Annotated in this window: 51 protein-coding genes, 3 tRNA genes, 1 other RNA gene and 1 pseudogene (2 of these 56 only partly in view); 28 read left to right on the top strand and 28 right to left on the bottom strand. The window is 72.2% G+C overall.

Annotated elements, in window-relative coordinates; translation table 11 throughout:
- Positions 1-304: the 3' portion of a hypothetical protein gene (locus tag B4E97_RS14710; RefSeq protein ID WP_286960462.1), read on the top strand. The gene continues 242 nt to the left of window position 1, outside the view; 304 of the gene's 546 nt are visible here — the last part of the coding sequence; the start codon falls outside the window, past its left edge; its stop codon occupies positions 302-304.
- A gap of 64 nt (positions 305-368) precedes the next feature.
- Here the strand turns inward: B4E97_RS14710 and B4E97_RS14715 are convergent, their stop codons facing one another.
- A complete protein-coding gene (locus B4E97_RS14715) occupies positions 369-890 on the bottom strand; it encodes a DUF1990 family protein (RefSeq protein ID WP_286960463.1) in 522 nt (173 codons plus the stop codon).
- 137 nt (positions 891-1,027) lie between these two features.
- Between B4E97_RS14715 and B4E97_RS14720 the strand changes: the two genes are divergently transcribed.
- Positions 1,028-1,100: transfer RNA gene (locus B4E97_RS14720), tRNA-Asn, on the top strand.
- 105 nt (positions 1,101-1,205) lie between these two features.
- Here B4E97_RS14720 and B4E97_RS14725 read toward each other — a convergent pair.
- Complete coding sequence (locus B4E97_RS14725; protein WP_286960464.1) at positions 1,206-1,601, bottom strand: VOC family protein; 396 nt, start codon at positions 1,599-1,601, stop codon at positions 1,206-1,208.
- 34 nt (positions 1,602-1,635) lie between these two features.
- Positions 1,636-2,466, bottom strand: a complete 831-nt coding sequence (locus B4E97_RS14730) for a transporter substrate-binding domain-containing protein (protein WP_286960465.1) — start codon at positions 2,464-2,466, stop codon at positions 1,636-1,638.
- 111 nt (positions 2,467-2,577) lie between these two features.
- Between B4E97_RS14730 and B4E97_RS14735 the strand changes: the two genes are divergently transcribed.
- The gene (locus tag B4E97_RS14735; RefSeq protein WP_286960466.1) at positions 2,578-3,411 is read left to right on the top strand and encodes a DUF1206 domain-containing protein; all 834 of its coding nucleotides are present in this window, start codon (positions 2,578-2,580) and stop codon (positions 3,409-3,411) included.
- A gap of 13 nt (positions 3,412-3,424) precedes the next feature.
- Here B4E97_RS14735 and B4E97_RS14740 read toward each other — a convergent pair whose 3' ends face one another.
- Positions 3,425-4,483, bottom strand: coding sequence for a hypothetical protein (locus B4E97_RS14740; RefSeq protein WP_286960467.1), 1,059 nt, complete (start codon positions 4,481-4,483; stop codon positions 3,425-3,427).
- Positions 4,484-4,847: 364 nt separating this feature from the next.
- Positions 4,848-4,921: transfer RNA gene (locus tag B4E97_RS14745), tRNA-Ile, on the bottom strand.
- 226 nt (positions 4,922-5,147) lie between these two features.
- Here B4E97_RS14745 and B4E97_RS14750 point away from each other — a divergent pair.
- The 4 genes from B4E97_RS14750 to B4E97_RS14765 all read left to right on the top strand — a co-directional run bounded on the left by B4E97_RS14750 (position 5,148) and on the right by B4E97_RS14765 (position 9,240).
- Positions 5,148-6,785, top strand: a complete 1,638-nt coding sequence (locus B4E97_RS14750; RefSeq protein ID WP_286960468.1) for a DUF1800 domain-containing protein — start codon at positions 5,148-5,150, stop codon at positions 6,783-6,785.
- A gap of 12 nt (positions 6,786-6,797) precedes the next feature.
- Positions 6,798-8,357, top strand: coding sequence for a DUF1501 domain-containing protein (locus B4E97_RS14755; RefSeq protein ID WP_286960470.1), 1,560 nt, complete (start codon positions 6,798-6,800; stop codon positions 8,355-8,357).
- Positions 8,358-8,509: 152 nt separating this feature from the next.
- A complete protein-coding gene (locus B4E97_RS14760; protein WP_029212729.1) occupies positions 8,510-9,046 on the top strand; it encodes a DUF3145 domain-containing protein in 537 nt (178 codons plus the stop codon).
- Positions 9,047-9,096: 50 nt separating this feature from the next.
- Positions 9,097-9,240, top strand: a complete 144-nt coding sequence (locus B4E97_RS14765; RefSeq protein WP_286960473.1) for a hypothetical protein — start codon at positions 9,097-9,099, stop codon at positions 9,238-9,240.
- A gap of 67 nt (positions 9,241-9,307) precedes the next feature.
- On the opposite strand, the gene fabF is transcribed toward B4E97_RS14765, so the two are convergent.
- The 5 genes from fabF to B4E97_RS14790 form a co-directional block, all read right to left on the bottom strand.
- Positions 9,308-10,561: a beta-ketoacyl-ACP synthase II gene (gene fabF / locus B4E97_RS14770; RefSeq protein WP_286960475.1), complete on the bottom strand. Its 1,254-nt coding sequence runs from the start codon at positions 10,559-10,561 to the stop codon at positions 9,308-9,310.
- A gap of 93 nt (positions 10,562-10,654) precedes the next feature.
- Entirely contained in the window at positions 10,655-10,903 is a 249-nt protein-coding gene (locus B4E97_RS14775) for an acyl carrier protein (RefSeq protein ID WP_019284666.1), read from the bottom strand.
- Positions 10,904-11,019: 116 nt separating this feature from the next.
- Entirely contained in the window at positions 11,020-12,063 is a 1,044-nt protein-coding gene (locus B4E97_RS14780; RefSeq protein ID WP_029212727.1) for a beta-ketoacyl-ACP synthase III, read from the bottom strand.
- Positions 12,060-13,013, bottom strand: coding sequence for an ACP S-malonyltransferase (locus B4E97_RS14785; protein WP_286960476.1), 954 nt, complete (start codon positions 13,011-13,013; stop codon positions 12,060-12,062). The genes B4E97_RS14780 and B4E97_RS14785 overlap by 4 nt, the downstream gene beginning before the upstream one ends.
- Positions 13,014-13,147: 134 nt before the next feature.
- Positions 13,148-14,326 (bottom strand): PucR family transcriptional regulator, encoded by a 1,179-nt coding sequence (locus B4E97_RS14790; protein ID WP_286960477.1) that lies wholly within the window; start codon positions 14,324-14,326, stop codon positions 13,148-13,150.
- A gap of 289 nt (positions 14,327-14,615) precedes the next feature.
- Here B4E97_RS14790 and B4E97_RS14795 point away from each other — a divergent pair.
- A pseudogene (locus tag B4E97_RS14795) lies at positions 14,616-15,644 on the top strand (glycerophosphodiester phosphodiesterase).
- A gap of 105 nt (positions 15,645-15,749) precedes the next feature.
- Here B4E97_RS14795 and aceE read toward each other — a convergent pair.
- Both aceE and fdhD read right to left on the bottom strand, forming a co-directional pair.
- On the bottom strand, positions 15,750-18,509 hold the full coding sequence (gene aceE, locus B4E97_RS14800) for a pyruvate dehydrogenase (acetyl-transferring), homodimeric type (protein WP_019284671.1): 2,760 nt from the start codon (positions 18,507-18,509) through the stop codon (positions 15,750-15,752).
- A 156-nt stretch (positions 18,510-18,665) separates the two neighbouring features.
- A complete protein-coding gene (fdhD, locus tag B4E97_RS14805; protein WP_286960478.1) occupies positions 18,666-19,634 on the bottom strand; it encodes a formate dehydrogenase accessory sulfurtransferase FdhD in 969 nt (322 codons plus the stop codon).
- A 154-nt stretch (positions 19,635-19,788) separates the two neighbouring features.
- Here fdhD and B4E97_RS14810 point away from each other — a divergent pair, with 154 nt between their 5' ends.
- The 6 genes from B4E97_RS14810 to B4E97_RS14835 all read left to right on the top strand — a co-directional run bounded on the left by B4E97_RS14810 (position 19,789) and on the right by B4E97_RS14835 (position 23,844).
- Positions 19,789-20,217, top strand: a complete 429-nt coding sequence (locus B4E97_RS14810; protein WP_286960480.1) for a DUF3052 domain-containing protein — start codon at positions 19,789-19,791, stop codon at positions 20,215-20,217.
- Between the two features lie 84 nt (positions 20,218-20,301).
- Positions 20,302-20,784, top strand: a complete 483-nt coding sequence (locus B4E97_RS14815) for a peroxiredoxin (RefSeq protein ID WP_286960481.1) — start codon at positions 20,302-20,304, stop codon at positions 20,782-20,784.
- Between the two features lie 145 nt (positions 20,785-20,929).
- Positions 20,930-21,002 (top strand) — tRNA-Val (locus B4E97_RS14820).
- 1 nt (position 21,003) lies between these two features.
- Positions 21,004-21,933, top strand: coding sequence for a Nif3-like dinuclear metal center hexameric protein (locus B4E97_RS14825; RefSeq protein WP_019284676.1), 930 nt, complete (start codon positions 21,004-21,006; stop codon positions 21,931-21,933).
- Positions 21,923-22,663 (top strand): zinc ribbon domain-containing protein, encoded by a 741-nt coding sequence (locus tag B4E97_RS14830; RefSeq protein ID WP_019284677.1) that lies wholly within the window; start codon positions 21,923-21,925, stop codon positions 22,661-22,663. Before B4E97_RS14825 ends, B4E97_RS14830 begins: the two co-directional genes overlap by 11 nt.
- Positions 22,660-23,844 carry a bifunctional RNase H/acid phosphatase gene (locus B4E97_RS14835; protein ID WP_286960482.1) on the top strand — a complete coding sequence of 395 codons (1,185 nt, stop codon included), beginning with the start codon at positions 22,660-22,662 and terminating at the stop codon, positions 23,842-23,844. Before B4E97_RS14830 ends, B4E97_RS14835 begins: the two co-directional genes overlap by 4 nt.
- A 293-nt stretch (positions 23,845-24,137) precedes the next feature.
- Here the strand turns inward: B4E97_RS14835 and B4E97_RS14840 are convergent, their stop codons facing one another.
- Positions 24,138-24,884, bottom strand: a complete 747-nt coding sequence (locus B4E97_RS14840; protein ID WP_286960483.1) for a YaaA family protein — start codon at positions 24,882-24,884, stop codon at positions 24,138-24,140.
- 33 nt (positions 24,885-24,917) lie between these two features.
- On the opposite strand from B4E97_RS14840, the gene B4E97_RS14845 reads away from it, so the two are divergent.
- The 5 genes from B4E97_RS14845 to B4E97_RS14865 all read left to right on the top strand — a co-directional run bounded on the left by B4E97_RS14845 (position 24,918) and on the right by B4E97_RS14865 (position 30,432).
- Entirely contained in the window at positions 24,918-26,372 is a 1,455-nt protein-coding gene (locus B4E97_RS14845; RefSeq protein WP_239263641.1) for an RNB domain-containing ribonuclease, read from the top strand.
- Between the two features lie 14 nt (positions 26,373-26,386).
- Positions 26,387-26,759, top strand: an RNA gene (rnpB, locus tag B4E97_RS14850) — RNase P RNA component class A.
- Between the two features lie 86 nt (positions 26,760-26,845).
- Positions 26,846-28,351, top strand: coding sequence for a GGDEF domain-containing protein (locus B4E97_RS14855; protein ID WP_286956853.1), 1,506 nt, complete (start codon positions 26,846-26,848; stop codon positions 28,349-28,351).
- Positions 28,348-29,775 carry a GGDEF domain-containing protein gene (locus B4E97_RS14860; protein WP_286960486.1) on the top strand — a complete coding sequence of 476 codons (1,428 nt, stop codon included), beginning with the start codon at positions 28,348-28,350 and terminating at the stop codon, positions 29,773-29,775. The genes B4E97_RS14855 and B4E97_RS14860 overlap by 4 nt, the downstream gene beginning before the upstream one ends.
- 9 nt (positions 29,776-29,784) lie before the next feature.
- Positions 29,785-30,432 (top strand): MBL fold metallo-hydrolase, encoded by a 648-nt coding sequence (locus tag B4E97_RS14865; RefSeq protein ID WP_286960487.1) that lies wholly within the window; start codon positions 29,785-29,787, stop codon positions 30,430-30,432.
- Positions 30,433-30,556: 124 nt separating this feature from the next.
- Here the strand turns inward: B4E97_RS14865 and ppgK are convergent, their stop codons facing one another.
- Both ppgK and map read right to left on the bottom strand, forming a co-directional pair.
- Entirely contained in the window at positions 30,557-31,333 is a 777-nt protein-coding gene (gene ppgK, locus B4E97_RS14870) for a polyphosphate--glucose phosphotransferase (protein ID WP_286956844.1), read from the bottom strand.
- A 20-nt stretch (positions 31,334-31,353) separates the two neighbouring features.
- Entirely contained in the window at positions 31,354-32,223 is an 870-nt protein-coding gene (gene map, locus B4E97_RS14875) for a type I methionyl aminopeptidase (RefSeq protein ID WP_239263630.1), read from the bottom strand.
- A gap of 77 nt (positions 32,224-32,300) precedes the next feature.
- On the opposite strand from map, the gene B4E97_RS14880 reads away from it, so the two are divergent.
- On the top strand, positions 32,301-32,516 hold the full coding sequence (locus B4E97_RS14880; RefSeq protein ID WP_019284689.1) for a hypothetical protein: 216 nt from the start codon (positions 32,301-32,303) through the stop codon (positions 32,514-32,516).
- A gap of 153 nt (positions 32,517-32,669) precedes the next feature.
- Here the strand turns inward: B4E97_RS14880 and B4E97_RS14885 are convergent, their stop codons facing one another.
- Positions 32,670-33,089, bottom strand: a complete 420-nt coding sequence (locus tag B4E97_RS14885; RefSeq protein ID WP_019284690.1) for an SRPBCC family protein — start codon at positions 33,087-33,089, stop codon at positions 32,670-32,672.
- Positions 33,090-33,265: 176 nt separating this feature from the next.
- Between B4E97_RS14885 and glnA (B4E97_RS14890) the strand changes: the two genes are divergently transcribed.
- The 4 genes from glnA (B4E97_RS14890) to B4E97_RS14905 all read left to right on the top strand — a co-directional run bounded on the left by glnA (B4E97_RS14890) (position 33,266) and on the right by B4E97_RS14905 (position 41,560).
- Positions 33,266-34,615 (top strand): type I glutamate--ammonia ligase, encoded by a 1,350-nt coding sequence (gene glnA, locus B4E97_RS14890; protein WP_286960488.1) that lies wholly within the window; start codon positions 33,266-33,268, stop codon positions 34,613-34,615.
- Positions 34,616-34,623: 8 nt separating this feature from the next.
- A complete protein-coding gene (locus tag B4E97_RS14895; protein ID WP_286960489.1) occupies positions 34,624-37,674 on the top strand; it encodes a bifunctional [glutamine synthetase] adenylyltransferase/[glutamine synthetase]-adenylyl-L-tyrosine phosphorylase in 3,051 nt (1,016 codons plus the stop codon).
- Between the two features lie 166 nt (positions 37,675-37,840).
- The gene (locus B4E97_RS14900) at positions 37,841-39,907 is read left to right on the top strand and encodes a PhoX family protein (protein ID WP_286960596.1); all 2,067 of its coding nucleotides are present in this window, start codon (positions 37,841-37,843) and stop codon (positions 39,905-39,907) included.
- Positions 39,908-40,144: 237 nt separating this feature from the next.
- A complete protein-coding gene (locus B4E97_RS14905; protein WP_286960490.1) occupies positions 40,145-41,560 on the top strand; it encodes an MFS transporter in 1,416 nt (471 codons plus the stop codon).
- Positions 41,561-41,682: 122 nt separating this feature from the next.
- Here the strand turns inward: B4E97_RS14905 and B4E97_RS14910 are convergent, their stop codons facing one another.
- From B4E97_RS14910 to glnA (B4E97_RS14950), 9 genes are all read right to left on the bottom strand, one after another.
- A complete protein-coding gene (locus B4E97_RS14910; protein WP_286960491.1) occupies positions 41,683-42,552 on the bottom strand; it encodes a diacylglycerol/lipid kinase family protein in 870 nt (289 codons plus the stop codon).
- A 39-nt stretch (positions 42,553-42,591) separates the two neighbouring features.
- On the bottom strand, positions 42,592-43,515 hold the full coding sequence (gene citG / locus B4E97_RS14915; protein ID WP_286956808.1) for a triphosphoribosyl-dephospho-CoA synthase CitG: 924 nt from the start codon (positions 43,513-43,515) through the stop codon (positions 42,592-42,594).
- Complete coding sequence (gene citX, locus B4E97_RS14920) at positions 43,499-44,017, bottom strand: citrate lyase holo-[acyl-carrier protein] synthase (protein ID WP_286956805.1); 519 nt, start codon at positions 44,015-44,017, stop codon at positions 43,499-43,501. Before citX ends, citG begins: the two co-directional genes overlap by 17 nt.
- On the bottom strand, positions 44,014-45,558 hold the full coding sequence (gene citF, locus B4E97_RS14925) for a citrate lyase subunit alpha (RefSeq protein ID WP_286960492.1): 1,545 nt from the start codon (positions 45,556-45,558) through the stop codon (positions 44,014-44,016). The genes citX and citF overlap by 4 nt, the downstream gene beginning before the upstream one ends.
- Complete coding sequence (gene citE / locus B4E97_RS14930) at positions 45,555-46,478, bottom strand: citrate (pro-3S)-lyase subunit beta (protein WP_286960494.1); 924 nt, start codon at positions 46,476-46,478, stop codon at positions 45,555-45,557. The genes citF and citE overlap by 4 nt, the downstream gene beginning before the upstream one ends.
- Complete coding sequence (gene citD, locus B4E97_RS14935) at positions 46,475-46,825, bottom strand: citrate lyase acyl carrier protein (RefSeq protein ID WP_286960495.1); 351 nt, start codon at positions 46,823-46,825, stop codon at positions 46,475-46,477. Before citD ends, citE begins: the two co-directional genes overlap by 4 nt.
- A gap of 27 nt (positions 46,826-46,852) precedes the next feature.
- Positions 46,853-47,923 (bottom strand): [citrate (pro-3S)-lyase] ligase, encoded by a 1,071-nt coding sequence (gene citC, locus B4E97_RS14940; protein WP_286960496.1) that lies wholly within the window; start codon positions 47,921-47,923, stop codon positions 46,853-46,855.
- A gap of 78 nt (positions 47,924-48,001) precedes the next feature.
- Positions 48,002-48,706: a SanA/YdcF family protein gene (locus B4E97_RS14945; protein WP_029209922.1), complete on the bottom strand. Its 705-nt coding sequence runs from the start codon at positions 48,704-48,706 to the stop codon at positions 48,002-48,004.
- Positions 48,707-48,791: 85 nt separating this feature from the next.
- Positions 48,792-50,216 carry a type I glutamate--ammonia ligase gene (glnA, locus tag B4E97_RS14950; protein ID WP_029209923.1) on the bottom strand — a complete coding sequence of 475 codons (1,425 nt, stop codon included), beginning with the start codon at positions 50,214-50,216 and terminating at the stop codon, positions 48,792-48,794.
- Between the two features lie 145 nt (positions 50,217-50,361).
- On the opposite strand from glnA (B4E97_RS14950), the gene B4E97_RS14955 reads away from it, so the two are divergent.
- Positions 50,362-50,826 carry an RDD family protein gene (locus B4E97_RS14955; protein ID WP_286960499.1) on the top strand — a complete coding sequence of 155 codons (465 nt, stop codon included), beginning with the start codon at positions 50,362-50,364 and terminating at the stop codon, positions 50,824-50,826.
- Positions 50,827-51,137: 311 nt separating this feature from the next.
- Here the strand turns inward: B4E97_RS14955 and B4E97_RS14960 are convergent, their stop codons facing one another.
- Entirely contained in the window at positions 51,138-51,941 is an 804-nt protein-coding gene (locus tag B4E97_RS14960) for a DUF4191 domain-containing protein (RefSeq protein WP_286960501.1), read from the bottom strand.
- A 42-nt stretch (positions 51,942-51,983) separates the two neighbouring features.
- Entirely contained in the window at positions 51,984-52,994 is a 1,011-nt protein-coding gene (gene lipA / locus B4E97_RS14965; protein ID WP_286960503.1) for a lipoyl synthase, read from the bottom strand.
- A 181-nt stretch (positions 52,995-53,175) separates the two neighbouring features.
- Here lipA and B4E97_RS14970 point away from each other — a divergent pair, with 181 nt between their 5' ends.
- Entirely contained in the window at positions 53,176-53,697 is a 522-nt protein-coding gene (locus B4E97_RS14970) for an ASCH domain-containing protein (protein ID WP_286960505.1), read from the top strand.
- A gap of 12 nt (positions 53,698-53,709) precedes the next feature.
- Here B4E97_RS14970 and lipB read toward each other — a convergent pair whose 3' ends face one another.
- Positions 53,710-54,420, bottom strand: coding sequence for a lipoyl(octanoyl) transferase LipB (gene lipB, locus B4E97_RS14975; protein ID WP_029209928.1), 711 nt, complete (start codon positions 54,418-54,420; stop codon positions 53,710-53,712).
- A gap of 154 nt (positions 54,421-54,574) precedes the next feature.
- Here lipB and B4E97_RS14980 point away from each other — a divergent pair, with 154 nt between their 5' ends.
- Together B4E97_RS14980 and B4E97_RS14985 are read left to right on the top strand one after the other, a co-directional pair.
- Positions 54,575-56,320: a serine/threonine protein kinase gene (locus B4E97_RS14980; protein ID WP_286960507.1), complete on the top strand. Its 1,746-nt coding sequence runs from the start codon at positions 54,575-54,577 to the stop codon at positions 56,318-56,320.
- A gap of 86 nt (positions 56,321-56,406) precedes the next feature.
- Positions 56,407-56,642, top strand: the 5' portion of a protein-coding gene (locus tag B4E97_RS14985; protein ID WP_286960509.1) for a hypothetical protein. The gene runs 133 nt beyond the window's last position; 236 of the gene's 369 nt are visible here — the first part of the coding sequence; it begins with the start codon at positions 56,407-56,409; the stop codon falls past the right edge of the window.

The raw sequence follows: 56,642 nt of genomic DNA on the forward strand, positions 1-56,642 counted from the left end.
CACGGTCACGTGGGTCGACGGGCCCGAGCCCTGGCGGTTCGTGCTGCCGCAGCCCGACCCCACCGCTCTCGCGGCCCTGCGGGAGCGGGTCCAGGCCAGCGTCATCACCCACCACGACGTCAAGGTCGCCCACGGGCGGGGGAGCGTGCGGGTGGTCGTCCGGCAGGAGCTCGCGACCCGTGAGGTGCTGGTGCAGACGCTCTACGGCCAGGGCGTGCCGGCTGGTGATCCGGTCGTGCAGCGCGCCGTGGCGGCCGCCATCGCGGAGCTGCGCGACGCCGTGGGGCTGCCGCCAGAGGCGTGAGGGCTGCCGGCGGAGGAGTAGGGGCTGGCGCCGGCGAGCCGAGGCCGAGCGTAGGCCCTCGCGCTCAGCCGCCGCGTGCGATTCGGCGCATCGCAGCGACGTAGCGCCGGGTGATGCCGCGCTGCACGAGCCCCGTCACCGGACCGCCGGCGCGCGACCACCACGTCGCGGGTCGGGACCGGGCCGTGATCGTGAGCCACACCCGCGTCTCGCCGTCCGCCGGATGCCCCTCGACGTGCCCGGCCGCGCCACCGCCGGCGCTGCCTGCGTCGTTGCCCTCGAGCTCGACCAGGAAGGTCTCGGTGCCGATCTCCGGGTGGCCCGGCCGGGCGTCATAGGTGAACCCCGTGCGCGTCGGGCCGCGCCATACGCGCGTGACCACGACCGGGGCCCTCAGCGACATCCTGCCGACGCCCAGGCGCAGGACCGCCCGGGTGTCCGTGCGGACGACGTCGTCAGGGGAGTCCACCGCCAGGCCGGCGCCCCGGTGCATGCCCCAGGACATCAGGCCGGCCGAGGCCCGCTCGAACACCTCGCGTCCCGCTCCGAGGAGCACGCGCTCGTCGACCCGATCCCACCCGTCCATGCCGGTCTCCTGTCCCTTGCGGCTAGCCCAAGACCAGGTGCCCGCCCGGTGAACCCATGACGACGTACGGGTGCCAGGCGGATTCGGTCGCGCGCAGAGTTGCTGCTAAAGTCTCTCTCGCGCCGCACGCGGCGCGATCCCCTGTAGCTCAATTGGCAGAGCAGCCGGCTGTTAACCGGCAGGTTATTGGTTCGAGTCCAATCGGGGGAGCAATGAAACCCCTTGTCCTGCAAGGGGTTTCGTCGTTTTTGTGTATTTCGTGCACCACGACCGTGCACCGCAGCCCGGAGCAGCTGCCGCGGGCCGGGGGTTGGCTCAGGTGGCGTCGCCGAGCAGGTCCCAGAGGTTCCCCCAGGGGTCCCGGACGACAGCGACGCGGCCGTACGGCTCGACGCGGGGTGGCCGGACGAGCTCGCACCCGGCCTGTCCGACAGCACGCAGGACGCCGTCGAGGTCCCGGACGCGCAGGAACAGGCCGACCCGCCCGGCGAACTGCCGACCGATGGCCGAGGCCTGCTCAGGACCGTCGGCGCGAGCCAGCACCAGACCGGCCCCTCCGTCGCGGGGACGCACGACGACCCAGCGCTTCGAGCGACCGTCGGTGGTGATGGCAGGACGATCCTCCACCAGGTCGAAGCCCAGCGTGCCGGTGAAGAACGCGATGGCCTCGTCGTAGTCGTCGACGACGAGGGAGAACAGCTCCAGGGTCACCCCGCCATGCTAGGGAGCCCCCATCGAGGTGCCGTCAGGCCCCGGAGCAGCCCGTGACGGGTGAGGGTGGCGCGGGAACGTCCGCGACGACACCTGTCTTCACGAGCTGGTCGGCATACAGCCTGGACCACGATCCGTCCTTGATCGACTCCTCGAGAGCGGTCTTGACCCGTCCGCACAGCTCGGCGTCCTCGTCCTTGACGCGCAGGTAGTAGTCGATCGTGCCCATCTCGGCCCCGACCACGCGGATCGTGCCCTTGAACGGCGCTTCTGAGGCGTAGCCCCGCAGCGCCAGGCCCTCGTCGCTGACCGCGTCCACGGTGCCCTGGCGCAGCTCGGTGAGGCAGGTGGAGAGGGTGCGTCGATAGGCCAGCCGGGCACCGGGGAAGGTCGATCCCGCAGCGCGGGCCAGGTGGGTGCCGTCCACGAGGCACACCCGGCGGCCCACGAGGGACCCGGGGGTGACCTCGCCACGCTCACCCGCGCGGACGGCGATGTCCTGACCGCCGCGCAGGTAGGGCCCGACGAGGTGGACGCCCGTGGGGGGAGTGGACCCGGTCGCGTAGGCCGCGACGAGCAGGTCGTAGGGGACCGCACCCTTGGTCGGGGTCGCGCGTGGCTCCGGGACGTTGCTGAGCGTGAGGTCCTTCTTGCCGGGGTAGCCGAGCCGGGCGCCCAGGTCGCGGGCCAGCTCGCTCTCGAAGCCCGACTGGTCCCGCAGCACCCGCAGACCGAGCCCGGGGCGGTCGAAGGAGACCCCCACGACCAGGGAATCGCTGCCGCACGCCGCGGTGGCCAGGGCAGCCACCGTGGCCACGGCCAGTCCCGCGGTGCGTCGATGACGCGGTCGTGACGTGCGGGGCATCGCGGTCCTCTCCTCGGTGATCGAGGCCAACCTATCGGCCCTCGCGCACGAACCCCGCACGGCAGGCCGGAACCGACCACGCCGGCACCCCCGGACGGGCATCATGTGCTCATGAGCGAGCACAGGCACAGCGGGTCGGCCTCCGGCGGCGACGTGGGCGACCGGATCGAGGACGTCGCGGAGAAGGCCGGCGATCACCCCGCCACCAGGGCGGCCGTCCGGACCGGCTACGCGGTCAACGGCCTGCTCCACCTGCTGATCGCCTGGATCTGCCTGCAGCTCGCGATGCTCCACGCCACGGGTGACGCCGACCAGTCGGGCGCCCTGGCAGCCCTGTCGCAGCACACCCTCGGCCGGGTGGCGCTGTGGCTGGGCGTCGCGGGCTTCCTCGGCCTCGCGCTGTGGCAGCTGACCGAGGTGATCGTCCCGGGGCTCGGCGGCGACAGCTGGCAGTCCCGGCTCAAGGACGGCGCCAAGGCCGTGGTCTACGCGATCCTCGCCTGGTCGGCCTTCGGGTTCGCCCGCGGCACCGGGTCCTCGGGCAAGCGGCAGGTGCAGGGCTTCACCACGAACCTGCTCGGGGCGCCGGCCGGACGCCTGCTCGTCGCCGCGGTCGGCCTGGGGATCATCGGCGTCGGCATCTACCACGTGGTCAAGGGGCTGCGGCGCACGTTCCTGCACGACCTCGAGGAGGACCCCGGTCCGGTCGCGGTCTACGCCGGGATGCTCGGCTACCCGACGCGCGGGATCGCGCTGGCGGTCGTCGGCGGGCTGTTCGTCGCGGCGGCGATGGCGAACTCGTCGTCGCGGACCAACGGCCTCGACGGTGCGCTGCGCTTCCTGCTCGACCAGCCCTACGGTCGGGTGGTCGTCGCGTTCATGGCTCTGGGATTCGCGTCCTTCGGGGTCTACTCGTTCTTCAGGGCGCGGCACGCGGACGTATGACGGGGGCGCGGCCTCAACGGCCGTAGTCCACGGGCAGCACCTCCAGGCGGTCGAGCGGGAACGGCTGGTGCCGGCCGTCGCCGCTCCCGTTGAGCGCCTCCCACCCGCTGCCGACCCGCAGGAGCCCCGGGTAGGGGTCGCCCGAGAACGCCGAGGCGTTCTCCGCGCGGAAGCTCACGGCACCGCTCGTGTCCCACACGATCAGGCCGTACTCCTGGGCCGCGCGGGCGATGGTGCGGGCGGTCGGCGTGAGCCCGAGGGAGTCCACGTCGAGGTCGGCGGGCAGGCGCAGCCGTTGGCCCTGGCGCAGCACCACCTGGCCGCGCGGGTTGCGCCCGTCCGACCGCACCGCGGGCCAGGAGTGGGCGGGGGCGGCGGCGGCATACGGGACGGCCACCCCGACGACGTGGTCGATCCGCCCGCGGCGCAGCTCCTCGGCGCGGATGATCCCGCCCGCGAAGGGCAGGCCGGTGGCGGTCGTGCCGATGGGGAAGGGGAAGACGCCGTCGCTGCGCGAGGCTGCCTGGATCGACCCGCCCCCGCACGCGGTCCACGACCCGTCCGCGCCTCGGGTCAACCGCCACAGGTCGGTGTAGCGGTCCGTGGCGGGATCGTGCAGCGCCGCCTCGTGGTCGCTGCCACCGGCCGGGCGCAGGTCGTCGGGGATGCGCAGACCGCGCAGCGACTCGGCGACGCGAGGATGCAACCGGCACCCGGGCGCGGCGCGGACGTCGTGGACGGGGTCGGACGGGGTCGTGGTGACCAGCGGCGGGGTGTAGTCGTGCGTGTTGAGCGTGACGTTCGGCAGTCCTGGCCGGCCGTGCTCGACGGCTGCGGCGCGCAGGTCGCGGACGATGGCGCTGCTGCGGGGGTCCGTGGGGGTGGAGGCCGGGAGGCGGGAGTACCAGAACGAGGAGGGGGCGAAGACCCGGTGGGGGACCGGAGGTCGACGCGCCGCCGGGCTCGCGGTGGCGCTCGCCGTCTCGGACTCGCCAGGCGTCGGGGTGCCCGAGCAGGCGGCGAGCAGCGCGGCCGTGGCCAGGCCGACGACGAGGGCGGCGCGCGGCGGCATACGACTCCCGACTCTCGAGGCGACGGGCCGCCACCGGGGTGGGGCCACGTGGGGATCGTCTGCAAGCCTGGCACAGCCGGCTGATCGGCAGGTGAGGACGCGACAGGGTGGCCGAGGAGGGCCGACGTCGGTCAGAGCGAACCGACAGCGGCGAAACGTCCGTACGGGTAGGGATTCTGCGCTGAGGCCAGACCGCCGTTGACCGGTCGGTCACGACTTAGGGGGGGGCCGACGCCGCGGGAGGCCCAGCCCCACGACACGGTCATACACGAGGATCGGGACGAGGGCTGGACAACGCGTCAACCACCCACCCAATGGGGGTATGACGGGCACAGTGAGACACCTCGTCGTGCCGTGCATCAGGTAGGCCGGGTCGGGCTTGAACCGACGACCGACGGATTATGAGTCCGCTGCTCTGACCGACTGAGCTACCGGCCCTGGGTCCGCGGGGGCGAACCCTGTCACCCTACCGTCAGCGACCCACCCCGAGCGGCGACATACCGGCCGGTACCCGACGTGGTTCGTTCTAACTCGTCACCTCGGTATCGCTACGCTGAGTGAGCGACTTTCTGGAGATAGTTGCTCTCAATGGGTGGTACATGGTCACTTCACGTCATTTGATGTCACAGAGTGTATGAGCCCCCTAGCTCATGAAGGTGCCCGCATGCCTGCCTCCCCCCTCATCACCAGGCTTCTCACGCGCACGATCGGCCCCACGCCCCCTCCTCGGCCGGCGCCCCGTCCCACACCCACGCCCAAGGTCGTGGCGCCGGACCCGCGACTCGTCCACGCCGTGCCGCCCGTCGCGACGTCCGTCCACGCGCCGAACCTCCCGCTGCGCACCACCCCCGCCTGGCACCTGGCTCGCCGAGCCGCCCAGGCACCCACGGCGGCCATGGTCGCCGACATCGAGCGGATGGGCACCCGGGCGTGGATCGCGCAGCAGCTCGACCCGGCCTCGATCCCCGACCCGACGTGGGACGGCATCGTCCAACGGTGCTTCCCCTGGCTGAACCTGACCAACAAGCAGGTGCAGGACCTGACCGGCGGCAGCTTCCGCGGGAGCCCGGTCATGGCCCACGCGAACGCCGCCCGGCCGCTGTTCACCAACCGTGTGCTCTGGGAGAACGTGGTGACGATGTGGGGCGACCTGCTCTACGTCCCCTACCGCAGCAAGGCCGACAGCTTCACGCTCGAGTACGACTGGAAGGTCCTGCGTCGCCACGCTTTCGGGCGGTATGCCGACCTCCTGCACGCCGCGGTCACCCACCCGGCGATCCTGCACAACCTCGACAACGACGCCAACTCCCGGGACAACCCCAACGAGAACCTCGGCCGCGAGATCCTCGAGCTCTACAGCGTCGGGGTCGGGAGCTACACCGAGACCGACGTCCTGCAGTCCGCGCTCCTGCTGACCGGGCACTCGGTCGACTGGAACACCCGCGCCTACGCGTATGCCGACTGGGCCCACCACGTGGGGCCGATCAGGATCATGGGCTTCAGCCACGCCAACGCCACGTCCGCGGGCGGGCCGGCGGCGCTGCGGGCCTACACCGACTACCTGGCGCGGCACCCGGCGACCGCGCGCCGCCTGGCGCGCGTCATCGCCACGCGGTTCGTCTCGGACACGCCCAGCGAGGCCCTCGTGCAGACCCTGGCCGCGACCTACCTGGCGTCGGACACAGCGATCGTGCCGGTGCTGCGGAGGCTGTTCGACCACCCGGAGTTCTGGGCCTCGGTCGGCAACAAGTGGTCCCGGCCGGCCGAGCTGGCCGCCAAGGGCGTCCGCGCGTCCAAGCCCACGGGCTACGCCTTCGCACAACCCATCACCACCAACCCGTGGGCGATGAGCAACTACTTCTGGTTCCTCTACCAGTGCGGCCACGCGCCCCGGGACTGGCCTCGGGTCGACGGCTACCCGGACGACGCCGACGCCTGGCGCAGCACCATCGCGACGCTCTCGTCGTGGAACGTCATGCACGCCCTGGCCTGGGGCTGGGGTGACGGGCCGACCTACCCGGACGAGGCGGACCAGGACCCCGGCCAGGGCCTGCCGCACTGGCACACCGCCCTCGGCGTCAAGGCCGGCGACAACGTCCTCGCGACGGCTCGGCGGATCACCTTCGCCCTGACCGGCTACGTCTGGCGCGAGCAGGACATCGCCCCCATCGCGTCCTGGCTGTGCAGCTACGGGGAGCGGCCGGCCACGGCGTCGGACGTCCTCGCCGACTACCAGGCACGCGGCTGGCTGCGCGAGGCCGCGCGCCTGATCCTGGCCAGCCCCTACTCCTTCCTGCGCTGATCGGAGATCATCGTGACCACCCCCAGCACGCCCAGCAGCCCCAGCAGCCCCAGCGGCCCCAGCAGCCCCAGCGGCCCCGGCGGCCGTCGCCGGAGCTCCGGTCCGCGCGCCACGGCGCCGGGCGCCCCCGACCCCTACGCGCCCCTCGTCCACGACGACCTCGTCACGCCGATGCACCACCACGACGAGTCCCGCAACCACCTCGTCGTGCGCACCGACGACGGGCCGCGCGTCATGTCGCCCACCGACGCGGCGTCATACGTCGAGCACGTCCGACCGCCCGCCTGCCCGCACGAGGTGGCCGAGGCCGCCGGCTGGCGCGGCCCGCTGCGGCGTCGCACCGTCCTGCAGGGCGCGGCGCTCGGCTTCGGGGCGCTGCTGGCGGAGTCCGCCGTGCCGCGCTACGCGTTCGCGGAGACGGCGACCCAGCGCGACCTGCTCGTCGTCATCTTCGTCCGTGGCGGGGCCGACGGACTCTCGCTCGTCCCACCCCTCCAGGACAGCGCCTACCTCGCGGCCCGCCCGACCATCCGGGTGACCTCCTCCCAGGCCCTGCCGCTGGACGGCAAGGTGGGCCTCAACCCCGCGATGAAGGGCCTCAAGGCGTTGTACGACGCGGGAGACCTCGCGGTGGTGCTCGGCGCGGGCAACCCGGCGGTGCGACGCTCGCACTTCGAGGACATGAACGCCATGGAGTGGGCGGCCCCCGCCAACATGCGCTCCGGGTGGCTGGCCCGGCACCTGACCACGAGCGGTCCGACGACCGGGACCGTCCGGGCCATCACCCGGGGGTCGCAGGTCGCCCTCTCGCTCAGCTCCCCCAGCATGGAGACCCCCGCCGTCGCCGAGCTGGCGAGCTTCGGGCTGCAGCCGACCTACACCACGGACGGCACCACGCGCGAGCGCGTCACGACGATCATCGACCAGATGTACGCACGCGCCGGCGGCGGGGCGGCGCTCACCGCGCGCTCGACCCTGGACGCCGTCGCCCGGCTCGCGGACCAGCGAGCCATCGCCGTCGCGGGGAAGTACGTCCCGGCGAACGGCGCTGCCTACCCCGACACGACCTTCGGCAAGGGCATGCGCGACATCGCGCAGATCGCCAAGGCGGGCCGGGGGCTCGAGGTCGCCTGCATCGACAACGACGACTGGGACATGCACCGCAACCTCGGCCTGGCGCAGGACACGAACGGCTGGATGTGGCGTCGGGCCGCCGACCTGTCGGCGGGGATCGCCGCGCTGCGGGCCGACCTCGGCGACCTCTGGCAGCGCACCACCGTCGTCACGATGAGCGAGTTCGGCCGCCGCGTCCAGGAGAACGGCGACCAGGGCCTCGACCACGGGCACGGCAACGTGATGTTCGTGGCCGGCGGGGGAGTGAACGGCAAGAAGGTCTACGGCACGATGCCCACGCTCACGACCGCCAACCTCGTGCAGGGTGACGTGCCGATCACCACGGACTACCGCCAGGTGCTCAGCGAGATCATCAGGGCCCGCCTGCTCAACGGCGGCTCCCTCGGCACCATCTTTCCCGGGTTCACCCCTCGGACCACCCCGCTCGGCGTGGTCTGAGGGCGGCCCCGGTCGTGCGGCGGTGTGTCGTTCACCCGCAAGGCCTGGCGCGACCAGCCATGATGGGGCATGATTGACGACGCAGCGTGACCAAAGCTCTCCTGGGTCCCGAGGTCGTTGGGGAAGACGTCCCTCGCACACAGGAGGTCAGGATGTCCGTTGCAGCCGATCTGCACAGGGGTGGCGACGCCACCCCGACGACGCGAGGCGTGGTGTTCGTCCACAGCGCCTCTACCGCTCTGTGCCCGCACGTGGCCTGGGCGCTCGAGGGGGTGCTCGGCGCCGCCGTGACCCTCGACTGGACGAGCCAGCCCGCTGACGCGCGCCTGATGCGCACCGAGGTCAACTGGGTCGGGCCCGCTGGCACGGGCGCCGCCCTCGCCAGCGCGCTGCGCGGCTGGGACTCCTTGCGCTACGAGGTCACCGAGGACCCGAGCCCCGGGTGCGACGGCTCGCGCTGGTCGCACACCCCCGACCTCGGCCTGCACCACACGTGGATCTCGGCGAGCGGTGATGCCGTCGTCAACGAGGACCGGCTGCGGCACGCGATCGCGCAGGCCCAGGGTGATCCGCGGGTGCTCGGGGAGGTCGTCGACCAGATCCTGGGTGCACCGTGGGACGCCGAGCTCGAGGCCTACCGCGAGGCCGGCGACGGTGCGCCGGTCCGCTGGCTCCACAAGGTCGGCTGAGTCGCGCCCCGGCACCTGGGCGGTGTGCGCGTCCGGGTGCCGGAGGCCGTATGACGAAGGGCCCGACCTCTCCCGTGGTGGGAGCGGTCGGGCCCTTCGCCGTCATACCGACCATCGACACCGTCATACCGGCGATCGACACCGTCGGACCGAGGATCGGCCGTCGGACCGAGGATCGGCCGTCGGACCGATGACCGACGTCGTCATACCGCCGATCGACATTGATGCCGACGAGGGTGCTGCGACTGGGCCGGCCGGTGGTCAGCCGACGCTCTTGACCACCAGCGCGACGTTGGCGCCACCGAACCCGAACGAGTTGTTGAGCGCCGCGAGGTCGCCCTCGGGCAGGGCTCGCGCCTCGCCGGTGACGACGTCCAGCTCGATCTCGGGGTCCTTGGACTCGAGGTTGATCGTCGCCGGGATCGTGCGGTCACGCAGCGCCAGCAGCGTCAGGACGGTCTCGAGGGCGCCGGCCGCTCCGAGGAGGTGACCGGTCATCGACTTGGTGGCCGTGACGGCGATCTGGGAGGTGTGGTCCCCGAACGCCCGGTGGATGGCCCTGGTCTCGGCGACGTCCCCGACCGGGGTGGAGGTGGCGTGCGCGTTGACGTGGCAGATGTCGGTCGTGGTCAGGCCGGCGTCCTCGATGGCCTCCAGCATGGCCCGGGCCGCGCCACGGCCCTCGGGCTCGCCGGCGGTGATGTGGTAGGCGTCCGCCGACGCGCCGGCACCGGCGATCTCGCCGTAGATGCGGGCGCCGCGCGCCGTGGCGTGCTCCTCGGACTCCAGCACGAGCAGGGCCGCGCCCTCGCCCAGCACGAAGCCGTCCCGGTCCTTGTCGTAGGGACGGGAGGCGCGCTCGGGCTCGTCGTTGCGGGTCGACAGGGCCTGCATGGCGGCGAATCCGGCGACGGGCAGCGGGTGGATGGCGGCCTCGGTGCCACCGGCGACGACGACGTCGGCCTTGCCGCTGCGGATCAGGGCGAGGGCCTGGGCGATGCCCTCCGCGCCGGACGCGCACGCGCTCACCGGCGTGTGGGCGCCGGCGCGTGCGGTCAGCTCGAGCGAGACGGCGGCCGCGGGGCCGTTGGCCATCAGCATGGGCACCGCGAGGGGGAAGACCCGGCGCGGGCCCTTCTCGCGCAGCACGTCCCACTGGTCCAGCAGGGTCTGCACCCCGCCGATCCCGGTGCCGAGGCACACCGCGAGCCGCTCGGGCTCGACCTCGGGGGCGCCGGCGTCGGCCCAGGCCTCGCGGGCGGCCACGAGGGCGGCCTGGGTGCTGGGGTCGTTGCGACGGACCTCGACCTTGCTCAGGACGTCGGCGGTCGGGACGGCCAGGGTCGCGGCGAAGGTGACCGGCAGCTGGTGCTGCGCGACCCAGTCGTACGGCATGGGGCGGGCGCCGGATCGGCCCGCAAGGATGGCGTCCCAGGTGTCCTGGACGTTACCGCCGACGGGCGTCGTGGCACCGAGACCGGTGACGACGACGCGGCGGCTGCTCGAGGTGGTCATCTCGCTGCTCCTTGGTGGATGAGGTGGGGCCGGACGGGGCGGACCGGGCGACGTGCCGCGGTCCACCCCGTCCAGACGCGGGGGTGCCTCGGGTCAGCCCTGGGCCCCGTTGATGTAGGACACGGCGTCGCGCACCGTCTTGAGGTTCTTGACCTCGTCGTCGGGGATGCGGACGCCGAACTTCTCCTCGGCGTTGACCACGATCGTCATCATCGACAGCGAGTCGATGTCGAGGTCCTCGGTGAAGGACTTGTCCATCTGGACCTCGGCCGCGTCCAGGCCGGTCTCCTCGTTGACGATCTCGGCCAGGCCCTGGAGGATCTCGTTCTCGTTCATGGCCATCTCAGGCTCCTTCTCGGTTGCTCCGACCGTGCGGTGCGGAGGGTGGGATGGTGCGGGGTGACCCGATGGGTCCCGTCGGGCCGCGGGAATCTGCGTGCGTGCTGGCGGTGGCGCCGTCAGGGGAGGACGATCACCTGGGCGGCGTAGACCAGGCCCGCGCCGAAGCCGATCTGCAGGGCGAGCCCACCGTGCGGCGCCTGGCCCTCGGTCAGCATGCGGTCGGTCGCCAGCGGGATCGAGGCCGACGAGGTGTTGCCCTGGTGGCGGATGTCGTCAGCGACCGGGACGTGCTCGGGCAGCTTGAGCTGCTTGACCAGCGCGTCGACGATGCGGATGTTGGCCTGGTGGGGGATGAACGCGTCCAGGTCGTCGGCCGTGATCCCGGCCGCGTCCAGCGCCTCCCGGCACACGGGGGCCATGGCGTAGACGGCCCACCGGAACACGCTCTGCCCGGCCATCGTGAGGTAGGACCAGGGCATGGCGTCCCGGGGGCTCTGCTCCTCCAGGCTCCCGACGTGGGCGTGGTCGCGCAGGTCCACCCAGGAGTACTTGTTGCGGATGACGTCCCAGTCCTCGCCCTTGGAGCCCCACACGGTGGGCCCGATCCCCGGGAAGTCGGACGGGCCGACGACCGCAGCCCCTGCGCCGTCGCCGAAGATGAACGCCGTGCCACGGTCGTGCTTGTCGGTGAAGTCCGAGAGCTTCTCCACCCCGATGACGAGGACGAACTCGGCGGTGCCGCCGCGGACCATGTCGTTGGCCAGGCCGATGCCGTGGCAGTAGCCCGCGCACGCCGCCGACAGGTCGAAGGCTGCGGCCGGGGAGGCGCCGATGCGGTGGGCCACCGCGGCCGCGGCGCTGGGCGTCTGGAAGGGGTGCGTCACGTTGGCGACGATGACCGCCCCGAGCTGGTCGGCGCGCACGCCGGCCTTGGTCAGCGCGTCCTCGGCGGCCGCGCAGCTCATGTCGATGACGGACTCGTCCTCGCGGGCCCAGCGGCGCTCCTCGATGCCGGACCGGCTGCGGATCCACTCGTCCGACGAGTCGATCCACTGGCAGACCTCGTCGTTGGTGACGACGCGCTCGGGGCGGTAGCCGCCGACCCCCCAGATGCGGGCGTGGGCGGCGCCGGAGCGTTCGGTGATGGTGGGGCGGGTCACTCGGTGCCTCCTTCGGTGGGGGAGCTGCCGTGCTCGCGGATCATGCGGTGCGCGGCCTCCAGGTCGTCGGGCGACTTCAGCGCCAGCAGCTCGACGCCGGGCATGGACCGCTTGGCCAGGCCCACGAGCGTGCCGGCCGGCGGGATCTCGATGAGCCCGGTCACGCCCTGCTCGACCATCGTCTGCATGCACAGGTCCCAACGGACGGGGCTGGCGACCTGGCTGACCAGCCGGCGCAGCACCTCGTGCCCGTCGCGGACGAGCCGGCCGTCCTTGTTGGACACGATCGGCACGCGGGCGTCGTGGCTGGTCACGCCCCGCGCGAGGACCTCGAGGCGGGCCTGGGCGGGGGCCATGTGCTCGGTGTGGAAGGCCCCCGCGACCGGGAGCGGGATGACCCGCGCCTTGGCCGGCGGGTCGGCCTTGAGCGCCTCGAGCTGCCCGATGGTGCCCGCCGCGACGGTCTGACCGCCGCCGTTGACGTTGGCCGGGGTCAGCCCGTGACGCTCGAGGGTGGCCAGCACCTCGTCGGGGTCGCCGCCCAGGACCGCGGTCATGCCGGTGGGGGAGACGGCAGCGGCCTTCGCCATACCGTCCCCGCGCTCCCGCACGAAGACCAGGGCCTGCTCGGCGGTCAGGACGCCCGCGGCGCAGGCCGCGGTGATCTCGCCGACCGAGTGGCCGCTGCCCATGCCGATGACCGGGTAGCCGGCCGACGGGTGCTCGAAGAGCGCCAGGAGGCTCAGCAGCCCGGCGCCGACGATGAGCGGCTGCGCCACGTCGGTCTCGGTGATGGTCGGCTTGTCGGACTCGGTCCCGTGGGTCACCAGGTCGGTCCCGGCGACCGCGGAGAACCACTCCAGCCGGTCGCGGAAGCCGGGCAGCTCCAGCCAGGGGGCGAGGAAACCGGGGGACTGGGAGCCCTGTCCAGGGCAGACGATCGCTAGCACCCGTCCACTCTCTCCCGAGATCGGTGCGGACGCCGTGCCGGATCGCCACCAGAAACGGTCTGGTTCCTTGGAGGATTCCTACAAAGAGCGGGTGGGGAGCGGGTATGCCGGGCCGCTGGTGGACGGGGTCGGCCTCAGCGCCAGGACTGCGGGGCAGGAGCGCCCAGGCGTCCCAGCGCCAGCGCCAGCCGGACGGTGAAGGCGTCGCGCGAGGACGTGAGGTCGTGGCCCGTGACCTGGGCGATCCGACCGAGGCGGTAGCGCACCGTGTTGGGGTGCACGAACAACGCTCGCGCCGTGGCCTCGAGGCTCGGTTCGTCGAGATAGGCGGACGCGGTCTCGAGCAGGCCGCCCCCGCTGTCGACGAGGGGGCGGTGGATGCGGTCGAGCAGCGCCCGTCGCGCGTGGTCGTCCCCCGCGAGGACACGCTCCGGGAGCAGGTCCGAGGCCTCGACGGGCCGCGGCGCGTCGGGCCAGGCCCGGGCCGCGGCGAGTCCCGACAGGGCCGCCCGGGCCGAGCGTCCGGAGGCGAACAGGTGAGGGACGGTGGGCCCCAGCACGACCGGCCCGTCGCCGAAGTAGGCCAGCAGGCGGCCGGCGGCGTCGGCGACGTCGCTCGTGCCGCCCAGGATGACGACGAGGCGCCGACCCTGGACCGCGCTCAGCGCCTCGACGTGGAGGCGGGCCGCGGCCCGGCGCACCGCGTCGATCACGGCGGCGGTGTCCTCGTGCGGGCTCAGACCTGCGACGACGGTGACGTGGCGGATGGACCCCCAGCCCAGCGCGGTGGCGCGGGACCGGAGCGAGTTGTCCGCCTCGCCGCGGATGACGGCGTCCACGACGAGGGACTCGAGCCGGGCGTCCCAGGCGCCCCTGGACTCGGCGGCCTCGGCATACACCTGGGCTGCGGCGAAGGCCACCTCGCGGCTGTAGCGCAGCACCGCCTCCCGCAGGGCCGGCTCGTCGCCCTGCGCAGCCAGGCCCTCGACCTCCTCCTCGACCACCCCCACGACGGAGCGGACCAGGTCCAGCGTCTGGGCGAGCGAGACCGACCGCGTCAGCTCGCGCGGCGCCGTGCCGAACACGTCGGCCGTCACCATGGGCGGTGCGGCGGGGTCGCGCAGCCACCCCAGGAAGCTGCCGATCCCGGCCTGGGCGACCAGCCCCACCCAGCTGCGGTCCTCCGCGCTGAGCGAGCGGTACCACTCGTGCTGCGCCTCGATGCGGGCCGTCGCCGCCGTGGCGAGCATCCCGGCGCTGTCCTGCACGCGCTGCAGCGTGGCGGGCGTGGGGGTCGGACGCGGGGAGGGCACGGCGGCAGCCTAGTTGTATGACGCCGACAAGCCGTCACGCGGATGGCCCACGTTCACCCGGTGGCCGGGCGATCGTCGCCTGTCCGCACTAGCGTCCACCCCCATGAGACGAACCCCCACCGTCGCGGCCGTCGTCCTCGCCGCCGCGCTGCTGCCCGTGACCGCCGCGATGTCCTCCGCCAGCTCGGCCAGCTCGGCCGGCTCCGCTGCCGCCGACGCGTCCTCCGACGACCGCTCGCAGGCGGCCGACCACGGGGGCAAGGACCGCCGCTACACCGACGCCAAGGGCATGCCCTCGCCGCTGGTCGTCGCCCACCGTGGGGCCTCGGGCTACCGCCCCGAGCACACGATCGCGGCCTACGAGCTGGCGGTGCAGATGGGCGCCGACTACATCGAGCCCGACCTGGTCATGACCAAGGACGGTCAGCTGGTCGACCGCCACGAGCCCGAGATCTCGGGCACGACCGACGTCGCCGCCCACCCCGAGTTCGCGTCGCGCAAGACCACCAAGAAGCTCGACGGGGTCGACGTCACCGGCTGGTTCACCGAGGACTTCACCCTCGCCGAGCTGCGGACGCTGCGGGCCAAGGAGCGCCTCGCGACGGTTCGCCAGCGCAACACGATCTACGACGGGCTCTACCAGGCCCCGACCTACGAGGAGGTGCTGCGCCTGCGCGAGCGACTCTCCAAGAAGTACCGCCGCACGATCGGGATCATCCCCGAGATCAAGCACTCCACCTAATTCCACGACAAGGGTCTGGTCCCCGAGCCCCAGGTCGTCGCCCTCACCGAGAAGTACGGCCTCAACAAGCGCAACGCCCCGATGTGGATCCAGTCCTTCGAGATCACCAACCTCAAGGACCTGCGGTTCCGCCACGGCTACAAGGCGAGCTCGACGTTCCTCGCGTGGACCGGCACCGGACCGCTGGACGGCCCCTACGACCTGATCTCCAAGGGTGACAAGCGTCTCTACCAGGACTGGATGACGCCCAAGGGCCTCAAGGAGATCTCGCGCTTCGCCAACGGCGTCGGGCCGGAGAAGTTCTTCGTCATCCCCAAGAAGGCGGACGGCACGCTGGGCCAGCCGACCTCTCTGGTCGGTGACGCCCACCGCCTCGGCCTCAAGGTCGTCCCGTGGACGTTCCGCAACGAGAACCAGTTCATGGCCAAGGACCTGCAGAAGGGCACCAACCCCGCCGACTACGGCAAGGCCATCGAGGAGCAGGTGGCCTACCTGCGCACCGGCCTCGACGGCCTGTTCACCGACAACCCTGACACCGGCGTGGTCGCCCGCGACATCTTCTGGGGCCGTCAGTAGCCCCCGCCCCCTCCGCTCCGTACGCCCAAGATCGTGAGGGTTTGGTCCAAGAAACCTGGACCAAACCCTCACGATCTTTGCTGGTGGTGCGGTGGTGCGGTGGCGTCAGGCGTCGCCGCCCGCGTTGCCGCTGGTGCCGGCGGTGACGTCGCTCAGGCGGTACTTGTCCATCGCCTCCTGGACGACCGAGCGCTCCACGACACCCTGCTTGGCGAGTGCCGCCAGGGTCTGCACGACCATGGACGGGCCGTCGATGTGCAGGTGACGGCGGGCGGCCGCACGCGTGTCGGAGAAGCCGAAGCCGTCCGCGCCCAGCGTGAAGTAGTCGCCCGGGACCCACTCGCGGATCTGGTCCTGCACGGCCCGCATGTAGTCGGACACCGCGACGACCGGACCCGGACGGTCCTTGAGGGCCGTCGTGACGTACGCCTCGGGAGCGTCCTGCGAGGGGTTGAGGAAGGCCTGCTTGTCGGCGGCCATGCCGTCGCGTCGCAGCTCGTTCCACGAGGTGACCGACCACACGTCGGCGGCCACGCCCCAGTCCTTGGCGAGCAGCTCCTGCGCCTCGAGGGCCCACGGGACCCCGACGCCGGAGGCCAGCAGCTGGGCCCGCTTGTCGCCCGCGTCACCGGCGCCCTCGGCCTCCTTGAGGAGGTACATGCCCTTGAGCAGACCCTCGACGTCCAGACCCTCGGGCTCGGCCGGCATGACGATCGGCTCGTTGTAGACCGTCAGGTAGTAGATGACGTCCTCGGCGTTCTCGCCGTACATCCGGCGCAGACCGTCCTGCATGATGTGGGCGATCTCGTAGGAGTAGGCCGGGTCGTAGTGCACGACCGCCTCGTTGGTCGAGGCCAGCAGCGGGGAGTGCCCGTCCATGTGCTGCGTGCCCTCGCCGGTGAGCGTGGTCTTGCCGGCCGTCGCGCCGATGAGGAAGCCGCGGGTCAGCTGGTCGGCGGCGGCCCAGATCGAGTCGCCGGTCCGTTGGAAGCCGAACATCGAGTAGAAGACGTACATCGGCACCATGGGCTCGCCGTGCGTGGCGTATGACGTGCCCGCCGCCGTGAAGGCCGCCATCGAGCCCGCCTCGTTGATGCCGAGGTGCAGGATCTGGCCGTTCTTGGCCTCGCGGTAGGCGAGCATCAGCTCGTGGTCGACCGGGGTGTAGTTCTGCCCGTGCGGGTTGTAGATCTTGATCGTCGGGAAGAACGAGTCCATGCCGAAGGTGCGGGCCTCGTCGGGGATGATCGGCACGACGCGCTGGCCGAACTCCTTGTCGCGCATGAGGTCCTTGAGCAGCCGGACCCACGCCATGGTCGTGGCGATGGTCTGCTTGCCCGAGCCCTTCTTGACCGTTGCGTAGGCCTTGTCCTCCGGCAGCTTGAGGGCCTTGCCGGAGTCACGGCGCGACGGCAGGCCGCCACCGAGCTCCTTGCGCCGCGTCATCATGTAGGCGATGCGGTCGTCGTCCATGCCGGGGTGGTAGTACGGCGGCTGGTAGGGGTCGTCCTCGAGCACCTTGTCGGCGACCGGGATCTCGAGCCGGTCGCGCAGGTCCTTGAGGTCGTCCAGGGCGAACTTCTTCATCTGGTGCGTCGCGTTGCGCCCCGCGAAGTGCTGCCCGAGGAAGTAGCCCTTGATCGTGTGGGCGAGGATGACCGTCGGCACGCCGGTGGTCTCCGTGGCGGCCTTGTAGGCGGCGTACACCTTCGTGTAGTCGTGACCGCCACGGGTGAGACGCCATACCTCGTCGTCGGACCAACCCTCGACCATCTTGGCCGTGCGCGGGTCCCGGCCGAAGAAGTGCTCACGGACGTAGGCGCCGTCGTTGGCCTTGAAGGTCTGGAAGTCGCCGTCGGACGTGGTGTTCATGAGGTTGACCAGCGCGCCGTCGCGGTCCGCCGCGAGCAGCGGGTCCCAGCCGCGGCCCCAGACGACCTTGATGACGTTCCAGCCGGCGCCGCGGAAGAAGCTCTCGAGCTCCTGCATGATCTTGCCGTTGCCGCGCACCGGGCCGTCGAGGCGCTGCAGGTTGCAGTTGACGACGAAGGTGAGGTTGTCGAGCTCCTCGTTGGCGGCCCACTGCAGCGCGCCACGCGACTCGACCTCGTCCATCTCGCCGTCGCCGAGGAAGGCCCACACGTGCTGCTGCGAGGTGTCCTTGATGCCGCGGTTGTGCAGGTAGCGGTTGAACTGCGCCTGGTAGATCGCGTTCATCGGGCCGATGCCCATGGACACGGTGGGGAACTCCCAGAAGTCCGGCATCTGGCGCGGGTGCGGGTAGGACGGGATGGCCTGGACCTTGCCGTCCACCACGTGCGAGTGCTCCTGGCGGAAGCCGTCGAGCTGCTTCTCGTCGAGACGCCCCTCGAGGTAGGCGCGGGCGTACATGCCGGGGGAGGCGTGGCCCTGGAAGAAGATCTGGTCGCCGCCACCGGGGTGGTCCTTGCCGCGCCAGAAGTGGTTCATGCCGACCTCGTAGAGCGTCGCGGCGGACGCGTAGGTCGAGATGTGGCCGCCGACACCGATGCCGGGGCGCTGCGCGCGGTGCACCATCATCGCGGCGTTCCAGCGCAGCAGACGGCGGTAGCCGCGCTCCGTCGTCTCGTCGCCGGGGTACCAGGGCTCACGCTCCGGCGGGATGGTGTTGACGTAGTCCGTGGAGGTCAGCGAGGGGACGCCGACCTGACGCTGGCGGGCCCGCTCCAGGAGCTTGAGCATCACATAGCGTGCTCGCTGCCGTCCGCCCTCGTCGATGATCCCGTCGAGCGACTCGATCCACTCCTGCGTCTCGTCCGAGTCGATGTCGGGGAGCTGGTTCGGCAGTCCGTTGATGATCGGACCGACACCATCGCGTGCCACCACGCCTGTGTCCTTTCCTAGAGGGACCTCCCGGCGCACTGATCAGAGCGCCGGGCGGGACGACCGCCCCCATCCTCCACCCAAGATGGGGTGCAGGTCACACCGGGGACCGATTGCGGGGAGGACGAGACTATTTGGCGCGGATCGGGCCGGGCAAGATCAGCCGCCGGGTGTCTCGTGCGTTGGTTGGGCGGTTGGTTGGGCGGTTGGTTGGCCGGTCGGCTGGCCCGCCGGCTCGCCGGTGTCGATCCGGTCGGGACGGCTGTATGCCGTGAACCGGGGCGGCCGCACGAAGGCGGCCAGGGTGAGGCCCACGTCCCGCGCGAGGTCGACCGCCAGCGAGGACGGCGCCGACACGGCGGACAGCACGGGGACGCCGGCCATCGCGGCCTTCTGGGTCAGCTCGAAGCTCGCCCGCCCGCTGACCTGCAGCACGTGACCGGCCAGGGGGAGCAGACCCTCGCGCGCGGCGGCCCCCAGCACCTTGTCGACCGCGTTGTGACGACCGACGTCCTCACGTACGAGGAGCACCTCGCCGGCGGCCGTGAACAGGCCGGCGGCGTGCACCCCACCAGTCCGGTCGAACGCCCCCTGGTGCTCCCGCAGCCGGTCCGGCATACGGACCAGGTCTGCTGCTCGCACCCGCACCGGGTCGGCGGCCACGTCGTGGGGGAGGCGGGTGCGGATGGCGTCGATGCCGGCCTTGCCGCAGACCCCGCAGGAGCTCGTCGTGTAGGTGCTGCGGGTGGCGCTCGCCAGCGCCTCGACTGACCCCGCTCCTGCACGCAGCGTCACGTCGACGACGTTGTAGGTCGGGGAGCCGTCCTCGCCCTCGTCCAGGCAGTGCATCAGGCCCAGCACGTCGTCCGCCGCCGCGACCACCCCCTCGGTCAGCAGGAAGCCGATCGTGAGGTCGAAGTCGTCCCCGGGCGTACGCATCGTGACCGCGACCACCTCGCCGTGGACCCGGATCTCGAGCGGCTCCTCGACGGCGAGCGTGTCAGGTCGGGGCCGCACCGACACGCGCGGGCCCGCAGCGCCTTCTGCGACCAGTTCTCCGTGGAGCTCGCCGACCGGCTCGTCCACCACGAAACGGGTCGCCGGCACCCTCGTCGTCACTCGTCCCATGCCCGCCAGCCTAGGCGCCGTCACCCTCCGCGACGGCGCACGTCCTTGCCATGCGGCCTCCGATTGGGTGGACTAGACCTCACGACCTCATGGTGAGGCCGTGACCGGAGCGTCCCCCGACGCCCCGGATCCGGACGGAAGGACCAGGACGACAGTGACGACGACCGCGGAAGCGGCCGCTGCGGCAGCCCATCTGACCAAGCTCGGGCTCGTCGAGGGCGCGGTGGTGCAGGAGTTCGGCTACGACGACGACGTCGACCTCGACCTGCGCGACCGGCTCATGGAGCACATCGGTTCCGACCTCGTGGACGAGGACCACGGTGACGTGGTCGACGCGGTGCTGTTCTGGCACCGCGACGGCGACGGTGACCTCGTCGACGCGGTCGTGGACGGCCTGACCGACCTGGACGACCAGGGCTTCATCGTGCTGATGACGCCCCGGGCCGGCCGGGACGGGCACGTCGAGCCCGCCGAGATCGCCGAGGCCGCCACGACGGCCGGGCTGCACGTCTCCGGGGCGCTCACCGGCTCCTCCGACTGGACTGGCACCCGCCTGGTCCCGCCGCGCGCCAAGAAGAAGTAGCATCGCGAGGCGCCGGGGCGGTCGGCATACGGCACCGCCCCGTCGCTGAGTTGCGCCTGGGGCGCGGGTTGACAGACTGGGGCCATGAGCGACTCCCAGACCGCACCGTCCGTGGGCTCCGAGGCCCCCGACTTCACCCTCAAGAACCAGTTCGGCGAGGACGTGACCCTGTCCTCGTTCCGCGGTGACAAGAACGTCGTCGTCGTCTTCTACCCCTTCGCCTTCTCCGGGATCTGCACCGGCGAGCTGTGCGAGATCCGCGACAACATCGCCGGCTTCCAGGGCGACGACGTGCAGGTGCTGGCCGTCTCGTGCGACCCGATGTTCACGCTGCGCGCGTGGGCCGAGGACCAGCGCTACGACTTCCCGCTGCTGTCCGACTTCTGGCCGCACGGCACGGTGGCGCAGGACTACGGCGTCTTCCTCGAGGGCGGTGGCCTGGCCAAGCGCGGCACCTTCCTCGTCGACAAGGACGGCAAGGTCGCCTGGACCCTCGTCAACGAGCCCGGCGAGGCCCGCGACTTCAGCGGCTACCACGAGGCGCTGGCGGGGCTCCGCTCCGCCTGACGACCCGCCGGGGGCGGAGGCATTGACCGGCCGTCGTCCGGCAGGTCGATGCACCTGCCCCCGGCAGGTCGCGAGCCGTGGCGCGTCCGTCCTCCTCGGCCCTGGCACAATGGGCGACCGCGACGCCCGCCAGGTCGTCGCGACGGGGCCTGTAGCTCAGCTGGTAGAGCACTGCGTTTACACCGCAGCTGTCGTCGGTTCGAACCCGGCCGGGCCCACATGGACAGCGCCGCGCACGACGGCCACCGCACCCCCTCGCTCGCCGAGGTCCTGGAGGTGCTGCGTGGCCTCTATCCCGAGGACACCGCCCAGTCGTGGGACCAGGTGGGCCTGGTGACCGGCGACCCGGACCAGCCGGTCCGCTCGGTGCTCCTGGCCGTCGACCCCACGCTCGACGTCATCGACGAGGCCCGTGAGCTGGGCGCCGACCTGCTCGTCACCCACCATCCGCTGCTGCTCCGTGGCGTGCACAGCGTGGCGACGACCTCGGCCAAGGGGGCCGCCGTCACGCGACTGGTCGTGGCGGACATCGCGCTCTACTGCGCCCACACCAGCGCCGATGTCGCCGCCACCGGGGTGTCGCAGGCCCTGGCCGACGCCCTCGAGCTCGGCGGGGTCAAGCCGCTGGCGATGGAGGAGGGACAGCCGCTCGGGCGCGTCGGGCAGCTCGCGCAGCCCACGAGCCTGCGGTCCCTGGTGGAGCGGCTGGCCGCGGTCCTGCCCCCGGCCCCGGTCGGCATCCGTGTCTCCGGGCCGGCCGACGCGCAGGTGAGCCGCGTGGCGGTGCTCGGCGGCGCAGGCGACAGCCTGTTCGACGAGGTCCGGGCGAGCGGGGCCGACGTCTACATCACCTCTGACCTGCGGCACCACCCGGCCCTGGAGGCGCGCGAGGAGGCGGGCGGCGGCCCGCCATACCTCGTGGACGCCGGCCACTTCGCGACGGAGTGGCTGTGGCTGGACGTCGCGCGCCACGCCTTGCTGGAGGGTCTGTCGGCTCGCGGGGCTACGGTGGACGTCACGGTGTCGACCCGCACGACCGACCCCTGGACCTTCCTCGTCCGCACCGACGACGACCGCAGCAGCTCCGACCACACCCAACCCCAGGGCACCGGCCCTGCCCGACCCAAGGAGGACGCCGGTGAAGGCTGAACCCGCACGCCAGTGGCGCCTGCTCGATCTCGCCGAGCTCGACACCCGTCTGGACCAGATCGCCCACCGCCTCCGCTCCTCCGACGAGCAGCGCGCCGTCGACGCCGCCACCCAGCGCCGGCAGGCCCTCGACACCGACCTGGTGCTCGCCCGCACCGCGGTCAGCGACGTCCAGCGCGAGATCAAGCGCGCGGAGGACGAGGTGCAGATGGTCCGTGACCGGATGACCCGCAACCAGGCGCGTCTCGACTCCGGCCAGGGCACGGCCAAGGACCTGCAGGCGATGCAGCACGAGCTCGAGTCCCTGCACCGGCGCCAGGGCACCCTGGAGGACCTCGAGCTGGAGGTGATGGAGCGGGCCGAGGAGCACCAGAGCACGCTCGACCGGCTCGAGGCCCGCGCCTCCGAGCTGCAGTCCGAGCTCGACGAGGCCACCACGGCCCGCGACCGCCTCGTGCGCGACCTCGAGTCCGAGCGCGAGCAGGCGACGGGCCGGCGCGAGGGCATCGCATCCGGGGTGGGCGAGGACCTGCTGGGGCTCTACACCAAGGTGCGCGAGCAGGTCGGCGGCGTCGGTGCCGCTGCGCTGCGCCAGCGCCGTTGCGAGGGCTGCCACATGGAGCTCAACAACGTCGACCTCGGCCGCATCCGCTCCGCGGCCGACGACGAGGTCCTCCGCTGCGAGGAGTGCCGACGGATCCTCGTGCGCACCGCCGAGTCGGGGCTGTGACGCGGCTCGTCGTCGAGGCCGACGGCGGGTCGCGGGGCAACCCGGGGGTCGCCGGCTATGGCGCCCTGGTGCGTGACGGGGCCACCGGTCGGGTGCTGGCCGAGCGGGCGGCCCCCCTCGGCAAGCACAGCAACAACGTCGCGGAGTACTCCGGCCTCATCGCCGGCCTCGAGGCGGCGGCGCGCATCGACCTGGCCGCCGACGTCGAGGTCCGCATGGACTCCAAGCTGGTCGTCGAGCAGATGGCCGGCCGGTGGAAGATCAAGCACGAGGACATGCGTCGCCTCGCCCTCGAGGCCCGCGAGCTGTGCAGCGCCCGATCGGCTGCCGGCGGGTCGGTCCGCTTCACCTGGATCCCGCGCGCCGACAACAAGGACGCGGACAAGCTGTCCAACGACGGCATGGACGGCCTCACGATTGACCGGTCGTATGCCGACGGGCCCGACGCGACGGCCGTCGACGCAACGCGCCCGGCCGCCGTCAGCGAGCGCCACCCTGACGGGCCGGCCGACCAGCCGGACAAGGGCCTCGTCACCGACCCCGTGCCCGGGGCCGCGGCAGACCTCGGCGCCCCGACCCGCATCCTGCTCGTGCGGCACGGCCTCACCGACTTCACCGTCAAGGGCCGGCTGGACGGTCGCGGGGGAGGCGACCCGGTGCTCAACCCGGACGGGGAGGCCCAGGCGCAGGCCTGCGCTGCGGCCGTGCGACGGCTCGTGGGGACCGAGGTGCGCGTGGTCACGAGCGCCCTGCGTCGCGCCCGGCAGACCGGCGACGCGATCGCCGAGGCTCTCGGCACGACCGCGACGAGCGACGAGCGGTTCGACGAGCAGGGCCTCGGTGACTGGGACGGTAAGTCGATGGCCCAGGTCGCGGCGCGCTGGCCGGACGAGCTGGCCGCGCTCCGCACCGACCCGGCCTACGCCCGCCCCGGCGGCGAGAGCCACGACGAGCTGCGGGACCGTGTCCTCGCCGGCTGGCGGGACGTCGTCGACGCCGGTGGGACGACCGTGCTGGTCGGGCACCGCAAACCCTTCCTCGTCGTGCTCGCCGAGGTGCTGGGCATGCCGCACGACCGGTTCTGGCGGCTGGCCCTGGCGCCCGGGTCGCTCACCGGCGTCGAGGTGTGGGCCGACGGCAACGCCTCCGTCTCGTTCGTCAACCGGACGTCGCACCTCTGATCCCCGGCGTCGGTCTTGCGTCGTGGGAGGGTCCGGCATACGACCACGACCGAGGCGTGGTGGATCGTCGCCGTTGCCGCGCGATCCTCGTCCGTGGCGGGTTGCCGCGCGCGTGCTCGCTCGCATCGCGGGTGGCGTGCTGCAACAGACCACGGACACCAGTCGGATCCACCGGCAGCGGTCGGCGCCACGACCACCGGCCTTCGTCACCCCAGCCTGGGGTGCGAAGGCGGGCGGATGTGACTACCTCGGGTAGGTCCATCGGCCTGGGGTGCCAACCCCGGCGAGTGTGACTACCTCGGGTAGGTGTCGAGGATCCAGGAGCGGCCGACGCGCTCCGGCGGCTCCAGCGCCACCTCGAACCCCGCCGCCAGGGCGTCCGCCAGAGCGCGTGGCGACCGCGGCGTCGCCGGCAGCTCGCAGATCGCCCGCGCGACCAGCCCACGCGTGTGCTTGGCCATGTGCGTGGCGCCGGGCACCCGCACGTGCACCCAGCGCCGGGCGAGCTCCCCCGATGGAGGCCAGGCTGCGGCATACGTGCTGGACCGGCAGTCGACGACCAGACCGGACCCGGCCGCGGCGGTGAGCACCGGGCCGACCCGCGGGCGCCACCACGTTGCGAGCGGCCCCAGCGAGCCGAGCCGCACACCCATCGACAGCCGGTATGGCGCCACGCGGTCCGTCAGGCGCAGCGCGCCGTGCAGCGCGGACTGGACCACCACGAACCTGCGGGCCCGCCGCAGCCCCGCCGCGTCGAGGGACGCGAGGTCCAGCGCGTCGTAGAGCACCCCCGTGTAGAGCTCGGCCACCGGCACGGCGTGGGCCGTCTCCAGGCGCAGGTTGCGGGCGATCTCGTCGGTCAGCCCGGGCGACACGCCGAGCGCGTCGGCAGCATGGGGCCTCCCGGACACCGCAGCGAGCTCGCGCACCACGTCGAGCCGCGCCGGCGTCAGCTCCGGCCAGGACAGCGACTCGGGGCGCCAGCGCCGACCCCGGGCGCGGGACGACTTCGACTCCGACGGGGGCAGCAGGATCAGCACCGGGACAGCCTAGGGCCCCCTAGAGTGACCTCCATGGCTGCGACCCGCACGATCCTGACCTCTGAGCCCGGCGGTGACGAGCTGCACCGCGCGTTCGACGAGATCCGCGCCGAGCTCGACGTCCCGGGGGAGTTCCCCGCCGAGGCGCTGGCCGAGGCGGAGCAGGCCGCCGCGCGCCCGGTCCGGGTCGGCGCGGACCTGACCGCGCTCCCGTTCATCACCATCGACCCCGAGGGATCGATGGACCTCGACCAGGCCATGCACCTGGAGCGGGACGGTGCGGGCGGGGTGCGCGTGCTCTACGCCATCGCCGACGTGCCGGCCTACGTGCGCCCGGGTGGCGCCATCGACACCGAGGCCAGGCGTCGCGGCCAGACGATCTATGCCCCCGACCGCCGGACGCCCCTGCACCCCACCCGGCTCAGCGAGGACGCGGCGAGCCTGCTGCCCGGCGTCGAGCGGCCGGCCTTCGTGTGGGACCTGCGCGTCGACGCCGACGGTGACGTCCGCCTCGAGTCCCTCGACCGCGCCATGGTGCGCTCCGCGGCGCGGCTCGACTACGACCAGGTGCAGCGCGACCTCGACGCAGGCACCGCCGACCCGATGCTCGGGCTGCTGCGCGACGTGGGTCTGGCGCGGCAGGCGCAGGAGCGGGCCCGCGGCGGCGCCAGCCTCCCGATGCCCGAGCAGGAGGTCAACGGCGACGCCGAGCACGGCTACCGCCTCGAGCTGCGACCCCTCGCCCCCGTCGAGGACTGGAACGCCCAGATCTCCCTCATGACCGGCATGGCGGCGGCCGAGGTCATGCTCGCGGCCGGCGTGGGGATCCTGCGCACCATGCCTCCCGCCGACGAGCGCGACGTGGCGCGGCTGCGTCGCCAGTGCGCGGCGCTGGGGGTGCCCTGGGCCCCCGGCCAGCCGTACGGCGAGATGCTCCAGTCCCTGGACCGCACCGACCCTCGGCACCTCGCGATCATCCACGCCGCCACGACGCTGTTCCGCGGCGCGTCCTACACGCCCTTCGACGGGGCCGCGCCCGAGCAGGCCCGCCACGCCGCGCTGGCCGCCGGCTATGCCCACGTCACCGCTCCGCTGCGGCGCCTGGTCGACCGGTTCGGCCTCGTCGTGTGCGAGGCCGCCGTGGCCGGCACGGACGTCCCCGACTGGGCGCGGGCGGCGCTGCCCACCCTCCCCGAGCTCATGCGGTCCTCGGACCGTCGCGCCAAGGCCGTCGAGCGCGCCTGCACCGACGCCGTCGAGGCCGCCGTGCTCGCACCTCGCCTGGGGGAGACCTTCACCGCGAGCGTCGTCGACCTCTCCGACAAGGGACCCTCCCTCGTCCAGCTCGTCGACCTGCCCGTGCTGGCTCCCTGCGCCGGTGACGACCTCGAGCTGGGGAGCACCCTCGAGGTCCGTCTCGTCGAGGCGTCGGTGGAGCGACGTCGGGTGGCCTTCGAGGCGGTGGGCGCGGCGTCATACGGCCGGTAGACTCTGCCCCGGGATGAGTCGGTCGGGCGATCGCGTCACCGTCATGGTGCCGAGGAACGTCCGGGCTTCGAAGGGCAAGGTGGTGGCTAACGGCCACCCGGGGCGACCCGCGGGACAGTGCCACAGAGAACAGACCGCCAGGACGTTCGCAGAGCGGCCTGGTAAGGGTGAAACGGTGGTGCAAGAGACCACCAGCGCCGTGGGTGACCACGGCGGCTAGGTAAACCCCACCTGAAGCAAGCTCAGACAGTGCGCGTCCGAGGGCTGCCCGCCCGAGCGCACGGGTAGAGCGCTCGAGGTGGCCGGCAACGGCCACCCTAGATGGATGATCGCCCATCCCCGGGAGACCGGGGTGGACAGAACCCGGCGTACAGACCGACTCATCCCGCCCACGGGCCGGTCACGGGATCACTACACTGCGTAGTCCAGGGGTCTGCGGTAGCCATCCGCAGACCCGCGAAAGCGAGGTTTCCGTGGGTCGTTGGTCGGTCTCCCTCGGCCTGGGTGGCTTCTACCTCCTGCTCGCCGTCGTCGACCTCGTCACCTCGCGGACCGGGTGGGGCATCGACCCCGACCGGACGGTGCGGTTCGGCGTCTACGCCTGCGCCTACCTGGTGCTGCTCGCCTCGATCGCGTGGGCCCTGCGGCAGCACCCGTCCCGGCGCAACGCCTTCACCTATGCCCTGCTCGTCGCGTGGGCCGTCTACGCCGTCGGGGACTACGTCAGCGACCTCACGGCCGACCTCGTCTACGGCCACGACCGTCAGCTGGCCGACCCCGGTGACGCTCTCATGCTCGGCGCGTACACGATCGCCCTCACCGGATACGTGCAGCTGGTGGCCCGGGCACGCGAGCGCCTCAACGTCGCCCGGACCCTCGACACGCTCATCCTGACCGTGGCCCTCGGCACCATCGCCTGGATCACGCTCGTCGTGCCGGGCCTGCGCTCACCGCTGTTCCAGGGCCACCCGTCCTCCGCCGTCGTCTGCGCCCTCTTCCCGATCCTCGACCTCGTCCTGCTGGCCGTGGGCGTGATCAGGGTGATGTCACGCGCCCCGGTCAGCTGGGGGGCGATCATCGGGCTGGCCTGCCCGGCCCTGCTCCTGGTTGGTGACTGCCTGGACTTCGCCAACCTCATCCACGACCGCCAGGCGCCGGACGCCGCCCACGTGGCGTGGGTCCTGGCCTACGGGGCGGTCGCCGCCGCCGTCACCGCGCCCGTGGGCGCGAACGTCGGCTCGAGCGGCCGAGAGCTCGACGCCCGGCTCACCGCCCGCCACCACGTGCCCTGGCTGTTCGGGATGGGTATGCTCCCCGTCGGCGTCTACGGCTGGCAGCTGGCGGGCGCCGCGGGCGACGGCTCGGTGCCGGACGGCTCCGCCCTGTCGGTGTCGATGCTGCTGATGTTCGGGCTCGTGGTGGCCCGGGCGGCCGGCATGATGCGCACCTCGGACCAGCAGTCCGAGGTCCTCGAGGTCCTCGCCCGCAACGACCACCTCACCGGGCTGCCCAACCGGCGCACGGGTGACGCCGAGCTGGGCCGGGCCCTGGTCCGGGTCGAGCAGACCGGGGAGCCCCTGAGCGTCACGATCATCGACCTCGACCGGTTCAAGGCGTTCAACGACAGCTTCGGTCACCACGCGGGCGACGAGCTGCTCGTCGGGTGCGCCCACCGGTGGAGCGACCTGCTCGGGCCGGCGGAGGTGCTGGCCCGCTACGGCGGCGAGGAGTTCGTGCTGATCACCGTGGGCCTGCCGACGTCCGCGGTCCTCGACCTGCTGGACCGGCTCAGGGCGGCCACGCCTCGCCAGCAGACCTTCTCGGCCGGGGTGACCCAGTGGCAGCGGGGAGACTCCGACGCGGACCTCGTGGCCCGCGCCGACGAGGCGTTGTATGCCGCCAAGGCCAACGGCCGCGCCCGGACCTACCTGTGGGAGACGCGGGACGCATCCCTCGACGCGGGGGAGGGTTCGAGGTGACGGAACGTCCGCTGGTCTTCCGCGTCGCGGCGATGGTCGCAGCGGGCGTCCTCGTGACCTACCTGTGGCTGCCCGTCGAGCATCGGCTCGACCTGGCGACGGTCGCCATCGCGGTCGTCCCGCTCACCTTCCTCGCCGGCATCCTGCTCTATCGCCCTCCGGGCCGCGCCATCTGGTGGACCTTGCTGGTCGGGACCGCGGCGTGGGGGATCCTCAGCCTGCCGCTGACCCTGATGCGCGCGGAGCTCGTGGGCGGCGTGCTGGTGGGTGACGTGATGTCCATCGTCGGCTACGTCGTCGTCATTGCGGGTGTCGTGTCGGCCTCGGGACGGGTCACCAGCGAGGCCGCGCGCAGCGTGGCGCTCGACGGGACGATCTTCGGCCTCGGGTGTGCCGCCGTCATCTGGTCCTTCGCCGCCGAGACCCAGGCGACCGAGTCGTCGATCGCCTTCACCACCGTGACGTCGCCGCTGCTCGACCTCCTCGTCATCATCGCGGCGAGCCGGATCGTCCTGACGTCGGGCGGCGCGCCATCGCCCGTCCTGCTCGTCCTGGGCATGAGCGCCATGACGGTGGGAGACGTCCTGCAGCTGGCCGACCCCATCCGGGTCCAGGGTGGCTACTCGAGCGCGGTGTTCTGGTACGTCGTGAGCGCGTTCGTCGCAGGCCTGGGGGCCCTGCACCCGTCCATGGCGCGGTTCGCCGGGCGGTCCCGCAGGCCGTCCGCCGGGCTCGAGCGGATCCAGCTCACGGTCCTCGCGGTCGCGGCGGTGATGCCGCCGCTGATGCTGCTGCGCGAGCACGACCGGCCGCAGGGCCTCAGCGCCTGGCCGCTGCTGCTGATGACGGCGGTGGTCTTCGGGCTGGTCATGCTGCGGCTGGGCCGGATGATGCGGCTGGTCGACCAGCAGCGCGGCCAGCTGCAGGCCCTGGCCCGGACGGATCACCTGACGTCCCTGCCCAACCGGCGCACAGGCGAGGCGGAGATGCACCGGATGGTGGCGGAGGCGGTCGAGCAGGACGTGTCACTGGTGGTCGCCCTGCTCGACCTCGACCACTTCAAGGGGTTCAACGACCTGCACGGCCACCCGGCCGGCGACCGGTTGCTCGAGACGACCGCGTCCGCGTGGCGCCGCAGCCTGCCCCCGGACGTCTTCCTCAGCCGCCACGGCGGCGAGGAGTTCCTCATGCTGGCCAAGGGGCGTCACCCGGACAACGTGCGCCTCCTGCTGGAAGGGCTGCGCGGAGCGGCCCAGACCGGCCAGACCTTCTCCGGTGGCGTGGCGGTGTGGGACGGCATCGAGAGCGTCGCGGCGATGGTGGCCCGCGCCGACGTCGCCCTGTATGCCGCCAAGGCCGGGGGACGCGACGCGGTGCGGTTCTCCGAGGTGCGTCCCGTGGTGCTGCAGGGGGTCGACGCCTAGGGTTGAGGCATGCGCCTGACACATCTCGGACATGCCTGTCTCCTGGTCGAGATCGCCGACCAGCGCATCCTGGTCGACCCGGGCACCCTGGCCCGCGGCTGGGAGGAGCTGCGCGATCTCGACGCCGTCGTCGTCACCCACCAGCACCCCGACCACCTGGACCCCGACCGGCTTCCCGCGCTGCGCGAGGGCAACCCCGACGCGGCGTGGTATGTCGAGGCCGAGGCCCGGGACCTGGTGGAGGTGCCTGGCTCGGTGCCCTTCGTGGGCGGCGACGAGGTGCGGGTCGGCGACGTCTCCCTGCGCGGCGTCGGTGAGCAGCACGCCGTCATCAACGAGCTCATCCCGCGGGTCCGCAACACCGGCGTGGTCATCAGCGCCGACGGCGAGCCGACGGTCTTCCACCCCGGCGACGCCTACGACGCCGAGCCCGGCCCGGTCGACGTCCTCGCGATGCCGCTCAACGCGCCGTGGTGCGCGAGCAAGGAGACGGTCGCCTTCGTCCGGCGCATCGCGCCGAGGTATGCCGTCCCGGTGCACGACGGGCTGCTCGCACCCGCCGGTCGCGGCATCTATCTCGACCACGCGACGAGGTTCAGCCCCGAGCGGACCGAGGTCGTGGACCTCGCCGGCGGGGACGCCCGCGACTTCACCTGAGCCCGCCGGCACCACCTGAGCCGGAGGACGTCATACCCGCCGGGGGCGAAGGCATCAGCCTGGGGGACGAACCCGGCGGATGCCTCGGCCGCCGGCGGGTCCGGATGCCTACGCCTGCGGCGGGTCAGTGGCGGCGGGCCGCCTCGTCCGCCGCCAGCGCCGCCGCGCCCACGATGCCCGCGCTGTTGAGCAGCGTCGCCGGGATGATCGGGGTGCGCAGGTCGAGCAGCGGCAGGAACTTCTTCGCCTTCTTGGAGACGCCGCCTCCGACGACGAACAGGTCCGGCCACAGCAGGTCCTCCAGGTGGGAGTAGTAGCGCTGCAGCCGCTCGGCCCACTCCTCCCAGGAGAGGTCCTTGGCCTCGCGCACGCCGTTGGACGCGCGGGTCTCCGCGTCGTGGCCGTCCAGTTCCAGGTGCCCCAGCTCGGCGTTGGGGATCAGGACGCCGTCGTGGATCAGGGCGATCCCGATCCCGGTGCCGAGCGTCGTGAGGATGACGAAGCCGTCCTTGCCCTGGGCCGCGCCGTAGCGCACCTCGGCGATGCCCGCCGCGTCGGCGTCGTTGACGACGTGGACGTCCCGGCCGAGCCGCTTGGTGAACAGCGCGTCGGCGTCGCAGTCGATCCAGCGCTTGTCGATGTTGGCCGCCGAGCGCACGACGCCGTGGGTCACGACGCCGGGCACGGTGATGCCGACCGGTGCGTCAGGACCGACCTCGTCCAGCTGGTCGATGATCTGCGCGATCACGTCGGCGACCGCCTCGGGGGTCGAGTCCTCGGGGGTCGGGATCCGGACCCGCTCGGCGGCGAACTCGCCGGTCTCGAGGTCGACAGGGGCTCCCTTGATGCCGCTGCCCCCGACGTCGATGCCGAGGGGGAGGCTGGTGCTACGTGAGGTCATGAGATCCAGCGTATGACGACTCACACCGCCGTCAGGATCTCCGCACCGTTATCGGTCACGACGATGGTGTGCTCGAACTGCGCGGAGCGGCTCAGGTCGGCGGTGACGACGGTCCAGCCGTCGTCCCACAGGTCCCAGTCGCTGCCACCTCCGAGCGTCAGCATCGGCTCGACGGTGAAGGTCATGCCGGGCTCGATGACGGTGTCGTGGGCGGGCGCCGCGTCGTAGTGCGGGATGATCAGGCCGCTGTGGAACTCGGTGCCGATGCCGTGCCCGGTGTAGTCACGTACCACGCCGTAGCCGAACCGCCGGGCGTAGGACTCGATGACGCGACCGATCACGTTGACCTCGCGCCCCGGGCGCGCCGCCTTGATGCCGCGCATCATCGCCTCGTGGGTGCGCTCGACCAGGAGGCGGGACGCCTCGTCCACGTCCCCGACCAGATAGGTCGCGTCGGTGTCCCCGTGCACGCCGTCCACGAAGACGGTCACGTCCAGGTTGACGATGTCGCCGTCCTCGAGCGGGCGCGAGTCGGGGATGCCGTGGCAGATGACCTCGTTGACGCTGGTGCACAGCGACTTGGGGAAGGCCTTGTAGCCGAGGGGCGAGGGATAGGCGCCCGCGTCGCAGACGAACTCGTGCACCACGCGGTCGATCTCGTCGGTCGTGACGCCCGGCGCGACCAGCTCGGCGCCGACGGCCATGGCCTCGGCCGCGATCCGTCCGGCGACGCGCATCCGCTCGATGGTCTCGGCGTCCTTGACCAGCCGGTCGCCGTCCTCGCGGATGTCCTGCCCGCGGTCGACGTAGTGCGGCCGCTCGATCTGGGAGGGGACGGCGAGACGTGCGGAGACGCGGCCGGGGCGGACGGCGGCAGGGCTGATCGACATAGGCTGCAGTCTAGGGAGCCGCGCGGGCGGCACCCCAATCACGACGCACGACCGCCAGCTCGAGGAGGAGACCGACGATGGCCTACTGGTACAACGTGAAGACGAACCAGGTGGAGACCGACCAGGATCGCTCGCGCGACGAAGACGTCATGGGGCCCTACGGCTCCGAGGCCGAGGCCCGCGAGGCACTGACGACCGCGCGCTCGCGCACCGAGGCGTGGGACGAGGAGGACGAGCGCCGGGCCCGCGAGGACGGCGACGAGCCGGACGAGCCGGGGCCCCTGGGCCTCTGACCCGGGTCGATGCCGGGCTGACCCACCCACGTATGCCGGGAGCCGGCCACCCCGCACGGGGTGGCCGGCTCCTGCCGTGCCTGCCGCAGGCCGTGCCTGGGGCGGACTGGGGCACTGACTGAGGCCCTGGCCGCCGAGGCGACGCCCCTCGACTCAGAGCGCGTCCTGGTCGATGCGCTCCAGGGCCGTCTCCCAGCGCGCCTTGAGCGCGTCCCGGTCGGCGCCGGGGTGCAGGTTGCTGTGGGTGACGTCCAGGCGGGTGGTGGACTCGCCGTCCTTGGCGAGGTCCAGCTCGACCACGGAGGCAGGGGAGTCGGCGGAATCGTCCGGGTGCCAGGAGAACCTGATCTGCTCGAGGGGGTGGAAGCTGCGGGCCACGCCGTGCGACCCGTCCTTGGCGCGCCAGGGCTCTCCCTTGCTGCCGAGCTCTCCACCCTCGCCGAGGAGGGCCTCCGCACCGTGCGGCTTCATGAGGACGTTCCAGACGCTGTCGATGGGGTGGGACACCACGCGGCTCACGCTCACGGTGGTGTCCACGGCCTTGTCGACCGACTCGCTGCTCTGCTCTGCCATGGCGGACCTCGATCCGTTTCCGATCCTCGTCGACCGGTCCGGGGTGAACCGGCGTGCTGTCACACTACTCCCGGGCCTGGTGGTCGGCAGGGCGGGGTCCCTCTGCCGCCGGGCCGTCCGCGACACGCCAGCGCGCCCGTAACGCGGGCGAAACAACTGTGGGGGAGGCTGGGGTCATGAATCGCCAGGAGGAGTTCGTCCTGCGTTCCATCGAGGAGCGCGACATCCGGTTCGTACGACTGTGGTTCACCGACGTGCTCGGCACGTTGAAGTCGGTGGCCATCTCGCCGGCGGAGCTGGAGACGGCCTTCGCCGAGGGCATCGGCTTCGACGGGTCGGTCATCGAGGGGCTGGCCCGGGTCAACGAGGCCGACATGCTCGCCAAGCCGGACCCCACGACCTTCCAGGTGCTGCCGTGGCGGGGCGAGTCCCCGGGCACCGCCCGCATGTTCTGCGACCTGCACTCCACCGACGGGCAGCCGTCGCTGGCGGATCCGCGCCACGTCCTGCACCGCACGCTGACCAAGGCGGCGGACATGGGCTTCACGTTCTACGTCCACCCCGAGATCGAGTTCTTCCTCTTCGAGCAGGAGGGCGACGGGTCGCGGCGCGTGAGCAACCCGCCGCGCCCGATCGACCAGGGCGGCTACTTCGACCACCTCCCGCAGGGCACCGCGCACGACTTCCGCCGGGCCGCGATCACCATGCTGGAGTCGATGGGCATCTCGGTGGAGTTCAGCCACCACGAGGGCGCCCCGGGCCAGAACGAGATCGACCTGCGCTACGCCGACGCGATGAGCATGGCCGACAACATCATGACCTTCCGCACGGTCATCAAGGAGGTCGCGCTGGAGCACGGCGTCTACGCCTCCTTCATGCCCAAGCCCCTCGCCGACCACCCGGGATCGGGCATGCACACCCACGTCTCGCTGTTCGAGGGCGACAACAACGCCTTCTACGAGCCGGGGTCGCGCTACCAGCTGTCCAAGGCGGGGCGGCAGTTCGTCGCCGGCATGCTGCGCCACGCGCCCGAGCTGACGGCCGTGACCAACCAGTGGGTCAACTCCTACAAGCGCCTGTGGGGCGGCGGCGAGGCACCCGCCTACGTCTGCTGGGGGCACGCCAACCGCAGCGCGATGGTCCGCATCCCGCTCTACAAGCCCAACAAGGGCCAGGCGACCCGGGTCGAGATCCGCACCCTCGACACCGCCGCCAACCCCTACCTCGCCTACTCCGTGCTCCTCGCCGCCGGCCTCAAGGGCATCGAGGAGGGCTACGAGCTGCCGGAGGAGGCCGAGGACGACGTCTGGGCGCTCACGGACTCGGAGCGGCGTGCCCTCGGGATCGAGGCGCTGCCCCGGTCCCTCGGCCGCGCCATCGACGCGATGGAGCGATCCGACCTGGTCGCCGAGACGCTCGGCGAGCACGTCTTCGAGTTCTTCCTGCGCAACAAGCGCCAGGAGTGGGAGGAGTACCGCTCCCAGGTGACCCCCTTCGAGCTCGAGCGCCTGCTCCCGCGGCTCTGACCGGTCGTATGACGCGCGCCCAGCCCACGTCGCAGCCCGCCGCCACGTCGCGGGCGACCTCGGCCACGGGCGCGCTCGCCCGGCAGGGCTTCCAGGACCCGTCGCGGGCCCAGACGCTGCTCGACGACCCCGCCGTGACGACGCTGGTGGGGGACTCGCGCGACGCGCTCGTCGGTGCCCTGCGCACGACGGCTGACCCCGACCTGGCGCTGCTGTCGCTGGTCCGGCTGGCCGAGGCCCTGACCGGAGACGGCCGTGACCGGGGGCCGGCCGGTGACCTCGGCCGGGCCCTGCGCGAGGACCCCGCGGGTCGCGACCGGCTGCTGCACGTGCTCGGGGCGTCGTCCGCGCTCGGCGACCACCTCGTGTCCCACCCGCAGGACTGGCGGCGGGCGGTCGGTGCCTCCCGGCATACGGCCGAGGAGCTCGTCGCCGTCATGACCGATGCGGTCCGGGACCTCCCCACGGACAAGGCGCACGACGCCATCCGCGCGACCTATCGCCGTGAGCTGCTGGCCATCACCGCGCTGGACATGACCAGCGACGACCCGCTCATGACCCTGCCCGACACCGCCCGCTCGCTCGCCGACCTGGCCGCCGCGGCGCTGGAGGCCGCGCACGTCGTGGCCTGCGCCGAGACCGAGGGCTCCGAGAGCGTGCGCCTGTCGGTGATCGGCATGGGCAAGTGCGGGGGGCGCGAGCTCAACTACGTCAGCGACGTCGACGTGATCTTCGTGTGCGAGCCGGCCGACGAGGGGGTCGAGCCCGGCAGCCCCGAGGAGATGGAGGCGATGCGCGTCGGCACCCAGGTCGCGAGCGCGCTCATGCGCGCGTGCGCGTCCTCGACCGCCGAGGGCTCCCTGTGGCCGGTCGACGCGGCGCTGCGCCCCGAGGGCAAGAACGGCCCGCTGGTCCGCACGGTCGCGAGCCACCTGCACTACTACCAGCGCTGGGCCAAGACCTGGGAGTTCCAGGCGCTGCTCAAGGCGCGGCACGTGGCGGGCGACGCCGAGCTGTCCCGGCGCTACCTCGACGCGGTCACCCCCCTCGTGTGGGAGGCGTCGTCGCGGGACAACTTCGTCGAGGACGTCCAGGCGATGCGCCGCCGCGTGGAGCAGCACGTCCCGGCCAAGGAGGCCGACCGGCAGCTCAAGCTCGGTCCTGGCGGGCTGCGGGACGTCGAGTTCAGCGTCCAGCTCCTGCAGCTCGTGCACGGTCGCCTGGACCCGAGCCTGCGCTCGGGCACGACCCTCGAGGCCCTGGCCACGCTCGCCCGCGGCGGCTACGTCGGGCGCGACGACGCTGCGGTCCTCGACGAGGCCTATCGGCTGCTCCGGTCGCTCGAGCACCGGATCCAGGTCTATCGGCTGCGGCGCATCCACCTGATGCCGACGGCCGAGGCCGAGCTGCGCCGGCTGGGCCGGTCCCTGCACCTGGACGGCGACCCCGCCACCGTCGTCGTCAAGGAGTGGCAGCGCCGGGCCCGCGAGGTGCGCCGGCTGCACGAGCGGCTCTTCTACCGTCCCCTGCTGTCCGCCGTCGCCCGGCTGTCGGCGAGCGAGGGGCGGCTCACGCCGGAGGCCGCCGGCGACCGCCTGGCCGCCCTGGGCTTCCGGGACCCCCGCGGGGCGCTGCGCCACCTGGAGGCGCTGACCGAGGGACTCTCCAGACGAGCCGCCATCCAGCGGACCCTGCTCCCCGTCATGCTCGGGTGGTTCGCCGACGGCGCCGACCCCGACGCGGGCCTGCTGTCCTTCCGCAAGGTCAGCGAGGAGCTGGGCACCACCCACTGGTACCTCAAGATGCTGCGCGACGAGGGCAGCGCCGCCCAACGGCTCGCCCACGTCCTGTCCTCCAGCCGGTTCGCCTCCGAGCTGCTCGAGCGCACCCCGCACGCCGTCGCCGTCCTCGGCGACGACGTGGGCCTCACCCCCCGTTCCCTGCAGTCGCTGCGCACCGTCATGCGGTCCGCGGCGCAGCGCAAGGACACCCCCGAGGACGCGATGCTCGCGGTGCGGGGCGTGCGACGTCACGAGCTCTTCCGCGTGGCCGTCGCCGACCTCGTGGGCCTGCTCCCGCTGGCCGACGTCGGCGAGGCCCTCACCGCGATCACCTCCGCGACGCTGGAGATCGCCCTCGAGACCGCGGTCCACAAGGTCGAGATGGAGCTGCGCGAACCCCTCGGCACCCGGCTGCTGGTCGTGGGGATGGGCCGGCTCGGCGGGTCGGAGCTCGGCTACTCCAGCGACGCCGACGTCATGTTCGTCCATGAGCCCGAGGAGGGCACCCCGCACGACGAGGCCGAGCTCCAGCGCCGGGCCACCGCCGTCGTGCAGGAGCTGCGGCGCCTCACCGCCTGGGGCGGCCCGGAGCCGGCCGTCGGCGTCGACGCGGACCTGCGGCCCGAGGGCAAGAGCGGCCCCCTCGTGCGGAGCCTGGAGTCCTACCGCACCTACTACGAGCGCTGGGCCCTGACGTGGGAGCGCCAGGCGCTGCTGCGGGCGCGCCCGGTCGCCGGCGACGCCGGGCTGGGGGAGCGGTTCGTCGCCCTCGTCGACCCCCACCGCTACCCCGACGGCGGGCTCGGCGCGACGCAGCTGCGCGACATACGCAAGCTCAAGGCCCGGATGGAGAGCGAGCGGCTGCCACGGGGGGCCGACCGCCGGACGCACCTCAAGCTCGGCACCGGCGGGCTGAGCGACGTCGAGTGGACCGTCCAGGTGATCCAGCTGCAGCACGGCCACGACGTGCCCGCCCTGCGGACCACCGGCACCCTGCCCGCCATCGAGGCCGCACGCGCGGCCGGGCTGCTCGCCGACGACGAGGCCAACCTGCTCACGGAGGCCTGGGGGTCCGCCTCGCACCTGCGCAACGCCGGGATGCTCTGGCGCGGGCGTCCCGTGGAGAGCGTGACCACCGACGCGCGGGACGCGGACGGGATCGCGCGGATCATCGGGCGGGGGCCCGGCGAGGGCGGGCTGCTCGTGGACACCTACCTGCGCATCGCGCGCCAGGCCAGGGTCGTCGTCGATCGCCGGTTCTACGCCCACGAGGAGTGACCCCTCACGCATCGTGACGGGTGCTCACGCGGTCTCGGGCGCTTTCACGGAGCGTTCACCTGGCATCCACCTCGGGCACCTCCCCGGCGCCGGTGGGGCTGGCTAGGTTCGGCGCGAACGCCCGGTCCAGGCCGGCGTCCCTCCACCCCCTCGCACCGATCGGGAGATCACCGTGACCCACGAGCGCACCCTGCTGCCCATGGCCGGCATCACGCACGCCAACCGCAGCGCCGTCACCTGCCACCTCCGCTGCGGCGACGCCTGCTCCAGGCCCATCCCCAACGACTCGACCCACGAGACCTTCGCCGAGGTCGCCGGCGCGGCGCTCTCCCGCCGCTCCGTCCTGGGTGGCGCCGGCGCCCTGGCACTGGCCTTCGGGGCCGTCGCGACCGCCACCGCCGAGCCTGCTGCCGCCCTGGTGGACGCCAAGGACGACGGGCGCGGCAAGGGCAAGGGCAAGGGCGCCCGACGTGTGTCCGGCCTGTCCTTCATCGGCATCGCCCCGGTGCCCGAGGACGTCGACCGCCTCACCGTCCCCGGGGGCTTCACCTATGCCCCGATCATCCGGTGGGGCGACCCGATCCTCAAGGGCGCCCCGATGTTCGACCCCGAGAACCAGTCGGCCGAGGCGCAGGCCATGCAGTTCGGCTACAACAACGACTACACCGACATCATCGTGACCGACAAGCACGGCAAGAAGGCCCTGCTGGTCTGCAACCACGAGTACACCAACGAGAACATCATGTTCCCGCCCACGATGGACCCGGCCGAGGCCGTCCGGACCGCCTGGGCCGCCCACGGGATGTCCGTCGTCGAGCTCACCCGCCCCGCGCGCGGCGAGCGCTGGACCTACCGTCGCGGCGGGCGCCTCAACCGCCGCATCACCCTGGACACGCCCTTCGCCGTCGACGGCCCCGCCGCCGGCAGCCCGCTGCTGCGCACCAAGGAGGACCCGACCGGTCGCACCGTGCGCGGCACGATGAACAACTGCTCCGGCGGCACCACCCCGTGGGGGACGGTCCTGTCCGGCGAGGAGAACTTCAACCAGTACTTCAAGGCCGAGGGGACCTCCAAGGAGGAGAAGCGCTACGGCCTGTCCTCGACGCAGGACACCCGCGGCTGGGCCAAGGTCGACCCCCGCTGGGACGCCCGCACCGCCGACTTCCGCAACGAGCCCAACCGCTTCGGCTGGATCGTCGAGGTCGACCCGATGGACCCGACCTCCACGCCCGTCAAGCACACCGCGATGGGCCGGTTCAAGCACGAGGGCGCCAACGTCATCGTCGCCGACGACGGTCGCGTCGTGGCCTACATGGGCGACGACGAGAAGTTCGACTACATCTACAAGTTCGTCTCCCGGCGCCGCTACGACGCCCGCCCCGGCAACGCCGCGCGCAAGAACAACCTGCGCCTGCTGTCCGAGGGCGACCTCTACGTCGCGCAGTTCAACGGCGACGGCATGGAGGACAAGGTCAGTGACGGCTCCGGCGAGTGGATCGCCCTCACCAAGGGTGGCCGGTCCATGGTCAAGGGCTTCACCCTCGAGGAGGTCCTCGTCTACACCCGCCTCGCCGCCGACGCGGCCGTGGGCTCCAACGGCAAGGGCCCGACCAAGATGGACCGCCCCGAGGACGTTGAGCCCAACCTCGTCACCGGCCGCATCTATGCCGCCTGCACCAACAACTCCGACCGCGGCAAGACCGGCAAGGCAGGTGTCGACGAGGCCAACCCGCGTCCGCTCAACAAGGACGGTCACGTCGTCGAGATCACCGAGGTCGGCGGGGACCACACCGGTCGCCGCTTCACCTGGGACCTCGTCCTGATCTGCGGCGACCCCAAGACCGCCGGCACCTACTTCGGTGGCTACACCGGCCCGGTCGCCCCGATCGCCTGCCCCGACAACGTGGCCTTCGACAGCCGCGGTGACCTGTGGATCTCCACGGACGGCATGCCGAGCGCCCTGAAGTACGACGACGGCCTGTTCCACGTCGAGCTGGGTGGGCCCGAGCGGGGTCGCGTCACGCAGTTCCTGGCGGTGCCGGCCGAGGCCGAGACCTGCGGCCCGGTCATCCACGACCGCGACGGCTCGGTCTTCGTGGCCGTGCAGCACCCGGGCGAGGACGGCACCTGGGCCGACCAGCACTCGTTCTTCCCCGACTACGTCGAGCAGTCCGGTCGCGGCCGCTTCGCCGGCCCGCGCCCGACCGTCGTGCAGGTGACCCGCATCGGCTGACCGAGAGCCACCTGCTCTGGGCCGTATGCCGTATGCCGACCGCCCGGCGCCCCGTCGGATCCTCGTGATCCGGCGGGGCGCCGTCGTGCGCGGGCGATCCAGCGTTCGCTGAACGGACGGGTGTCCGAGATTCGGACCGCCTCTTTCCTGCCGGCCGGTCGCTCTGTCTACTGTCCTCGGCTCGCGTCGGGACCCGTCCCCCACGAGGCGCCCATCCGACGACGAATGGACCGTCCCATGACCGATCAGCACGGCGACCCGGTCGCCGCCCAGAACCGTGAGCCCGCCGGCGCCCACAGCCCCCGCAAGGCCGCGGCCAGCGGCTTCATCGGCAGCGCCCTGGAGTACTACGACTTCTTCATCTACGCGCAGGCGGCCTCGCTCGTCTTCCCGGAGATCTTCTTCCCCAAGGGCAACCCCACCGTGGCGATCGTCGCGTCCCTGGCGACCTACGGCGTGGGCTACGTCGCCCGGCCCATCGGCGCGTTCTACCTCGGCCGGTGGGGTGACCTGCACGGCCGCAAGAACGTCCTCGTGCTCTGCATGCTCCTCATGGGTGTCTCCACCATGGCGGTCGCGCTCCTGCCGACCTACCAGCAGGTGGGCATCCTCGCCCCGATCCTGCTGGTCGTCCTGCGCCTGGTCCAGGGGTTCGCCGTCGCCGGCGAGATCTCCGGTGCCTCCTCGATGATCGTGGAGCACGCACCCTTCGGCCGCCGCGGCTACTTCGCGTCGTTCACCCTGCAGGGCACGCAGTTCGGCCAGATCCTGGCGGCCGCCGTGTTCCTGCCCCTCGCGGCGGTGATGAGCGAGGGCTCCTTCAACAGCTGGGGCTGGCGCATCCCGTTCCTGATGAGCGCCTTCGTCATCATCGCGGGGTGGTACATCCGGCGCAGCGTCGAGGAGTCGCCGGCCTTCGTGGAGGAGCTGGAGGAGGGGCAGCTGCCCGAGTCGCCCATCGTCGGCGCGTTCCGCCACTCGTTCGCGGACATGGTGCGGGTCATGTGCATGGCGCTGATGAACGTCATCCCCACCGTGGCGACGATCTTCGGGGCGGCGTACGCCGTGCAGAAGTCCTACGGGGTGGGGTTCGACAAGGACGTCGACCTGTGGATCCCGGTCATCGGCAACGTCGTGGCCTGCATCCTGATCCCGTGGGTGGGATCGCTGTCGGACCGCATCGGGCGGCGGCCGCCGATCATCGTGGGCGCCCTCGGCTCGGGGCTGCTGGCCTACTTCTACCTCTCGGCCATCAGCAGCCACAACGTCGTCCTGGCGATCGTGATGTCCATCCTGATGTGGGGGATCGTCTACCAGGGCTACAACGCCACCTTCCCCGCGTTCTACCCCGAGCTGTTCCCCACCAAGACCCGGGTCTCGGCGATGGCGATCGCGCAGAACATCGGCACGATGATCACCGCCTTCTTCCCGGCGCTGTTCGCCGCGATCGCGCCTCCGGGATCCACGGGCATCCCGCTCAAGATCGGCGCCTTCGCCTTCGTCGTGACCTGCATCGCTGCCATCGCGGCGTTCTCGGCGCGCGAGACCTACAACGTCCACCTCGACGACCTGGGTCGGCCGGACGCGCAGCCGATCCCGCGCGAGGAGTACCTCCGCCTGCGCGCCGAGGCCGGAGGCACGCCCCTGTCGTGAGCCGACGCTGAGGTGCGGGTGCCGGAGACGTCGCGAGCCAGGTGCCACCCACCAGGGGTGTGCCCGGGAGGTCGTATGCCGGACGCCGCGGACCGTGCGGGCGGCGTCCGGCACGCGGCCGCTCAGCGAGCGGGCCCGAGCAGCCGCACGGCTCCAGGCCGCACGCGGATCGTGCAGGGCGTGGTCCCCACCCGCTCACCGTCGGCATAGACGGGCACGGGGTCGGGGGTCTCGAGCCGCAGCGAGCGGGCCCGGCGGTGCTGCACGGCGCGCGAGGCGATGGGCCGCCTCAGCAGCGTGGCGACCAGGCTCGCGACGAAGCCGCCCCACGTCCGTGCGTCATAGCTGACGACGTCGAGCAGACCGTCGTCGGCCTCGGCCCCGGGCGCGACCAGGATGCCGCCGCCCTGGCTGCTCGTGATCGCGATCGACACCATCCACGCGTCGACCGGTGTGGCCGCACCGTCGATGACGTGCACGACCCTCGTGGGCCGCACCCGCGGCAGCAGCGCCACGGCCGCGGCGACGTAGATGAAGGGGCCGCGACGATGCACGCGGTTGGCCTGCTCGTTGATGGCGGCGGTGAAGCCCAGCGTCGCGATCGTGAGGAAGACCTGGCCGTCGACGTCCCCCAGGTCGATCGGCCGCTCGGTCCAGGACGCCGTCGCCCGCGCCGCGCGGACCGGGTCCAGGGGGATGCCCAGGTGGCGGCACAGGTCGTTGCCGCTGCCGCCGGGCAGGGGAGCGATGACGGACCCGGACCTCGACGCGCCCGCAGCGGCGGCCCGCAACGTGCCGTCGCCACCCAGCACGACCACCACGTCGTCCGGCCGTGCGGCGGCGGCGATGGCGGTGACGTCCTCCAGGGACCGGCTGGCGACGACGGTGGCGTCGGCATACGGCCCGGGGAGAGCCCGTCGGACCTGCTCGGCGAGGCCGGCCCGTCGCCGAGCTGCCCGGCAGGCCGGGTTGACCAGCAGGGTCACGCTCATGCGGGGGGCCTTCGGGCGGTCGGACGGGTCGGCGTCAGCCTAGTCGTCGCCGCTCGGCAGGTGGGCGAGGAAGTGGGTCACGGCCAGTAGGTCGGCGCACCCCCCGGGGCTGAGCCGACGAGCCGTGAGGTCCGCATCGAGCCGGCAGAGGCGGGTGAGGGCGTCCGGAGCCCGGACCCCACCGGTCTCGAGGAGCTCATGAGCGCTGCGCTGGACGTGCCGCAGCCCGTCGAGGGAGCCGTCCTTGACGAGGGTGGTGTCGTCGGTCGTCGCCAGCAGCACCAGCAGCGCCTGCAGCAGCGCCGCCCGCTGATCGCCCCGGTCCTCGAGGACCGCCCGGTAGGCCGGGAGGGCACGCAGGCGGACGGACGCGTAGCCGCTCGCCGCCTCACCCCGCGCACCCGCGAGCCGGTGCTGCACGAAGGCGACCTCGCCATAGGTGCCGGGCCGGTCCACCGAGGGCAGCTCGACCTCGACGAGGGGGCGCGCCATCCGGCCGGCGAGGGCCGTGAGGGTGTGGACGGTGACGGGGAGCCCGCCCGCCGCCAGCCGGCCGGCGCAGCCCAGCAGCAGACCGAAGGCGAAGACGGCTCCCTTGTGCGTGTTGACCCCACGGGTGGCCGCGAACATCGCGTCCTCGCAGCCCATGCCGGGGCGCCGGAGCCGCTCGAGGAAGCGGGCCGGCCCGTCGCGGTGGCCCGCGCGACCGGTCTCGTGCAGGACCGGGAACCACGGCGAGATCGCGTCGATGCTCGCCCGGAAGGTCTCGACGTCCATGTCGTCGTGCGACGCGCACGACGTGGGGTCGACGAGACCGGGCTTGGGGCTCAGCTCCACCTCGGCCAGCAGGGCCTCCGTCGCGAGCCGGGAGAGGCGACGGGCCTGGTCGCGGTCGTGCAGGGCGGTCACCGTGGCCTCCTGGGAGCTCATCGAGGTCGGGATCTGCTCAGCGGTGGGCAGCACGGAGCGCCTCCACCGCGGTGGTCAGGTCGGCCAGGTCGTGGGCCCGGGAGCGCGCGCAGGCGTGGGCCGGCTCCGCGCAGACCAGGCAGCGTCGAGGCGCCCGGCCCAGGGAGGTGCGCGAGACGGTCCGCTCGCCGTCGTGGACGTCGAGGTCCCACAGCCGCCCGCCGGGGCACGAGTCCTCCAGCCCGACCAGCACCCGCTTGACGGTGGTGGCGTCACCGGTCGGGACGTCCAGGACCAGGTGCGCCTCGGGCCCGGCGGCGCCGTCGCGCTCCTCGCGGTCGAGCACCGGCCAGCCCAGCTCGGCGGCCTGTCCCCGCAGCGCCGTGACCGCCCGGTCCCTGATCCGCACCAGGGTGGGCGAGCTCTTGACCGGTCCTGGCGTGACGAGCGTGACGCCGACGACCACCGACCCCGGGTGGCGTCCCTGGAGGGAGCGACGCCGACGGACCCGGTCGTCGCGGGCGGCGAGCAGCTGCGCCGGGGTGGTCGTGGTCACGGCGCGAGCACCTGCCGCACGACGTCGATGACGCTCCCGTCGCGGTAGCGCACGACCCCGACCACCTGGTCACCGCGCTCGATCGGACGGGGCACACCGGTGATCGACACGGCCCGTTCGTAGAGCTGGTGGATGGTCGTCACGGGCAGGCCCGCAGCTCGGAGCCGTTCCTCGACGTCTGGGCGCGCCGGGTTGACCGCGATGCCGTGGTCGGTGACGAGCACGCCGATCGTCTCCCCGGGGGTCACCCTCGTGGTGACCTTGTCGACCACCACGGGGATGCGAGACCGGATCAGGGGCGCGACGACGACGGCGAGGTTGGCACCGGCCGCCACGTCGCAATGCCCGCCGCTCGCACCCATCATGAGTCCGTCGGACCCGGTGATGACGTTGACGTCGAAGTCGAGGTCGATCTCGAGGGCCGAGAGGATGACCACGTCCAGCCCGTCGGAGCAGGCGCCCTTGGAGAACGGGTTGGCGTACTCGTTGGCGCTGATCTCCCGGTGGTCGGGGTTCTCGGCGAGCGACTGGGCCGCGACCGTGTCGAAGTCCTGCACGTCCAGGATGCGCCGCACCAGACCCTGGCGGTGCAGGTCGACCATGCCACCCGTGATGCCACCGAGGGCCCACCCCGCGCTGATCCCCTGGTGGCGCATGCGAGGTCCGAGGAACTGCGTCACCGCGGTGGCACCCGCGCCCGAGCCGGTCTGCATCGAGAAGCCGTCCTCGAAGCACCCCGAGTGCTCGATGACGTCCGCGGCGAGGCGGGCGATGAGCAGTTCCTTGGGGTCCTTGGTGAGGCGCGCGGCCCCCACCGAGATCTTGGACGGGTCGCCCACCTCGTCGACCACCACGACGTGGTCGACCCGGTCCTGGCTGATGCTCACCGGGGTGTTGGGATAGGGGACGATCTCCTCCGTGAGCATGACGACCTTGTCGGCGTGCTCGGCATCGACCATCGCGTAGCCCAGCGACCCGCAGTGCGACCGCCCGGTGACGCCGTTGGCGTTGCCCATGGCGTCGCACGCCGACACCCCCAGGAAGGCCACGTCGAGGTGCAGCTCGCCGGACGTCACGAGAGCGGCCCGTCCGCCGTGGCTGTGGATCATGACCGGGTGCTCCAGCAGCCCCCCGCTGATGCGCCGGGCGAGCTCGCCGCGCATGCCCGACGTGTAGATCCGGGTGATGACGCCGTCCTGCACGTGCCGCACCAGGGGCGCGTGGCAGCGGTTGAGCGAGCTGGAGGCCAGGGTCAGGTCCCGCAGGCCCATCCGGGCGATGGTGTCGACCACGAGGTTGATGCTCTTGTCGCCCTCGCGGAAGTGGTGGTGGAAGGAGATGGTCATGCCGTCGCGCAGCCCGCTGGCCTCGATGGCCTCCTCTAGGCTGCGGCGGACCTTGCGGCCCAGGGGGTCGGGCGCCATGAGGTGGGGCGTCGTGCGGGCCCATCCGGCATACGGCCGCAGTCCCTGGCCAAAGGCCGCGAGGTCGGGCAGGTCATCGGGCGCAGGGTGGGTGACGGGCAGGTCGGTGGCGGTCATGCGTGACGCTCCTGGCGACGGACGCCCGAGGCGTCGGCGAAGGCGATGGTGCGGCGGGCGGCGACGATGATCGGGGCGTCGATCATCTTGCCGCCGAGGGAGACGACGCCGAGGCCGTCGCGCTCGGCCTTCTCGGCCGCCGCGACGACGACCTGGGCGTGGGCCAGCTCGTCCTCGGTGGGGGCGAAGGCCTCGTGCAGCAGGGGGACCTGTCGCGGGTTGACGAGGGACTTGCCGTTGAACCCGAGCCGCTTGATCAGCTCGACCTCGGCGAGGAAGCCCTCCTCGTCGTTGACGTCCGACCACACCACGTCGTAGGCCGCGATGCCCGCCACCCGCGCGGCGTGCAGGACGGCGCACCGCGCGTAGAACAGCTCGGTCCCCTCGCGGCTCCGCGTCGTCTGCAGGTCGATGACGTAGTCGAAGCCGGCCAGGGCGATGGACACCATCCGCGGGCTCGCCTGGGCGATCTCGACGGCGTTGACCACGCCGCTCGCCGACTCGATCGCCGCCATGAGCCGGGTGGAGCCGACCTCGCGTCCGCAGTCCCGCTCGATGTCCTCCACCTCGTGCTCGAGCTCGCGGATGTCGTCGGCGGAGTCGGTCTTGGGCAGCCGGATCGTCCGGGCGCCGGCGCGCACGCACGCCTCGAGGTCGTCGCGGCCGTAGGGCGTGTCCAAGGGGTTGATCCGGACGACCGTGTCCGTGCCCGCGTAGACGGGGGACTGCAGCGCGTGGAAGACCATGAGCCGCGCCGAGTCCTTCTCGCGGAGGGCGACGGCGTCCTCGAGGTCGAACATGATGGCGTCCGCGCCGTAGACGTAGGCCGTGCTCATCATCGAGGCGTTGGACCCGGGGACGAACAGCATGGAGCGGTGGGGCATGGCCCCGGGGTCGCGCATGGTCGCAGCGGTGATCATGCCTGCGCCCCCTTGTCGTCGTCGCTGCCGTCAGGTGCACCCTCGGCGGCCTGGAGCGCCGTCCAGTCGAGGGGGACGCCGCAGCCGCGCACCAGCGCCGCCTGCAGCCGCGCCCGGATCGCCCAGTCGAGCGCCCCCTTGTCCTCGATCGTGATGCGACCGGCGGTGACGCCGAGCGCGGACACCACCTCGTCGGCCACGGCCCGGATCTGGTGGCCGAACTGCGCCAGCACCGCGCTGCTGACGTCGATCTCCAGCCCGTCCTCCCCGTCCGGCGGGGGAGCGACCCTCACCATCACGTCGCTCGACTCGAGCGTGCCCGCGATGGCGTCCTGGGCGATGCGCATGACGACCTCCTTGTCGTGGTGGCGCGGTCAGCCGACGGCGGCGGGCACGAGCTCGGCCCGGGGGCGGTCGGCCTGCACCTTGGTGGTGAGCAGGGCGAGGGTGGGGGCCGGCACGAGGCCGGCGAGGGCGACGAGGTCCTTGTTGGCCAGGCGACGACGGACCTCCGAGGCGGAGATCGCGACGCCGTCCCGCTCCACGCGCGGGATCTCGTGCACGCGCACGGGGGCGGCGTCGAGCGGCTCCGTCTCGAGCCAGCGGTGCATGTCGGCGTTGTAGGCACGGGTGACGGGGCAGAACGGCTCCGTGCCGACGTAGCGGTCGGTGATGCCGAGGGCCGGCGCGACGTGCCGGCGGAAGATCAGCAGGTCGAGCCCGGTGCCGGCGCGGTCGACGACCCCGGAGTCCTTGAGGAAGTAGCTCGGGAAGGTCGCCCGGCTCACCAGGTAGGCCGACCCGCGGTGCACCATGATCCGGTCCCGCTCCGGCATCTCCTCGACGCCGGCCACCACGAGCCGGTAGCGCTCGTCGAAGGTGAAGCTGCTGGACCGCTCGGCCACGACGAAGACGTGCAACACCTCGCAGTCCGCCACGGCCCGGCTCAGCAGGTGGCGGTGCCCCAGCGTGAACGGGTTGGCGTTGAGCACGACGGCACCCACCTTGTCGCGGTAGCGCCGGAGGTGCGCCAGCTGCTCGCAGTAGGCCGGGAGGCCGCGGGGGGTGTTCTCGAGCAGGGTCACGACACCGGGCACGGTCGCCAGGTGGTGGAAGCCGCACGCCTCGAAGTGGGGCCGGTAGTCCGGCTTGGTGTAGATGAACAGGTGGGTGACGCCCCGGTCGAGGGCCACGTAGGTCATCTCCGTCATCAGCGGCAGCAGCACCTCGCGTCCCTGCAGGGACGGGTCCACGGCCACGCACTTGACGACCTGACCCTCCAGCCCGGCGCAGGCCAGCACCCGGCCGTAGTGCTGGAAGGTCACGAACTCCTCGACGCCGGAGTCGATCTCGAGGTCCTGGCTCGCCAGCAGCGTCCGGATGCGCTCCATCGCGGCGGGGTCCTCACCGGGGTCCACGCAGATGATGTCGAGGTCGTCATCCACGCTCTGGACACTACGGCGTGGGCCCGGCCGCGCCTCCGGCGGGGTGGCCGTATGCCGACCGCCCGGCCCCCCGACCGGTCACCGTGATCGCGCGTGCGCCAGCGCGCGCTGCACGGCGGGGTCGTGCTCGGGGTCGTCCTCGCGCCGGGGGCGGACGAGGTCGGCCAGGACCTTGGCGCCGGCGGCCCACTCGCGGGCCACGCCGTAGGCCCAGGCGTTGCGGTCGGTCCCGGCCAGGGGGCGCTTCACGGACCAGTCGGCGACCCCGACCGCGTCCAGCCCCGCCGCGCCGGCGATCGCCAGGGCCCGCGGCAGGTGGTAGGCCTGGCTCACCAGTGCGATCCGCTCCAGGCCGTAGACGCGTCGCGCCCGCCAGCAGGTGGCGTAGGTGTCCACGCCCTCCCGGTCCTCGACGACGAGGTCGGGGTCGACGCCGTTGTCCTCGAGGTACCGCCGCATCACCCCGGGCTCGTCCGCCCCGGGCAGGTCGGCCCCGGACACGACGATGACCTCGACCCGTCCGAGCCGCAGCAGCTCCAGCGCCCGGTCCAGACGCGCGGCGAGGTAGCGGCTCGGTGTCCCGTCAGGCAGGACGCCCGCCCCCAGCACGACCGCCACCTCGGCCGCGGGCGTGGACCCGGGGGAGTGGATCCGGTCGCGGGCGGCGACGAGGGCCCAGGCCCGGGTCCCGGCGACGGCTGCGGTGGCGGCGGCTGCGCCGAGGAGGGCGGTGAGGGCGCCCCAGCGCAGGGCGGCGGTGGGGGAGACGGCGGGCTTCGGCATACGGCATCCTCCCACCACCATGCCCCTGGGGACGCGACGAGGGCCGCCCTGCACGCGGCAGGACGGCCCTTCGGCGACGGCTCGATCAGATGCTGAAGTACATCTCGAACTCGTAGGGGTGGGGGCGCAGACGCAGCGGCGCCACCTCGTTCTCGGTCTTCCAGTCGATCCAGGTGCGGATCAGGTCCTCGGTGAAGACGTCGCCCTCGAGCAGGAACTCGTGGTCCTCCTCGAGCGCCTTGAGGACCTCCTCGAGGGTGCAGGGGACCTGCTCGATCTGCTCGTGCTCCTCCGGGGGCAGCTCGTAGAGGTCCTTGTCGATCGGCTCCGGGGGCTCGATGCGGTTCTTGATGCCGTCCAGGCCGGCCATCAGCTGCGCGGCGAAGGCGAGGTAGGGGTTGGCCGAGGGGTCCGGGATGCGGAACTCGATGCGCTTGGCCTTGGGGCTCGTGCCCGCGATCGGGATGCGGATGCAGGCCGAGCGGTTGCGGGCGGAGTAGACCAGGTTGACCGGAGCCTCGAAGCCCGGCACCAGACGGTGGTAGGAGTTGGCGCTCGGGTTGGTGAACGCCAGCAGCGCCGGGGCGTGCTTGAGCAGGCCGCCGATGTACCAGCGAGCGATGTCGGACAGGCCGCCGTAGCCCTGCTCGTCGTAGAAGAGCGGCTTGCCGTCCTTCCACAGGGACTGGTGCGTGTGCATGCCGGACCCGTTGTCGCCGAAGATCGGCTTGGGCATGAAGGTCGCGGTCTTGCCCTCCTCCCACACGGTGTTCTTGACGACGTACTTGAACTTCATGATGTCGTCGCCCGAGTGCAGCAGGGTGTTGAACTTGTAGTTGATCTCCTGCTGGCCGGCGGTGCCCACCTCGTGGTGGGAGCGCTCGACCTCCAGGCCGACGCGGTCCAGGTTGAGGCAGATCTTGTCGCGGGTGTCGGCGAAGTGGTCCACCGGCGGCACCGGGAAGTAGCCACCCTTGAACGCCGTCTTGTAGCCGCGGTTGCCGCCCTCCTCCTCGCGCCCGGAGTTCCAGGCCGCCTCGATAGAGTCGATCGAGTAGAAGGAGGTCTGCGCGTTGTTGGCGTAGCGCACGTCGTCGAAGACGTAGAACTCCGCCTCGGCGCCGAAGAACGCGGTGTCGGCGATGCCCGTGGACTTGAGGTAGGTCTCGGCCTTGAGCGCGATGTTGCGCGGGTCGCGGCTGTAGGGCTCGTCCGTGAACGGGTCCACGATCGAGAAGTTCATGATCAGGGTCTTCTCGACGCGGAAGGGGTCGAGATAGGCCGTCTTGACGTCCGGCAGCAGCTTCATGTCGGACTCGTGGATCGCCTGGAACCCGCGGATCGAGGACCCGTCGAAGGCCTGGCCCTCCGTGAAGAAGTCCTCGTCGAGCGTCTGGGCCGGCACGTTGAAGTGCTGCATCACGCCCGGCAGGTCACAGAACCGGATGTCGACGAACTTGACGTCCTCGTCCTTGATGAAAGTCAGGACCTCTTCAGGGGTGCTGAACACATCGTCCTCCTGTGTGTCGTCGGCCCGACTGGCCGACCTGTTGCCCACCAAGGTACGGGCAGGCCGTTACCCGACCATGACTCCAATGTTTCCCGCGTGTTACACGCTGTCCAGCCGAACCCCGCCCGGCAGGTAGCCTGAGCCGGTGGTGGATCGCAGGGACGTCGGTGGCTGGCTCGAGGGACCGGGTCAGCTGACCCAGCAGGGCGCGTATGCCGGGGAGCGCCTCGGCCTCCCCGCGTCGGGGCCAGGCGCCATGGCACCGCTCGGACGCCGCGTGCTGGCCCTGCTCGTCGACTGGCTGCTGTGCTGCGCCATCGCCATCGGGTTGTTCCGCATGCCGGTCGGCGCCACCGGACTGGACTCGTTCATCCCGCTCGCCGTGTTCGCCGTCGAGAACGTCCTGCTCGTCGGCACCGCCGGCTGCACGATCGGCCACCGCCTGCTCGGCCTGCACGTCCGCCGCGCCGCCGGAGGGCCGCTGGGCGTCGTGGGCGCCGCGCTGCGGACCCTGCTGCTCCTGCTGGTCATCCCGCCCGTGGTGTGGGACGGCGACGGCCGGGGCCTGCACGACAAGGCCGCCGGCAGCGTCATCGTCCGCACCCGCTGACCTGAGCGTCTCTCGTCGCGTCCCGCGTCCAGCGTCTCTGGTTGCGTCCCGCGTCTCTGGTTGCGTCCTCCGTCTCGTGCTGCAGCACGAGACGGAGGATGGTGGCTGAGACGGGCGCTGGTCGTGCAGACGGGAACTGATCGTGCAGACGGTTGAGGGCCGCCCCCCGTACCTCGGGACCACCCTCAACCTGCGCATACGCCCTTCGTCAGCGACCTGCCTGATTCGGTCGCTTCCTCGGACTCCGCTACGGCCGAGGGCCCCAGGCTCGTTCCTCGCCCAGGGCCCTCAACCTCCGCATACGTCTCTCGTCAGCGACCGCGCATGCCCTTGCGATCCACGCGCGCCCTCGTCGGGTCTATCCCCGCCGGGACGCCGGCGCCGGCGCGGGCGCCCGTCATGGCCTTAAGGCGCTTGTTGACGACCGCGACCTCCTCCTTGGTCAGCACCGGCTTCAGGCGCTGCACCTTGGAGGCGAGCTTGCGCACGGGCACGACCTCGACGTCACCGGTCTGCCCCTCCGCCTCCGCATCCCCGACCCGCATCAGGTGCACGGGCGAGCCGGACGCGAGGCGCTCGACCTTGCGACGCTCCTCGACCAGGAGCTTCTTGGCGCGGGCCGTCGGACCCTCCGCGACGAGCACGACGCCGGGGCGACCCACAGCGCGATACAGCGTGGCGACGTTGGTGTAGTCCTGCCCCTTGGGCCGCCCGTCCGCGGCGATGGGCTGCTGCTCGATGAACCAGCCGCCGCGGCGGATGGAGGACAGCGCGGCCATGGTCGCACCGGGCTTGCCCTCGATCATCGAGTAGGCACCGCGGTCCGTACGGCGGCTCATCACGATCATCGCGGCCAGCGCGGCGAGCGGGATGCCGAGGAACAGGAAGTACCAGGGGTGCCCCACCAGGAAGCCGATGGCCACCATGACGAGCAGGGTCAGCAGCGCCGCGCCGACCATCCACTGCGTGATCTTGGGATCCACCTGCTTGGCGAAGCCGTACGCCTGCTTCATCTGAGCGATGCGCCCGGGCTTGTTGGGGTCCTTGGGCTGCTTGGGCGCCTTGTTGCGCCCGAACCGGGACGCCTTCGTGCTGCCGGATGCTTCTCGTGCCATGGGGCGGATCTTACCGTTCTATGGGGGTTGGCTCGGGGGACGTCAGCGCTGCGCGAGCAGCGAGGACGCCTCCTGGCGAGTGGTCTGGTCGGCGGCGTCGGAGAGGTGCGACAGGTGCTCGGGCAGCGGACGGCCGAACTCCCGCATGGCCTGGCTGTAGAGCTTGCCCGACCGGTAGGACGAGCGCACCAGGGGGCCGGCCATGACGGCCCTCATCCCGCGGTCGAGGGCCAGGTCGCGCCAGTGCACGAACTCCTCGGGCTTGACCCAGCGGTCGATGGGGTGGTGCAGCTTGGACGGCCGGAGGTACTGCGTGATGGTCAGGACGTGGCAGCCCGCGTCGACCAGGTCTGCGATGGCCTGCTCGATCTCCTGCTCCTGCTCACCCATGCCGAGGATGAGGTTGGACTTGGTGATGAGGCCGGCGTCCTGGGCCATGGAAAGAACCCGCAGCGACTTGTCGTAGGTGAACGCCGGGCGGATGCGCTTGAAGATGCGCGGGACGGTCTCGAGGTTGTGCGCGAACACCTCGGGGCGGGCGTCGAAGACCTGGCCGACCAGCTCGGGCTTGGCGCCGAAGTCCGGCGGCAGGATCTCGACCCCGGTCGTGGGGTTGAGCCGGTGGATCTCGCGGATCGTCTCGGCATACAGCCAGGCCGCCCCGTCGGGCTGGTCGTCCCGTGCGACGCCGGTCACGGTCGCGTAGCGCAGCTGCATGGTCGCGATGTTCTGCGCGACCTTGGTCGGCTCGCCGCGGTCCAGCTCGGTGGGGCGCCCGGTCGCGATGTCGCAGAAGTCGCAGCGGCGGGTGCACACGTCACCGCCGATGAGGAAGGTCGCCTCGCGGTCCTCCCAGCACTCGAAGATGTTGGGGCAGGACGCCTCCTGGCACACCGTGTGCAGGCCCTGGCCCTTCACGCGCGACTGCATCTGGGAGTACTCGGGCCCCATCTTGGCCGTCGTTCGGATCCAGCTCGGCTTGCGCTCGATGGGGGTCTCCGCGTTGCGCGCCTCGACGCGCAACATGCGACGACCCTCCGGTGCGACGGTCATGGTGCTCCTAGCGATCGTGTGCGTCAGGCCGTATGCCGACCCCTAGCAACCGGCCGCGTCCGGGGTGCGGGGGCGACCGTTCCCACAGGGTACGCCGCGCCACGGACACACCCCCAATGCAGCGGTGCCGGCACGGCGGGGTCCGGATGTGCGAGCGCTGCACCAGGGCTACCGTGAACGCATGCCGACCCCACCCGCAGACCCGCAGACCAAGCTCGTCGAGGCGTTCTGGACCGAGGCTCGGGTGCGCTCCGGCCTCGCCGGGGAGGAGATCTATCAGGGGGTCTCCTCGTCCGCGGTCCTGCGCCCGCCCGCCTGGTCCTTCGGGGACACCCGTGAGATGGCCGACGAGCTGTGCGCGCTGGTCCTGTCCGGCCGCAAGACCACGACGTCGTCACCGGCCTGGGCCTACGACGCTGACGCTGAAGCCGGCGAGCCGATGCCCGAGGCGGGGTCCGTGACCATCCTGTGCGACGGTTCCGGCGCGCCGCGGGCGCTGCTGCGCACCACGCGCGTGCGCGTCGTGCCCTTCGACGAGGTGGAGGCGGCTCATGCCTGGGCCGAGGGCGAAGGTGACGGGAGCCTTGACGGCTGGCGCGCGGGTCACCAGGACTTCTTCACCCGTGTCGACGACGGTAGTCACCCGTTCGCGGCGGACATGCCGGTCGTCCTCGAGGAGTTCGAGGTGCTCGCCCGCGCGTAGGCGGGCGCGTCGTCAGTGCAGGAGCTCGGGCAGCGGCGTCGTGCCGGTGACCGTGCCACGCTGGCGGGCCGCCTCGACCGCCTGGGCGGTCGTCATGTCGAACACGCGGGCGAGGTGCCGCTCGGCGAGGGGCAGGACCTCCTGCACGGTGACGTCCCGGTCGAGCTCGCGGGACAACGAGGTGACCCCGGCGTCGGCGATGCCGCACGGCACGATCACCTGCGCCCAGGACAGGTCGCAGTCCGCGTTGAGCGCGAAGCCGTGCATCGTCACGTCCCGGCTGACCCGGATCCCGATCGCCCCGATCTTGCGGTCGCCACCACGATCGTCGGCCATGACCCAGACGCCGCTGCGCCCGGCGACGCGGGCGGTCTCGACGCCGAGGTCGGCGCAGACCCCCATCATCATGTCCTCGAGGCGGCGCACGTGCGCCACGACGTCGCGGTTGCTGGGCAGGTGGACGATCGGGTAGCCGACCAGCTGCCCGGGGCCGTGCCAGGTGATCTTGCCTCCCCGGTCGACGTCGATGACCGGGGTGCCGTCGAACGGCCGCTCGTGCGGCTCGGTGCGCTTGCCCGCGGTGTAGACCCGCCGGTGCTCCAGCAGGAGCGTCGTGTCGGGGATCGCGCGGGCCACGACCTGCGCGTGGACCTCCCGCTGGTGGTCCCAGGCCTGCTGGTAGTCGACCAGGTCCGGCGCGAAGCCCAGGTGCTCGAAACGCATGCCCCCACGATACGACCGCGTGACGACTCCTTCGTCCACAGGCGTTGAACGTTCACAACCCCGCCTGTGGATGACGGCCGGGGTGGTCGTCCGGGAGGAGGCAAGGTGTGGGTCGAGGGGGACGGACCTCTTCGTGGCAGGCAGGAGGGCTCCCATGGCCAGGCCCGCAGTTCCCGGGTATGACGTCCAGGGCGTCCTCGGGGGCGGCGCCGCGAGCGTGGTGTGGCGCGGCGAACGCCTCTCCGACGGACGTGCGGTCGCGCTCAAGGTGTCGCGCGAGCCCCTGCGACCCGACGACCCCTGGCAGGTCAAGGGGTGGTCGACGGCACCGCGGGACGCGGAGAGCGTCCTGGCCGAGCTGGAGTGGCTGAGGCAGGTCCACCATCCCGGCGTCGTCGAGCTCCTCGACGCGATGGTCCTGGAGGACCAGCGGATCGTCGTGGTGCTGACGCTGGCGGAGGGCGGCTCCCTGTCCGACCTTGTCCGTTCACGCGGCCACCTCACCCCCGCGGAGGTGACGGCGGTGCTGCTGGGTCTCGCCACGACGATCCGAGACCTGCACGCCGCCCGCCTGGTCCACGGCGACCTGTCACCCGGCAACGTGCTGCTCGACGCGACCGGGAAGCCGCTCGTGGGCGACCTCGGGACCCTCAGCGCCTTCGACGAGGCGGTCGACGATCCGTGGGGGACGACCGGATTCGTCGCACCGGACATCGTGGCCGGTGGCGAGCCTGCGCCGTCCTCCGACGTGTACTCGCTGGGCGCCCTCGCGTGGTACGCCCTCGTCGGTGAGGCCCGCCCCGCGGCCACGGACCCGCGCGAGCTCGATGCCCGGGTCCCCGGCACGCCCGCCGGGCTGCTGGACGTCGTGCGGGCCTGCCTGTCCCCACGCCCAGGTGACCGACCAGAGGTGGCGGAGCTGGTCGAGTCCCTGACCGCGCTCGTGTCGTCCCCGGTGGAGGTCAGCCCGGTCGACCGCCCCGAGGACGTCACCCGGCGGGTTCGGGAGCAGGCCGCCGAGCAGGAGCGGGCCCTCACCCGTGCCAGGGTGCGAGCCGCGCACCTCGAGGAGGCCCGACGCAAGGCAGCACGGCCGCGACTGCTCTCCCGACGAGCGCTGGCCCTGTCGATCGCGGTCGGGTTGGTGCTCGGCGTCCTCGGCGGTCGCTGGTGGCTGGACCGACGAGACGCGCACGCGGCCGCCGCATCTCGCCCCGTCGCGGCTGCGACGCAACGCCCGTCGGGCACCCCTGCGTCAGCCTCCACACCTGCCCGTCCCGCCCAAGCCGCCGCTGCACCTGGCCGCTCGGACCCCGTCACCACGGCTCCCGCGACCTCGGGCCCCACCACGCGCCCCGGCAGCACTGGCCCGGCGCCCACCAGCCCGGCGATCGCGAGCCAGTCGACCGCGAGCAAGTCGACCGCCAGCCCGTTGGCGGGCACGTCGGCCGCACCCCCCGCCGGGGGCGCCTCCTCGCGGGCGTCCGGGCCATCGGGGGCCGTCTCGACCGACCCCCGGGCCGTGCTCCAGGACCTTCTCGATGCGCGCGCCTCAGCGCTCATGGCCCGTGACGTCGGGGCGCTCCGATCGGCCGACGCCGACGGGTCGTGGGCCCGCCGGAACGACGAGACGGCCGTCGCGGAGCTGCGACGACGGGGCCAGACGCAGCGGGGCGTCCGGTTCGTCGTGGAGCAGGCACGAACCGTCCGCATCGACGGGGGAGCGGCGACCGTGCGGGCCTCCGTCCGGCTGGACGACTACACCTGGACCGAGCCCGGGTCGCCGACGCGGACGGCGTCAGGTCATGCGGCTACTGCCGCGGACTACCACCTGCGCTGGACGAGGGAGGGCTGGCGGCTCGACGGCATCGCCGAGGCACCCGCCGTCGTGGGCCGGTGAACCCGTGAGCCTTGCGGGCTTACGGCTAGCTCAAGGGCACGGGCCTACGGTGGAGACGTCGGGACCAACGACCGTCGGGGGAGATCATGAGAGTCGCACGCGCACTGCTGTTCCTGGCCGTGGGAGCCCTGGTCTGGGCGATCTGGCTGTCCTGGGGGTTCGACGGCACCTATCCCGCCTGGCAGGCGGCCGCCTGCGGGAGCACGGCGGTCGCGGCGACCGCGCTGGGGGCCTGGCGCCTCGGTCCGGTCCCGGCCGTCGTGGAGGTCGCCCTGCCCATGGCGGTCGGCCTCACGGTCGCCTGGACCCTGTGGGCGCGGGC

Source organism: Arsenicicoccus sp. UBA7492 (assembly GCF_002479615.1).
GTDB classification, from domain to species: Bacteria; Actinomycetota; Actinomycetes; order Actinomycetales; family Dermatophilaceae; genus Arsenicicoccus; species Arsenicicoccus bolidensis.

Excerpts from the sequence above, each read along its gene's own strand:
- B4E97_RS14905 (WP_286960490.1), top strand. The coding sequence starts at position 40,145 with ATGACCGATCAGCACGGCGACCCGGTCGCCGCCCAGAACCGTGAGCCC.
- B4E97_RS14740 (WP_286960467.1), bottom strand. The coding sequence starts at position 4,483 with ATGCCGCCGCGCGCCGCCCTCGTCGTCGGCCTGGCCACGGCCGCGCTG.
- B4E97_RS14815 (WP_286960481.1), top strand. The coding sequence starts at position 20,302 with ATGAGCGACTCCCAGACCGCACCGTCCGTGGGCTCCGAGGCCCCCGAC.
- B4E97_RS14715 (WP_286960463.1), bottom strand. The coding sequence starts at position 890 with ATGGACGGGTGGGATCGGGTCGACGAGCGCGTGCTCCTCGGAGCGGGA.
- fabF (WP_286960475.1), bottom strand. The coding sequence starts at position 10,561 with ATGACCACCTCGAGCAGCCGCCGCGTCGTCGTCACCGGTCTCGGTGCC.
- B4E97_RS14970 (WP_286960505.1), top strand. The coding sequence starts at position 53,176 with ATGCCGACCCCACCCGCAGACCCGCAGACCAAGCTCGTCGAGGCGTTC.
- B4E97_RS14775 (WP_019284666.1), bottom strand. The coding sequence starts at position 10,903 with ATGGCCATGAACGAGAACGAGATCCTCCAGGGCCTGGCCGAGATCGTC.
- B4E97_RS14895 (WP_286960489.1), top strand. The coding sequence starts at position 34,624 with ATGACGCGCGCCCAGCCCACGTCGCAGCCCGCCGCCACGTCGCGGGCG.
- B4E97_RS14825 (WP_019284676.1), top strand. The coding sequence starts at position 21,004 with ATGGACAGCGCCGCGCACGACGGCCACCGCACCCCCTCGCTCGCCGAG.
- B4E97_RS14960 (WP_286960501.1), bottom strand. The coding sequence starts at position 51,941 with ATGGCACGAGAAGCATCCGGCAGCACGAAGGCGTCCCGGTTCGGGCGC.
- lipB (WP_029209928.1), bottom strand. The coding sequence starts at position 54,420 with ATGCGTTTCGAGCACCTGGGCTTCGCGCCGGACCTGGTCGACTACCAG.
- B4E97_RS14885 (WP_019284690.1), bottom strand. The coding sequence starts at position 33,089 with ATGGCAGAGCAGAGCAGCGAGTCGGTCGACAAGGCCGTGGACACCACC.
- B4E97_RS14910 (WP_286960491.1), bottom strand. The coding sequence starts at position 42,552 with ATGAGCGTGACCCTGCTGGTCAACCCGGCCTGCCGGGCAGCTCGGCGA.
- B4E97_RS14760 (WP_029212729.1), top strand. The coding sequence starts at position 8,510 with ATGTCCGTTGCAGCCGATCTGCACAGGGGTGGCGACGCCACCCCGACG.
- glnA (WP_286960488.1), top strand. The coding sequence starts at position 33,266 with ATGAATCGCCAGGAGGAGTTCGTCCTGCGTTCCATCGAGGAGCGCGAC.
- B4E97_RS14730 (WP_286960465.1), bottom strand. The coding sequence starts at position 2,466 with ATGCCCCGCACGTCACGACCGCGTCATCGACGCACCGCGGGACTGGCC.
- B4E97_RS14880 (WP_019284689.1), top strand. The coding sequence starts at position 32,301 with ATGGCCTACTGGTACAACGTGAAGACGAACCAGGTGGAGACCGACCAG.
- citE (WP_286960494.1), bottom strand. The coding sequence starts at position 46,478 with ATGATCACCGCTGCGACCATGCGCGACCCCGGGGCCATGCCCCACCGC.
- fdhD (WP_286960478.1), bottom strand. The coding sequence starts at position 19,634 with ATGGGACGAGTGACGACGAGGGTGCCGGCGACCCGTTTCGTGGTGGAC.
- citF (WP_286960492.1), bottom strand. The coding sequence starts at position 45,558 with ATGACCGCCACCGACCTGCCCGTCACCCACCCTGCGCCCGATGACCTG.
- B4E97_RS14750 (WP_286960468.1), top strand. The coding sequence starts at position 5,148 with ATGCCTGCCTCCCCCCTCATCACCAGGCTTCTCACGCGCACGATCGGC.
- ppgK (WP_286956844.1), bottom strand. The coding sequence starts at position 31,333 with ATGACCTCACGTAGCACCAGCCTCCCCCTCGGCATCGACGTCGGGGGC.
- map (WP_239263630.1), bottom strand. The coding sequence starts at position 32,223 with ATGTCGATCAGCCCTGCCGCCGTCCGCCCCGGCCGCGTCTCCGCACGT.
- B4E97_RS14945 (WP_029209922.1), bottom strand. The coding sequence starts at position 48,706 with ATGCCGAAGCCCGCCGTCTCCCCCACCGCCGCCCTGCGCTGGGGCGCC.
- B4E97_RS14980 (WP_286960507.1), top strand. The coding sequence starts at position 54,575 with ATGGCCAGGCCCGCAGTTCCCGGGTATGACGTCCAGGGCGTCCTCGGG.
- B4E97_RS14765 (WP_286960473.1), top strand. The coding sequence starts at position 9,097 with ATGACGAAGGGCCCGACCTCTCCCGTGGTGGGAGCGGTCGGGCCCTTC.
- lipA (WP_286960503.1), bottom strand. The coding sequence starts at position 52,994 with ATGACCGTCGCACCGGAGGGTCGTCGCATGTTGCGCGTCGAGGCGCGC.
- citD (WP_286960495.1), bottom strand. The coding sequence starts at position 46,825 with ATGCGCATCGCCCAGGACGCCATCGCGGGCACGCTCGAGTCGAGCGAC.
- B4E97_RS14735 (WP_286960466.1), top strand. The coding sequence starts at position 2,578 with ATGAGCGAGCACAGGCACAGCGGGTCGGCCTCCGGCGGCGACGTGGGC.
- B4E97_RS14845 (WP_239263641.1), top strand. The coding sequence starts at position 24,918 with ATGGCTGCGACCCGCACGATCCTGACCTCTGAGCCCGGCGGTGACGAG.
- B4E97_RS14865 (WP_286960487.1), top strand. The coding sequence starts at position 29,785 with ATGCGCCTGACACATCTCGGACATGCCTGTCTCCTGGTCGAGATCGCC.